Consider the following 56,343-nt stretch of genomic DNA (forward strand, 5'->3'; position numbering starts at 1 on the left):
GCGCTGGGCCTGGCCGGCGCAGCAGTTGTTGAACAGCACCTGCAGTTCGTCGGCCGACCCGGCCAACTCGGCCAGCAGCCCGGCCCAGTGCCGGAGCTCCTCCTCGGCGTACGCGTAGCGGAACTTGTCCTGCTTGTCGCCGTCGCGCCAGGCGCCGCTGTGGCCGTGGAACCGGACGATCGCCGGCTCCGCCGTGGTGGCCAGGATCGGTGGTACCGACGACGGGTGCCCCTGCGGCATGTCGACGCAGACCAGTGAGAGGTCGTGCGCACGCAGCAGGTCCATCGTGTCGGGTGCGGCCGAACCGTCGAACCAGGACCCGTGCCGCAGCTCCACGGCGACCCGCCACGGCCGGCACCGCTGCGCCAACTCGATGATCCGGCGCTCGGCGGCGGCGCCGCGTACCAGCCACGGCGGGAACTGCAGCAGCACCACACCCAGCTTGCCGGCGGCCGTGACCGGGGCCAGCGCAGCTCGGAACCGGGACCACAGCTCGTCGTACGCCCGCTCCGGCAGGTCGCGGCGACGGATCCGGCTCGGACCGGCGGCCGGCCGCAGGTCGCGGGGCAGCGCGGCGACCGGCGTCGGGTGACCGGTGAAGAGGCTGAACGCCTTGACGTCGAAGGTGAAGTCGTCCGGTGTGGCGTCGACCCAGCCCTGGGTGGTCTCCGGTGCGGGGATCGCGTAGTAGGAGGTGTCCACCTCGACCAGCGGGAAGCGGCCCGCGTAGAAACCCAGCCGGCCGGCCGGCGTGTTGGCCGAACGCGGGTACCACCCGGAGCGCAGCAGCGACTGGTCGGCCCAGGAGGACGTACCCACCTTAATCACACCCATGTCATTCAGTGGACCGCCCCGCGCGTGGATCGGCAACCGCTGGCGGCCCACGCCGCCACCGTGTCGAGCCGGAAGTATCGGTGCCGCGTCCTACGCTGGCGCCGAGCGAACTTCGACCGAAGGGCGGCACCATGACCAGCACTGAGCAGCTCACCGGAGAGCGGGCAGACCTGCTGCAGACGCTGCGCCGGCACCGGGGTTTCCTGTTGCAGACCGTGGACGGGCTGACCGACGAACAGGCGGCCACCAGCACCACCGTCAGCGAGCTGTGCCTCGGCGGCCTCATCAAGCATGTGGCCGGCACCGAGGAGCGGTGGATGCGCTTTGCCGTGGGCGGCGCTGAGGCGATGCAGCGCGAGGCGGTCGACTGGACCGGTCAGTTCCGGATGACGCCGGGCGAGACCCTCGCCGGTCTGGTCGTGCGGTTCCGGGAGGTGGCCGACCAGACCGACGAGCTGATCACCACCCTCGACCTGGACGCGGCGCATCCCCTGCCGCAGGCGCCCTGGTTCGAGCCGGGGGCGAGCTGGACGGTTCGGCGGGTGCTGCTGCACCTGATCGCCGAGACGTCCCAGCACGCCGGGCACGCCGACATCCTGCGCGAGGCGATCGACGGCGCCAAGACCATGGGCTGAGCCCGGCCGGCCACGGCGACGTTCCCCGACCGTCCAGCTTCCGCGCGGCGCCTCCGGTCCGCCCTGCGTGAACGGATGTGACAGCGCACGGGTGAGCGGCGCTGAGGGACACGAGATGAACGCAGACCGGATCGATCAGGAGACCGCCGAGCGGCTGCTCGGCGGGAGCATCGTCGGCCCATCGGGCGGCCCGCAGTCGGTCGTGCTGCTGATGACAGCGGTACGCGCCACACCCCGCCCCGCCGAGCTGGGCGGCGAAGACGTGGCCGTGCAGGCCTTCCGCCGTGCCCTGGCTGAGCCGGCCGTTGCCCAACGGCCGGCCCGCCGGTCACGCACCCTCGCCGGGTTCGGTGCCCGGGCCTCGGTGGCGGCCCTGGCGCTCGCCGCCATCGGCGGGGTGGCACTGGCCGCCGCGACAGGCGTTGCGCCCCGTCCGCCGCACCCACCCACGGCCACCCCGACGCCGCCCGCCGCGACCGCCCCGGCCACACCCGAGCAGGGCACCGCGGGCGCACCCGCCACGACCGGGGCGGTGCCGCCGACCTCGGTTCCCGGTGGGATGGTCGGCCGGTGTCGGGCGTACCAGACGGTCGCCGGAAACGACCACGGCCGGGCACTGGACAACCCGGTCTTCTCCGGGCTGATCGCCGCCGCCGGCGGCCCGGAGCAGGTGGCGGACTACTGCGTGCGGGTCCTGGCCGCCGAGGCCGTTCCGGACACGACCCATGGACGGCCCGGGACCGTGCCCAGCCGGCGTCCGACGTCGCCCGGCCCGCCCGATGGTCGGCCCGACGTCCCTAACCGCAGCGGAACGAGCCGTCCGGCGGCTCTCCCCGCCGGACGGCCCACCGCACCCGGACCGGACCGCAGCGAAGCAGCCGACCGGCGGCCCTCCCCCAGGGACCGCCAACCGACACCAGCCCGCGACCCGCACTGACGACGCCCCACAGCCCCGCCTGGCGACCGTGCCGAGTTGCCCTGCCGGGCAACCGTGCCCGGCGGCCGTGCCCGGCGGCCATGCCCGGCGGCCGTGCCCTGCGGCGCTGCGGCCCTGCGGCCCTGCGGGCGGTTCGTCCAGCGGAGCGCGGGCCGCCGTGGGCTGATAGCTTGCCCCGATGAGTCTGCGGCGCCGACGCGCGGCGGCGATCCTGCGCCTGATGGTGGTGTTCAGCGTGCTGGCCGGGGTCGTGCTCACCGCGCTCGGCCCGGCCACCGTCACGGGACTGCTGCCGTACTTCACCATCCAGAGCAACCTCGCGGTCGGCGCCCTCGCCGGGTACGCCGCTCTGCGGGCCTGGCGGGACCGGCCCGACCCACCGCCGGCGCTACGCGGCGCGGTCACCCTCTACATCACCATCACCGGCGTGGTCTACCACCTGGTGCTGGCCAACCCGGCCAGCCCGTTCGCGATGGTCCAGCCGGACCGGTCCGGCGGCGAGGCGCTCGGCAACCAACTGCTGCACACGGTGGTACCGCTGCTGGTGGTCGCCGACTGGGTGCTGTTCGACCAACGCGGCCGGCTGCGCCTTCGGTACGCGGCCTGGTGGCTGGCGTTCCCGCTGGGCTATCTGGGCTTCGCCCTGCTCCGAGGGCTGGTCGTGCACCGGTACCCGTACCCGTTCCTGGACGCAGCCGAGCTGGGCTACGCCGGAGTCGCGATCAGCGCCGTCTTCTTCGCCATCGCCTTCTGGCTACTCGGCCTGCTCTACATCGGAATAGACCACACCCTAACCACCCGAACCCCCGCTCCCTCCCCCTCTCCCTCTCCCCCTCCCTCTCCCCCTCCAACCCCGCCCGGTGATCATGAAGTTAGCGTCACCGGCAACGGCGTGTCGTGACGCTAACTTCATGATCACCGGGGGGTGGGTGGGAGGGGGAGGGGGCGGGGGTTAGCGGAGGCGGTTTCGGGGGCCTCGGGTGGTGGAATGGTCGCGGCCGTAGGCGTCCGAGTGGCCCCAGCGGCCTGGGACGTCGAGTAGCTCCACCCGGCCGAAGCCCTTTGGCAGGGCCGGGTTGACCAGAAGGTTGTCGCCGGTGGGCCGGAGCCCCAGCAGGGTACCCAGCAGCATCAGCAGCCCGCCCGACGACCATGACTGGGGACGACCGGCCGCGGGCAGTTGGACGGGGTACTTCGTCAGGCTGCGCTCGTAGCCGGCGATCAGCTCCGGTACCGCCCCGCCGAGCGTCTGCGCCATGTCGAAGATTCCGGCCGCGATCCGACCCGCCTGCGCATCGAAGTGGTAGCGCCGCAGCCCGGCGGCGATCAGGGCGTTGTCCGACGGCCACACCGCTCCCAGGTGTGAGCCCACCGGGTTGTACGGGCGCTGCCCGGCGGCGAAGGTCCGCACCCCCCAACCGCTGAACAGCCGCGGCCCGACCAGGTGCTCGGCGACGGCCTCAGCGTGGTCATCCGCGACGATCCCACTCCACAGCAGGTGCCCGATGTTGGACGTCAGCGCGTCGACCGGTTCGCCGTACGGCCCCAGCGCCAGCGCGTAGTACTCCCGGTCCGGCAGCCAGAAGTCCCGGTTGAACCGGTCCTTCAGCTCCGCGGCCTCCCGTTCCAGCCGGTCGGCGTACCCGGGGTCACCCCAGAACTCCCGGGCCAGCCGGGCGCCGCGCCGTTTCGCGTCGTACGCGTAGCCCTGCAACTCGCAGGTGGCCCGGGGAAAGGCGGGTTGCCGCCCGTGCGCGTCGGTGATCGCGTCCGGGGAGTTCTTCCAGCACTGGTTGATTACGCCGTGCCGCTCGTTGCGGCGCTGGTAGCGCACGTATCCGTCGCCGGTCAGGTCGCCGTACTCGTCGATCCAGTCCAGGGCCATCCGAGCCGGGTGCCGCAGCTCGTGGACCAGGTCGACGTCGCCGGACCAGCGCTCGTACTCGTCGAGCAGGACGACGAACAGTGGGGTGGTGTCCGCCGCGCCGTAGTACAGCGCGTCCGGCCGTTCGCCGAACGCGGCCGACTCGCCGTAACGGAGCTCGGCCAGGATCTTGCCCGGCTCCTCGTCGTGCTCGTCGTCGAGCTGGCCGCCCTGCAACAGCGCCAGCATCCGCAGCGTCGCGGGGGCCAGTTCGGGAGTGAACGCCATGGTCTGCAGGCAGGTGATGATGCTGTCCCGTCCGGACAGCCCCATCGCCCACGGCAGGCCACCGACCGGCACCCGATTGCTGTACGACAGCGGCTTGTACCGCAGCGCCGCCAGGTCGGCCAGGCTGCCCTGGTACATCGCCTCCAGGCCGTCCCGTTCCGCCGCCAACTGCGGGGCCCGGTCCAGCCAGTCGGCCAGGTCCTCGCGCATCCCCCCGCGCACGATCTGCTGGTGCGACTCCAGAGCGCTGCGCAGATCCCGGCCACCCTCACCCCGGATGGTCATGGTCACGTGCAGGTCGGTCTCCCACTTCCCCTCGGGCGCGATCCGGATCCGGAACGTCATCCCCTTCTCGTCGACCTCGGCGGGTGCGGTGCTGCTCACCGTGGTCTCTCGAACGAACCGCTCTCGCGCGTACCGCAGCACAAGCTGGTGGCGCGCGGAGTCGGCGGTGGCCCGCACGACCCGCTGCCTGCGCTCGCCGACGTCGACGATGTCGACGAAGTCGCTGCCCATCTCCATCCGCACGGTGAACTCGGCAGGATGCGCCGAGTGGTTGAGCAGGATGATCTGCTCGTGGAAGCAGTCGTGGATCGAACGGTGCCGGATGACCGACACGTCAGCGTCGACGTAGTGGCTCGCCCCGCCCGGGACCAGGAAGAACCGGGTCTCGAAGTACGTCATGTCGTCGCGGGAGAGCGCGTTGAGCCGTTCCCCGTCAACGCTGAGCACCCAGTGGGACAGGAAGCGGGTGTCGAACGAGAAGAGCCCGACCGGCTCCTTCGGGTCGACTTCCATGTCACCCTGAGCGTCGCTGAGCGCGAACGCGTTGCCGGCGATGACGTGCACCTGTTCCTGTCTCATCGCCGCTGGTCCCGTTCCGCCAGGGCAGCCTGGCCCAGCTCGCGGGGGTGCCGTGCGCCGGACGGGCCGGGAAAGATCCGCCGCAGCGCCATCAGCAGCCGCATGTTGCCCCGCACGGTCAGCTCGTTGCGCAGCAACGCCGCCGCGACGTGCCTCTCGCCGCTGGCCAGCTGGTCGAAGACCGCCCGGTCGGCGCGGACCACCAGCTCGGCCTCGTCGGCCGACCGGGTCACCGCCACGTGCTGGTCGGCGATGGTCAGGTACCAGTGACTGGTACCGCCGTCACCGCGCACGTCCAGCCGTAGCGTCCCGGCGGTGGTCTCCGGCAGATCGGGACGCCGGCCGGTGTCCAGGTGCTGCAGATACTGCGCCGCCGTCGTGCTCATCCACGTCCCCCTTCCCCGGTTCCCCGCAGGATCACCCGAGCCGGGGTGAGCCCGGCTCACCCGAACCGGGTGACAACCCGCTCGGGTCGGCCGGCGGGCGCTGTTTGCCGGCCGGTGAAAAGGGCAGGCACCGACAGGCCGACACGGACGGGAGGCAACGGATGCGGGCGTTGCGGCTGCGGGAGTGGAAGTCGGAACCGGAACTGGTCGAGGTCGCTGAGCCGACGCCCGGGCCGGGCCAGGTGGTGGTCCGGATCGGTGGAGCCGGCGCCTGCCACTCCGACCTGCACCTGATGGACGAGTTCGAGCCAGGCACCGTGCCCTGGAACCCGCCGTTCACCCTCGGCCACGAGAACGCGGGGTGGGTGCACGCCCTCGGCGACGGCGTGACCGGGCTGACGGTCGGGCAACCCGTCGCCGTCTTCGGCGCGTGGGGCTGCGGCACCTGCGCCCGCTGCCGGGTCGGCATCGACCCGTACTGCGAGAACCCGGCCGGCGCGCCGGTGCCGGGCGGGGGCGGCGGGCTCGGCCTGGACGGTGGAATGGCCGCGTACGAGTTGGTCCCGGACCCGCGGCATATCGTCCCGCTGCCGGCCGGGCTCGATCCGGTGGACGCCGCGCCGCTGACCGACGCCGGGCTCACCCCGTACCACGCCGTGCGGCGTTCCTGGCCCAAGCTGCCGCCGGGCAGCACGGCAGTCGTGATCGGGGTCGGTGGGCTGGGGCACGTCGGCGTGCAGATCCTCAAGGCCACCACGGCCGCCCGGGTGATCGCGGTGGACACCCGCGCAGACGCGCTGCGGCTGGCCGAGGAGTGCGGCGCCGACGGCACCGTGACCTCGGGCGAGACCGCCGCCGAGGAGATCCGCCAGGCTACCGGAGGTCGGGGCGCCGACGTGGTGCTGGACTTCGTCGGTGTGGACGCCACCCTGGCGCTCGGCGCGGCGGCGGCCCGCACCGTCGGCGACCTGACCATCGTGGGCATCGGCGGGGGCACCCTGCCGGTCTCGTACTTCTCCGTGCCGTACGAGGTGAGCATCGCGACCACCTACTGGGGCAGCCGCCCCGAGCTGGTCGAGGTGCTGGACCTGGCTGCCCGGGGTCTGGTCCGGCCGAAGACCACCACCTTCGCGCTGGACGACGCCCTCGACGCGTACCGCCAGATGCGCGACGGCACGCTGCAGGGCCGCGCCGTGATCGTGCCGTGAGCCGGCCGGTCAGGCGGCCCCGAGCAGGCCGCGGACGTACCCGGCCTGGCCGACGTGCTGCAGGTCGTCCTCGGCGACGCTGACCAGCCGGACGCCGAGGGTGACCGGCGGGTCCCACGCCTCGTCCACCACGCGGTCCAGGTCCGCCGGGCGCAGGCGGGCCAGGAACGGGGCGGTCCGTGCCGCGACCGCCTCGTAGTAGTCGAGCAGCGCCTGCGCGCTCTCCGGCCGCACCGCGGCGACCTGTGCGGGCGAGTGGCCGTAGCCGGTGTCGTTCGGGTCGGCGGCCAGCCCGAACCGGCTCGCCCAGTCGCCGCTCGTCCAGACCTGGTCGGCGTCGAGCAGGTCGGCGACGTGGTCGTCCTGGATCCTGGTCAGGTGCCAGACCAGCCAGCCGATCGGGTTGGCACCAGGGCCGGGCGCCCAGCGCAGTTGCTCCGGGCTGAGGCCGTCGACCGCCGCGCGAACGAGGTCGGGCAGCCGGTCGTACGTCTCGGTCAGCAGGTCTTTCACGTCCACGGGCACGCCTCCTGGTCTGTTTCCGATCAGGTACCGCCGAAACCGGCGGCCAAACCTCGGCCGCTACGGTGATCAAGTGGTCGCGGCGTTGGAGCTGTATCTGGACCCGGACGCCACCCGGCGGATCCGGGTGCTCTGGGACGCTCTCGAAGCCGAGGGCGTGCAGAGCATGCGCTCGCTGCTGGAGCAGCGCCACCGCCCGCACGTCTCGCTCGCCGTGGCTCCCCGCTTCGACCCCGAGCAGGTCGCCGCGGCGCTGCGCGGCACGGTCGTGGCCGCCCCACTTCGGCTCGAATTCCAGCACACCGGTCAGTTCGTCGGCCGGGTGCTCTGGCTCGGCCCGACGCCCACCCCGGAGCTGCTGGCACACCACCGGCTGGTGCACGACCGGCTGGCCGCTGCCGGCATCACCCTGGTGGAGCACTACCAGCCGGGACGCTGGGTGCCGCACTGCACGCTCTCCATGCGGGTGCCGAACGCGCTGATGGCCGCCGCGGTGCGTCGCTGCCTGGAGGTGTTGCCGCTGGCCGCGACCGTGGTCGGCGCGGCGCTCACCGACCACGCCCGCAACATCGCCCACCCGCTGCCCTGAGGCGACCAGGGCACGACAGACGCAGCCCTGCGTGGAATGTCCGGTTTGGCGGGTCGCAGTCGGGAAACTGAAAACGAGGGGTGCTGACGAGGCTGGGCGTGGGATGGTTCGACATGGATGTCGTTCCGGTGGCCTCCCGCCCGCGCGCGGCCGGCCCATCCGGTGGCGCGGACGCACGCGGCGCTGCCCGGGACGGCTTCGACGAGGAGAGGCAGTGCCCATGCAGGCTCAGCGCAGGCCACCGCGGACGGAGCGGAGCCAGACCAGGGACGACCGGACCGGCGGCGGCATGACCGGGGCGGCCACGCCACTGACCATCTGGGCCGCTGCCGTGCTGCTCGGCCGGATCGGTGCCGGCGATGACGACAGTGAGGACGAACGGCATATCCTGCGCGGCATCGAGTGACCCTCGGTCACACCGTCACAGCCAGCCGCGCCGCTTGAAGATCAGGTAGAGGGTGCCGCAGACCAGCGCCATCAGCAGCAGCGCGAACAGGTAGCCGAAGCGCCACTGCAACTCGGGCATGTGGACGAAGTTCATCCCGTACACCGTCCCGATGAGCGTGGGTGCGAACAGGATCGCCGCCCAGGACGAGACCTTCTTCAGCTCCTCGTTCTGCGCGTAGCTGGCCGCGGTGAGGCTGCGCATCTCCTCGTTCTGCTGCTGCGAGACGAGGGTGGCGTTGACGGTGAGGATGTTCTGCAACAGGTGCCGGAAGCCGTCGACCCGTTCCACGACCTGCGTGAGGTGGTCGGTCACGTCGCGCAGATAGCGGCGTAGCTCCTCGTCGGTGCCGTAGCTGCCGGCGCCGGCCGCCAGCGCGTCGAGCACGTGGAGCAGCGGGCGGGCGGCCCGCTGGAACTGGATGACCTCGCGGCTGAGCCCGTAGATGCGACGGCTGGCGTTCGGGTCGCCGCCGAAGACCTGGGTCTCGATCTCGTCGATGTCGTTCTCCAACCCGGCCACCACCGGCGCGTAGCCGTCGACCACCTGGTCGAGGATCGCGTACAGGACGGCCTCCGGGCCCTGGGCGAGCATCTGCGCGTCGGCTTCCAGCCGCCGCCGCACGGCGGCCAGATCCGGTGCCTCGCCGTGCCGGACGGTGACGACGAAGCCGGGCCCGATGAACAGGTGCAGCTCGGAGAACTCGACCTCCTCCCGCAGGTCGTCGTAGCGGGCGGCGCGCAGCACCACGAAGAGAGTGTGCCCGTACCGCTCCAGCTTGGGCCGCTGGTGGGCGTTGATCGCATCCTCCACCGCCAGGTCATGCAGCCGGAACTCCCGGGCCAGCGAGGTGATCTGGTCGATGTCGGGCCGGTACAACCCGATCCAGGCCATCGCCTCGTCCTGCTCCTGGAGGCAGCGGTACGTCTCGGCGAGCCCGGCCGGCGACGCGAAGCGGTGCCCCTGGAGGTAGACGGCGCTGTCCACCAGACCGCCAGCACCTGGCTCGGCCGGCTGCTCGCGCGGCGACTCGCCGCCGCGGATCTCGTGCTCGTCGAGCTGGCGGCCGAAGCCCTCGCCCCGGCGGAACCGACGGCCACCGACCATGACCCGCCCCCTCCCCGGACGCCTCAACCGGCGGCTGCCCGAACCGCCCGGGCAGGTCGGGCAGGGACGCCGGGAGGCGCTGCTTCCCCCGTGCCCGCGCGCCAAAACCCTCCGACGCGCCGGTTGCCCGGCCGGGGCGGTTTCCGCGCACCGCCGGACGGGCGAGGGCCGGCGGGCGGATACTCGCGGTGACCACGGGCGGGATGACGGGGGAAGCGCCGATGGAGGTCGACAGGCGCGCCGGCCCGCGGACCCGCCGGCTGCGGGACTGGCTGCTCGGCGCCGATTCGGAGCGGCCTCGGCAGCAGGGCCCGCACGGCCGCCCGCCGGAGCACCGGCACCACCCGTGGTGGAAGGTGATGTGCCTGACCGGTGTCGACTACTTCTCGACCCTGGGCTACCAGCCGGGCATCGCGGCACTGGCCGCCGGGGCGCTCTCGCCGGTGGCGACCCTGGTGCTGGTGCTGGTGACCCTGCTGGGCGCGCTGCCGATCTATCGGCGGGTGGCGGTGGAGAGCCCGCACGGCGAGGGATCGATCGCGATGCTGGTACGCCTGCTGAGCTACTGGCCGGGCAAGCTGCTGGTGTTGGTGCTACTCGGTTTCGTGGCCACCGACTTCATCATCACCATCACCCTCTCCGCCGCCGACGCGACCGCACACATCGACGAGAACCCGTTCTGGCCCGAAGGGCTCAGAGGGCAGAGAGTCCTGCTCACGCTGCTGCTCGTGGTGCTGCTGGGCGCGGTGTTCCTCAAGGGTTTCACCGAGGCCATCGGGATCGCCGTCGTCCTGGTCGCGGTCTACCTGGCGCTGAACGCGGTGGTGATCGCCGCCGCGCTGTGGCAGGTGGTGACGCACCCGAGCGCGGTCGGGGACTGGACCACCGCGCTGACCACCGGCCACGGCGACCCCTGGATGGTGGTCGGGCTGTCCCTGCTGGTCTTCCCGAAGCTGGCGCTGGGTCTGTCCGGCTTCGAGACCGGGGTGGCGGTGATGCCGAGCGTGCGGGGCGACCCGCAGGACACGGAGGACCGGCCACTGGGCCGGATCCGCGGCACGCGCCGGCTGCTCACCACCGCTGCGACGATCATGAGCGTTTTCCTGATCACCAGCAGCGTGACCACCACCGTGCTGATCCCGCCCGAGGCGTTCCAGCCGGATGGGCCGGCGAACGGCCGGGCGCTGGCCTACCTGGCGCACGAGTACCTCGGCGAGGTGTTCGGCACGGCCTACGACCTGTCCACCATCGGGATCCTCTGGTTCGCGGGCGCCTCGGCGATGGCCGGCCTGCTCAACCTCGTACCCCGCTACCTGCCCCGCTACGGCATGGCACCGACCTGGGCCCGGGCGGTCCGGCCGCTGGTGCTGGTCTTCACCGCGGTGGCTTTCCTGATCACGGTGGTCTTCGAGGCCAGCGTGGACGCGCAGGGCGGCGCGTACGCCACCGGGGTTCTGGTGTTGATCACCTCGGCGGCGACGGCCGTGACCCTCGCGGCACGGCGACGGCGCCAGCGCCGCCGCACGATCGCCTTCGGCATCATCGCGGTGATCTTCGTCTACACCACCGCGGCGAACGTGGTGGAGCGCCCCGACGGCGTGAAGATCGCGGCCTGCTTCATCGGCGGGATCATCCTGGTCTCGCTGCTGTCACGGCTGAACCGCGCCTTCGAACTACGGGTCCAACGGGTGGAGTTGGACCCCGAGGCGGCCCGGATGATCGACGAGTGCGTCGGGCGCCGGATCCGGCTGATCGCGCACGAGCCGGCCAGCCGAGACCCGGCGGAGTACCGCGACAAGCTGGCCCAGACCGTCGCGGACAACGACTTCCCGGCCGACAGCGACGTGATCTTCGTCGAGGTGACGGTCACCGACCCTTCCGACTTCGAGACCGAGCTGCTGGTGCGCGGCAGCGTGGTGCACGACAACTACCTGGTGCTCAGCCTGGCCAGCTCCGCGGTGCCCAGCGCGCTGGCCGCCCTGCTGCTGGAGATCCGCGACCGGATCCAACGGCGCCCGCACATCTACTTCGAGTGGACCGAGGGCAACCCGGGTGGCAACCTCCTGCGCTACCTGGCCTTCGGGCAGGGCGAGATCGCCCCGGTCACCCGCGAGATCCTGCGCCGCCAGGAGCCCGACCGGAGCCGCCGGCCGCACGTGCACGCCGGTTGACCCGGCGGTCCGGTGGCCGTCGCGGGGGTGAGCGTGGTCATAGCGGCTGGACGATCCGCCGGTTCCGGCTGCTAGCCTCTGAACAGGTCATGAGCGCCAGCGCGAAGCCCCGGCTCGCTGGCCGGCAACCCTCCTCCGCGGTGGGGTGCCCCGGGTGAAGACCAGGCACCGGCAAAGACGTCGGTGCAAGCGTGGCCTGGCACCCAGGTCAGCACAGACCCGGGAGAACCATGCGCATCCTCAGCACCGCCCCACCGACCGACGCCGCGGATTCCCGCGCCGGTTGGCTCCCGCCGGCACTGACCCGGCGGCGGCACGTGGACATGATGCGGGTATGCAGCGCCGCCTGTCGCTGCCGCGCCGCGCACTAGCGCACCCCTCTTTCCCGAACCCACCCCAGCGGTACGCCCATCGGGCGCACCGTCGGCGGCGCACGCCTGCGCCCGCCGCTGCGCAACCTTCGGAGACACCCGTGCGAATTCTTCCTGCCCTGACCCGCGCCGCTGCCCTCGGCGCGGCCACGATCCTGGCCGCCACCGCGCTGACCGCCTGCGGCGACGACACGTCGTCCGACGCCACCGCCAACCCGTACGGCCTGTCGCAGCCGGGCGTGCTGCGCGCCGGCACGCTGACCGACGCCCCTCCGAACGTGTACCTCAAGGACGGCAAGTTCACCGGGTTCGACAACGACCTGCTGGCGGCGGTGGCCGGCAAGCTCGGCCTGAAGGTCGAGTTCGTCGGCACCGACTTCTCCGCGCTGCTCTCCCAGGTGAACAACCGCAAGTTCGACGTCGGCAGCTCCTCGATCACCATCACCGAGGCGCGGAAGAAGACGGTCGACTTCGGCAACGGCTACGACTTCGGCTACTTCGGCCTGGACGTCCCGGCTGGCTCGCCGATCACCAGCTTCGACCAGCTCGCCGGCAAGCGGGTCGTGGTGGTCCAGGGCACCGTCCAGGACGACTACGCCACCGGCAAGCAGCTCGACCCGGTCCGGGTGCCGGACTACAACGGCGCGATCAACCAGCTCAAGGCGGGCACCGCCGACGCGTGGATCGCCCCGGCGGAGATCGGCGAGAAGTCGGCCGCCGACAGCAACGGCAAGATCACCGTGGCGGCCAAGCAGCTCAGCCCGGCACCGACCGCGTACGCGGTCGCCAAGGGCAGCGACAAGCTCCGCGAGGCGCTGAACAAGGGCCTCGACGAGGTGATCGCGGACGGCACCTGGAGCCGGTTGCAGGCGCACTACTACCCGGGCCGGCCAGTTCCGGAGGACTTCCGGCCGGGCAGCGGCACGGTGACCGTGCCGTCGGCGTCGGCGGCCGCGTCGACCGCGTCCTGAGGCCTACCCGGTGACGAGCGAGCGGGGCGGTAGGAGAGGCGACCAATGGATCCGTTGAGCACCCTGTGGGAGACCTTCTTCGACTGGGACGCGATGCGCGAGGCGCTACCCGAGATGCTGACTGTCGGGTTGCCCAACACGCTGATCCTGGCGGTCTCCGCCGCCCTGCTCGGCTCGGTGCTGGGCCTGCTGCTGGCCGTCGCCGGCATCTCCCGTACCCGGTGGCTGCGCTGGCCGGCGCGGGTCTACACCGACGTGTTCCGGGGGCTGCCGGCCGCGGCGACGATCCTCCTGATCGGCGTCGGGCTGGCGCCGCTGGGCATGGAGATCTGGGGACCCGACCCGTACCCGCTGGGCATCCTGGCGCTGTCGCTGATCGCGGCGGCGTACATCGGGGAGATCTTCCGCTCCGGCATCCAGTCGGTGGAGGCCGCCCAACTGGAGGGCGCCCGGGCGCTCGGCTTCTCCTGGGCCGACTCGATGCGGCTGGTGATCATTCCGCAGGGCATCCGGCGGGTGCTGCCCGCCTGGGTGAACCAGCTCATCGCGCTGATCAAGGACTCCAGCCTGGTCTACTTCCTCGGACTGGTGGCCAGCCAGCGGGAGCTGTTCCGGATCGGGCAGGACTACGCGGCCACCACCGGCAACGAGTCCGCGCTGCTGCTGGCCGGGCTCTTCTACCTGGCGTTGACCGTGCCGCTGACGCACGTGGTCAACTGGATCGACCGGCGGCTGCGCCACGGCCGGCCGGCCACCGCGCCGGCCGACGATGACGAGGACGACACCGAGTCGGCGCTGGCCGGCACGACCGAAGGGGACCGGCGATGACCACCGGCACGACCACCTCGGTCAGCCTCGACGTAAGCGACGTGCACCTCGCCTTCGGACCGAACCGGGTGCTGCGCGGCGTCGACCTGGCCGTGCCACGCGGCGCGACGGCCTGCGTGATCGGCCCGTCCGGGTCGGGCAAGTCCACCCTGCTGCGGACGATCAACCGGCTGATCGAGCCGGACCGCGGCGACGTGCTGCTGGACGGGCGCAGCGTGCTGCGCGACGACCCGGACGCGCTGCGGCAGCGGGTGGGCATGGTCTTCCAACAGTTCAACCTCTTCCCGCACATGAGCGTGCTGCGCAACGTCACCCTGGCGCTGCGTCGGCTGCGCAAGCTCGACGAGGACGAGGCGGTGGCGGTCGCCCGGGCACAGCTGGAGCTGGTGGGGCTGGCCGGCAAGGCCGACTCACGGCCGGCGCAGCTCTCCGGCGGTCAGCAGCAGCGGGTGGCGATCGCCCGGGCGCTGGCGCTGCGGCCCGAGGTGATGCTCTTCGACGAGGCCACCTCGGCGCTCGACCCGGAGCTGGTCAAGGGGGTGCTCGGGGTGATGGCCGACCTGTCCGCCGGGGGCATGACCATGGTCGTGGTCACGCACGAGATGGGCTTCGCCCGGCAGGTCGCCGACACCGTCGCCTTCATGGACCGGGGCGTGGTGCTGGAGGCCGGCCCGCCGGAGGCGATCTTCGAGCGGGCCGAGCATCCCCGGCTGCGCCGGTTCCTCGCTCAGGTGCTCTGAGCCCGCGCCGACGACGGCCCGCCCGACCTGGCCCCGATCGACGTCAGCCGGCCTGCCGCCGCAGGTGCGCGGCGAACGCCTGCAGGTCGCCGAGCAGCACCAGGATGGCGTTGCGGTAGGCGACCGACGCCCACAGGTGCAGCTCCTCGTCGTCCAACCCACCGAACGCCGCCGACAGGGCCTTGCGTCGGCGCCGGTCGAGCACCTTGTGCGGGCGGGCGAGCAGGTCGCCCTCCCGGCGCAGGGCCTGCAGGTACGCGGCCACCGCGTCCTGGTAGGGCCGGCCGGCGACCCGTTCCAGCAGGGTGAACTCGAAGACGTTCAACGCCGCCTCGGACTCCCAGTACGCACTGTCGCGCTCCGGCGCGCTCGCGTGGTGCCGGCCCATCGCGTGCCGGGCCTCGTACAGCAGCAGCACACCCCGACCGGTGGTGCTCAGCGGCCGGCGGGGCGCCGGCAACCGCAGCGTACGCACCGGCGCCGCACCGGTCAGGTCCACCGCACCGCCGTACGACGGCATCCGTTGCGCCCCGGTGCCCGGCTCCGGCACCAGGCAGGCCCGCTCCTGGTACTGGTAGGCCAACGGCGGACCCCCGGCGGGCAGGGCGCGCACCGCCGCCGTGTGCAGCTCGGCCAGCGGGCGGTCGTCCGGGGCCCGGTCCGGCGCAAGGGTGAGGACGAGGCCGGCAGCGCCGGGCACCGGCACGCCGAGCATGCAGGAGTTGCGCAGGAACGCCCAGGTCGCCTCCGCCTCGCGGATCCCGCTCGCCACGGCCTGCGCGTCGGCCCGCCAGTCCCGGGCGATCTGCAGCCGCTGCTGAAGATCCGCGGTCGCGGCACCGTCGTGCGGGTACAGCTCGCGCACCGCCCGGGGCAGCGTCCCGAGGCGCAGGTCCAGCAGGTCGCCGCTCGGCGCGGGCACGGCGTGGGTCGCGCAGTCGGCCTCGGTATGCGGGTCGCCGGGCACCGCGTGGCAGTCACCGAGCCAACTCGTCCCGGGTTGCCGCACCGGCCGGGCGAACGCCAGGTGTGGCAGCCGACCGGTGCGTAACACCGTCTCGTACTGCGGCCGGGCGCGCATGGTCCGCAACACGTCCAGCGGCAGCACCGGCGCCAGCGCCAGCACCGCGGCCAGGATCGCGCAGTGCGGGCAGGCCGGGCCGCCGGAATCGCGCACCCGATAGCGGCGCAGATGGTCGATGCCGGGCTGCTCCCACTGCACCCCGATCACGCCGTCGCCCTGCGCCATCAGATACAGGAACTCCGTGGCGCCGCGCTCGCGGGTGACCGAGGTCAGCTCGTCGAGGAACGCCCGTTCGGTGACCACCCGCAGGTCGGCCTCTGTCGCTCCGGTGGTCACGGGCACCCCCTCGCGAACCCAGCGCATCGACCGACGCCGACTCGCCCCACCGTACCCGGCGGCGGGGCGGTCGGGTGCCCTCCACAGGGGCTGGCCATTGTCACCAATCCGTCGGTCGGCCCCGTGGAGGTGTGCGGCGGCAAGGCCTCCGCTCCGGTTCGTCCCGCATGGCCGTCGGCACCCGAGGGTCAGCCGGGCGAGGTCACTCGTTGGGCCCGCGACCCAGCAGCCGGATCTCCTCATTGTCCAGCGCGGCCTGGAGGTCGCGCAGCACGAGGTCGTCGATCTCCCGGCTGTCGCGCAACCGGGTAACCTCCCGCCGCTTGTGTTCGAGGACGCCGAGGCGCAGGTCGCGTTCCAGGCGGCGTTCCTCGGACGTACCAACGCCCTCGCTGACGTCATCCAGGTGCCGTTGGTACTCGGATTGCAGCCGGCGTACCGCTTCCTCCCCGGCTCCGATATCGGCGGCGACCTGCGGCAGCGCGGCCAAACCCACCTCCGTGGCCCGCTGTCGGGCCTGCCGCAACTCGTCGACGCGCTCGGGGTCGCCGACCAGCCCCGCCCAGCGCACCACCAGCGGCAGGGTGGTGCCCTGAACGAGCATGATCAGCACGATCACCAGCGCGGTGACAAAGATGATCAAGTCACGTTCGGCCACCGGTCGACCGGTGACCGTCGTCGCCGGGACCGCCAGGGCGGCGGCGAGCGAGACGGCACCCCGGAAGCCGGACCAGCCGGCGACGGTGCCCACCCGCCAACTGCCCCGCCCCTGGCTCATGCTCACTACTCGGCGGTCCAGCAACTTCACCGACTCCGCCGTCACGTAGACGAAGAGCAGCCGGGTGACGAGGACGACCACGGTGACCACCAGCACGATGACCAGCGCCCGCCCCGGCGAGGTGCTGGTGATGCCCTTCACCGCCCGGGGGATCTGCGTGCCGAGCAGGACGAACAGCCCACCGTTGATCAGGAACGTGGACAGGTCCCAGAACGCGTACGCCAGCACCCGGGACCGAGCGCGGATCACCCGCGGGCCGGCGTAGGCCAGGACCAGGCCGGCGACCACCACCGCCAGCACGCCACTGGCGTGCACCGCGTCGGCGAGCAGGAACGCGGCGAACGGGGTCAGCACGCTCAACGCGCCCTCGCGCAGCGGATCGTCGAGCCGCTTGCGGATCAGCACCACAACGCCGCCCACCAGCAGCCCCGCGATCACTCCCCCGGCACTGGCCCCGAGGAACTCCCCGCCGATGCCGACCGCGCCCGGCGCCGCGCTCCCGGCGAGCAGGCCAACGGTCACCGCGAAGAGCACCAGTGCGGTGCCGTCGTTGATCAGGCTTTCCGCGTGCAGGGTGGTGAGGAGCTTCCGGGGCAGCCGCTTGGCCAGCCCGGTGACCGCGGCGGCGTCGGTCGGCGCGAGGACCGCGCCGAGCACCCAGGCGGCGGCGGGGTTCACCCCGAACGCCTGCGCGGTCAGCGAGACCGTGACCATGGTGAGCACGACCAGCACCACGGCGAGCAGCCCGATCACCGGGAGGTTGGCCCGGATCTCGCGCAGGCTGATGGTGAGGCTCTCCCGGTAGAGGATCGCCGGGAGGAAGATCAGCAGCACCAGCTCCGGTTCCAGGGTGAGGTTGGACAGCGGTGGCGCCAGCCCGATCAGCACCCCGAACGCGATGAGCAGGACCGGCGGCGCGACGCTGTACCGGCCGCCGAGCGTGGTGCCGATCAGGACGGTGACGCCCAGCACCACGATCAGGACGAGCACCTCCACGGCGTACCCCCTCGGTCCATGGCCGACGATGGCCGCGCCGGTGGTTCCATCTGACCGCACCGTGCCGCCCGGTTCGGGGGGAAACCGGCAAGTCGCCGGGGCGGGGTCACGCCACCGCCGGCGGTCAGGCGCGGGCGCGGGCGGTGACCGCCCGGGCGGCACGGCGGTAACCGGCCGCCTCTTCGTCGCGGCCCAGGGCGGCGGCCAGGTCGGCGAGGTGTCCGGCCACCGGGCCGACGGTGAGCACACCGCTACCGGCGGCCAGTTCGTCGGCGGCCGGTCGGAGCTCGGCGGCGACGCGCTTCATCGTGGCCCGGTCGTCCAGGGCGAGCGCCGCCCGGGCGGTGACGCAGAGCCGCGCCTCCCGCAGCAGGTCGTGCGGCCCGTCCGGGAGGGCCCGCAGGGCCGCTCCGGCGGCGTCCCGGTCGCCGGCGCTGAGCAGCAGCAGCGGTCGAACATACGGCTCGTGCGGGCCCCAGTCCATGCCCGCCCAGTCCTCGCCGTCGGACCCGGGGATCGGCCGGTCGTTCCGGTCCGGCGCGGGAATCGGCCGGTCGTCCCCGACGGCGTCAGCCAGGCGCAGGCCGAGCAGGGCGAGCGGGAGCAGCCCACGGGTCAGGCCCGGCATGCCGTCGGCGGGCAGCCGGTCGGCAGCCGCCCGGTACGCGTCCGCCGCCGCGGCCGATTCGCCGTCCAGCGCCAGTCGCAGCGCGGCGTACCAGCGGGTGAAGAGGCCGACCAGCGGTAGTTCGTACCGCTGGGCGAGGCGGTCGGCGGCGCGGGCGTGCAGGTCGGCGCCCGCCCGGTCGGCCAGCGCGCAGCCGGCCTGCACCCGGACGAGGTGGCCCAGCACCTCGAAGGTCACCAGTTGGTGCCGGGCGGCCAGGTCGACCAGGTCGGCACCGATCCGGGCCCGCTCACCGGCCATGCCGACCATGTGGAAGGCGTGCATGAAGCGGGCGTTGAGCGCGAACGCCAGCAGCCCGGGGTCTCCGATGGCGCACGCGATGGACTCGGCTTCGTCCGCCGCCCGGCGACCACGGTCGGTGGTGGTGCCGCGCAGCTCCAGCGCGAGGGTGCTCAGCAGCCGGCTACGCTGCGCCGAGTCCTGCACGCCGAGTGCGGCCAGGGCGTGCTCGGCGGCCCGGACGATCCGCCCGGAGAGGAGGTCGTCGTCGTTGCGGGTCCAGATGGCGGGTACGTCGAAGCCGGCCAGCACCTCCCCGATCAGCCGGGGGTCGCCGACGGCCTCCGCGTCGTCGATCGCCTCGGCTCGCCGCCGCCGCGCCTCGGCCAGCCGGCCCGTCACGGCCAGCGCGCGCCCCAGGCCGAGCACCGCGCTCAGCCGCTCGCGCCGGTCGGTCCCGCCGGAACGGTCGTACGCGTCGATCGCCTGCCCCCACAGGCGGGCCGCCTCATGCGGGTTACCGCCCCGTTCCGCCTGCTCGGCGGCGGTGCGGGCATAGACCGCAGCGCGGCCAGCGGCGACCGGTCCACCGGCGCGCAGCAGGTGGTGTGCGAGCGCGGCGGGGTCGGTGGGCTGCCGTTGTCGCAACGCCTCGGCGACGGCCGTGTGCCAGGCCGCGCGGCGCGGCGCGGACAGGTCGGCGTAGAGCGTGTCGCGGACCAGGATGTGGGTGAAGCGCAGCCGCCCGTCGGGGTCCTGCTCGGTGAGGAAGCCGGCCCGCAACGCGCGGTCCACGGCGTCCAGCAGCGTCGTGGGGTCGTCGGCCAGCGTGCCGAGCACCTCGGGGTCGACGTCCCGGCCGAGGACGGCTGCCTGCCGCAGCACGGTCCGGGTCGGCGCGGGTAGCTGCGCCAGCCGGTGCCGGATGACGTCGCGCACCCCCGGTGGCACCGCCGCCAGCGCCGCGCCACCCTCGGTGGCGTACAGCTGGGCCAGCTCCCGGACGAAGAACGGGTTGCCGCCGCTTCGGTGGTGGATCAGCCGCACGGTGGGCGAGTCCAGCTCCACCCCGGCAACGGTGCGTGCCAGCTCGCCGGTGGCCGGCTCGGGCAGGCCGGCGAGGTACTCCCGGACCGGCTCCAGCCCGGCCGCCCGGGCCAGGGTCGCGGTGAGCGCCGGGCTGATCTCGGTGGCCCGGTAGGTGCCGAGGAGCAGCACCGGCCCGGTGGCCGGCTGCGGACCGCTGAGCAGCGCCGTCAGCAGATCCAGGGTGTCCCCGTCGGCGCGGTGCAGGTCGTCGAGGACCAGCAGCACGGGCCCCCGGTCGGCGACCGCCGAGACCAGCGCCGCCACCGCGCGGTGCCGGCGGAAACGGGCCACGGCGGGATCGCCCGCGCCCTCGGTCCCGGCGGCCACAACGGAGTCGGACAACCCGGCGAGCGCGTCGGTGATCTGCGTCCACGGCCAGGCGGCCGGGGCGCCCTCGTACTCCGGGCTGCGACCCCACGCCGTGGTCCAGCCCTCGGCGGCGAGCCGCCGGGTCAGCGTCTCGGCCAGCGCCGTCTTGCCGGCGCCCGGGTCCCCGCTGAGCAGGGCGAGGGTGGGTCGGACATCCCGGGCGGCAGCCCCGGCGGCCCGCCGCAGCCGGTCCAGCTCCGCGTCACGGCCGACGAACGGTCGCTTCTCCACCGGCGCCGGCCCGCCCGGTCCGACGGGTCCGGTCAGCTCCGGTGCGATCAGGGTGGCGACCGCGGCGGCCGGCTCAACCGGCAGGGTGAGGTGTGGCGCCTGCGCGAGGATGTCGGCTTCCAGCCGCCGCAGCTCGGGCCCCGGGTCGACACCCAGCTCGGTCACCAGGACGTCCCGGGCCTGGCGCAGCGCGGCCAACGCCTCGCCCTGCCGTCCGGAGCGGTACCGGGCGGTCGCGAGCAACCGCCAGGCGTCCTCGCGGAGCGGGTGGCTGGCGAGGTGGGCCGGCAGGTCGGCGGCGGCCTCGTCCGGCCGGCCCAACGCCAACAGCGCCTCCGCTCGCCGCTCGACGGCGAGCAGCCGCAGCTCGTCCAGCCGGTTGATCTCCGCGACCGCCCAGACCTCGCCCGCGCAGTCGGCGTACGCGGGCCCGCGCCAGAGCCCGAGCGCCTCGTCCAGCGCGGCCAGGGCCGGGGCGGGACGTCCCGCCGCCAGCAGCCGGCCCGCCTCGCCGACCGCAGCCTCGAACCGTTCGGCGTCCACCGCCTCCGGGGCGGCCCGCAGCACGTACCCCGGTGGCTCGGTGACCAGGAGCCGGGGCGGCTGCCGGGGCGGCCGGTCGGGCTCCAGTGCCCGGCGCAGGTCGGCGACGAAGGTCCGGATCGCGCCCACCGCGCCCTCCGGAGGGACCTCCCACAGGTCCTCGACCAGACGGTCCACCGGCACCACCCGGCCCCGGGCGATCAGCAGCCGGGCCAGCACCGTGCGCTGCCGGGGCCCCCTGAGCGGGACCGGGCCACGCTCGGCCGCGGCGGTCACCGGTCCCAGCACGCCGAAGGTCACCGCCACGGGTGCCGTCGGCTGCCTGGTCATGGCACCAATCTAGGCAGGTGCACGCGGCCGGCCGCAGCCGCCGGCACTGATCGGACGCTGACCGGCTGCTGATCACCACCGAGCAGGCTCGACGACGTACGGCGGCGACGGGCCACCACCCGCGCCGGCCCCGCTCATCAGGAAGGTGTTCCCCCGTGAATCCCAGAATCAACGGATTCGACTACCGACGCGTCACCGTCGCCGATGGCGTGACGCTCAACGTCGCCGTGGGCGGCTCCGGGCCCGCGATCGTGCTGCTGCACGGCTTTCCGCAGACCCACCTCATGTGGCGGCACGTTGCGGCCGACCTGGCCGCCGACCACACGGTCATCTGCCCCGACCTGCGCGGCTACGGCGAGAGTGACAAGCCGGTCGACACCGACGGCAACGTGTACGCCAAGCGCACCATGGGCGACGACATCGTGGCGCTGGCCGCCGCGCTCGGCCACGAGCGCTTCGCGCTGGCCGGGCACGACCGGGGTGCCCTGGTCGCGTTCCGCGCCGGCCTCGACCACCCGGAGGCGATCACCCAGCTCGCCATGCTCGACGTGCTGCCCACCCTGGACATGTGGGACGTGCTGCACGGCGCCAGCGCCTCGGTCGCCTTCCACCTGTACCTGATGGCGCAGCCGCCCGGCCTGCCCGAGGAGCTGATCGCTGGCAGCCCGGACGCCTTCTTCGGCCACTTCCTGGACATCTGGACCCGCGATCCGGAGGCGTTGCCGGCGGACGTGCGGGCCGCGTATCTGAGCGCGTCCCGGGCCGCGGTCACCTCGATCGTCGCCGACTACCGGGCGTCCGCCGGTGTCGACGTCGCCCACGACACCGCCGACCGGGCAGCAGGTAACCAGCTGCGGATGCCGGTGACCGTGCTGCAACAGGACTGGGGCGCGGCGCTCGGCTACGACGCGGCCGGGGTGTGGCGGGCCTGGGCGCCGGATCTGGAGCACCGGACGGTCACCTGCGGGCACTTCATGGCGGAGGAGGCACCGGCCGAGGTGGTCCGGGCACTGCGCGCCCTGCTCGCCCGCTAACCGATCCAGCGGGCCGGCCGCCACGTCACGGCAAGTAAGATTTCCGACACTCGCCGTCACTGAGCGCCATGGTGGCCGGCCCACCGACCCCTTCTCCCGGCCCGCAGCGCACAAGCCGGGCCGCCGCCCCCCAAAAAGGGCTCTGACCTGCGGATATGCGACGTGACACCAGGTGGACGCCAAGCGGTCACCGGTGATACACAGGCAGTAACCGGCCAGCCAACGGCGGCGAGTCGCTCATCTCCTCGACCACCGACCGTCCACACCCCGACCCAGGGCTTGCCACGCGGACCGCAGGGGCCGATCAAGGCCCACCACGGCACCGCCCACCGGCCGTCGGCGGGTGACGATGGTCCTCGACCAGGGAGTTGCCGTGGGGCATCTGCGCATCCGGTCCCGGCATCAGCCGTTCGAGATGGCCGCCCTGGCCATGGCTCCCATCTGCGGTGTCCTCATGCTGCTGCTCGGCGTCCGACCCACGTCGGTCCAGATGTCCATGCCGTTGCCGATCCAGTTCGGCTGGGAGATCAGTCTGGTCCTGGTCGGTGTGGGCGGCATGCTGGGCATCCTGTGGCCCGGCCGGCTCGCCACCGGGCGCGGCATCGAGCTCGCGTCGGTCCTGGTGTTCGGCACCATCAGCGGCATGTACACGATGGCGCTGCTGGTCGTGTCGGGCCGACAGGCCACCGCGGCGGCGTCGTTCATCACCGCGCTCGCGGTCGGGTCCCTGTGGCGCGCCGCTCAGATCGCCATCGACCTGCGCCGGCTGGCCCAGGCCAGCCAGTGCATAGGCGACGCACCGGTAGAAGGCGGTGTCACGTGATCTCCACACCGGCGCCCGACGCACCCCCGTGGCTGCAGGTGGCGCTCAGCGTTTTCGGCATCCTCGGCGGCACCACCGGCCTGGCCGCCATCGCCACCGTCGTGGTGCAACGCGGCAAGTTCAAGGCCGACGCCGCCGACACCCTCACCGAGGCCGCCATCACCCTGGTGCAACCACTGCAGAGCCGGATCACCGAGTTGGAGGAAGAGGCGCTGAGCGCCCGATCGGAGCTGGGGGTGCTGCGCGAACAGGTCAACCAGTTGCAGTTCGTGGTCCGGGTGCTCACCCGGACGCTCGACCGGTGGCGTGCCGCGATCCGTTCGCCCGACGCCACCCTGCGCAAGGTCCGTGCGGTGGTCGCGGAGTCCGAACGGCTGCCGGAGGACCGGTGACGATCGGCTCCCGACGACCCCGGATCCGTCGACCGTTCAGGTGCGACCCTGGTCGCGTAGTCGTCCGGCGAGCTCGCGCACCGCCGCCCGGAACTCCGGATCGGACTCGCCCGGCTGGTGTCCCCGCAGCGGCGGTGGCTGACGTTCCCCCGACGGCGGCACCACGTCCCGCGGGTCCCGCAGCCGCCGGTCGACCCGTGCGGCGGGGTCGGCGGGGTCCAGAGGCGGATCGCCGGGCCGGTGCGCCGCGAAGATCCAGCCGCCGACCGGGTCGGTGTCCCGCCACAGGTTCAACCACCGCCACCCGATCCGCTTCCCCACCTCGCGGAGCACCTCCTCGTTCAGGTACGCCGGGAACAGCCGGGCGTACAGGCGGTTCAGCGGGGACCCGTAGGTGAGCAGCGCGACCCGTTGGCGCACCTCCGCGGGCAGCCGCAGCACCGCGAGGGCCAGCAGCGCCGAGCCGTGGCTGTGCCCGCAGAGCAGCACCCCGGCGTGTCGCTCGGTGAGCTGGGTGATCCGGTCGGCCAGTTCCGGCACCGCGCGGTCGGCGTAGCTCGGGGGTGCGAACGGGTGGGCGGCCCGGGGCCAGAAGGTGCCCAGGTCCCACAGGATCCCCACGTGCCGGCGGAACCATGCCGTCCGGTAGGCGAGGATCCCACCCAACAGCAGGGCGAGCACCACGCCGGCGGTGAGGTAGCTGCCCACGGCGAGGCCGACACCGACGGCCCCAGCCGGCAGCCCGAAAAGGCGCCGCGCCAACTGGTCCGGTTCGAGCCCGAACAGGCCCAGCAGGCTCGTGGTCAGGCCGATCGCCGCCAGCGCCGCGTACGTCACGGCGAGCATTCCCAGCCACTCGGTGAACCGCGCCTGGGCGATGGCCTTCGTCACCCGCCGCAGCTGCCCGGCGGCTCCCGGCGGGGGCACCGGGAAGTCCCGGGCGGTGATCGCCGCCGCGGCCCGCCATCGGCGGCGCCGCGAGGTGAGGGTCAACGCGCCGCACAGCACCGCCGCCGCGGCCACGTGGAGGAAGAATGCCAGGATCGTCCACCGGTACGACAGCGGCGGCCCACCGTCGCCGTGGTAGCCGCCGAGCAGGTGCCCGGTCTGGTAGACCAGATCGGAGGCGAACGCGCCGGCCAGGCCGACCGCGATAGCCGCGATGACCGCCGCGCCCAGCCCACGCGCCAGCGGGGATTGGCGGTCCCCCCGGCCGTGGTGCCACAGCACCAGCCCGCTGAGCGCTACCAGCAGCGTCATCTGGCCTAGCTTCGCCCAGCCGGCGATCTGGTCGTAGCCCGGCAGCCCGGCCGACGACGGCCAGTCGCGCCCGTCCAGGGCGACGGCGGCGAAGGTGGCCACGCTCAGGCCGTACGCCAACGCCCGTAAGGTACCGGCGGTCCGGGTGGCCGCCCGCGCGGTCGACGCCCCGTCCAGCAGCCCGGGGGCGGCGAGCAGGCCGACGCAGGCCAGCAGCACCGCTCCGCTGAGCGCCAGCAGCACGGTCGTCCACGCCGTCCGGCCGCCGGTGGAACGGGCCGCGAGCAACACCGCGTCGAGCACGGCGAGCGCGGCGGCCACGTGGATCGCCCGCAGCCGTCCCACCAGTGGCTCGACGGCCCACAGCGGGTTGCCGGCCGGACGGGATCGGCGGGTTCCGAGCAGGCGGAGGAAGGCGACGGCGGCGACCGGGAGCAGAGCCAGCACCGCCAGTCGCTGCCCCACCTGCCGGCCGTTGAGCTCGGTCATCGTGGTGAAGGGTGCCGGACACTGGGCGACCTCGAGACACCGCCAGGCGAGCAGGTCGAGCGCGACCCCGGCGATCGACAGCACGTACACCACGGTGAGGTTGAGCGCGAGGAGCCGGCACAGCACGGAAACACCGGGTCCGCTCCGCCGGTCGACCGGTCGCATCCAGACCGCCACGTTGCTGAGCATGAACGGCAGCAGGAAGACCAGGGACAGCGTCCGGGCCACGGTGCCCGAGGGCAGGTCGGCCCACCGGTACGCCTCCAGCGTCACCCCGTCCGGGTCGGCGGCGTCGTCCGGCCGCTCGGGCACCGGGCGGTGGAAGCCGCCACTGCGGTCGCCGGCGACCTGCTGGACGTCCGTCCGGTCGAGGATCCGCTCCGGTCGCGCCCCGGACACGCCGTGCACGCGCAACTCCACGATGTCGTACCGCCCCGGCCCGTCGCGGTTGCGCGGCGACTCCGGGTGGCTACCCATGCCGCCGCCGTTCAACGGCCACGCCCGCGTGGGCCGATCGGCGCCAGCGACTCCGGTCCAGCAGATCCTCGGCCGCGATCACCATCAGAAGCAGGACGGTGACGATCGCGCCGGCACCGAGCAGTGGCAGCTCCACGCTCGCGAAGCCGGCCACCACGATCATCGGCACCACGATCAGCCGGGGCCAGGACAGGCTGCCGTCGACCACCACCGAGAGCAGGATCCGCCCGAGCAGGAACAGCACCGGACCCGTGACGGCCACGGCCAGTGCGGCCGGCTCGCGCGACCTCGGGTCGGTGATCGCCAACTCCATGCCGACCGACGTGGCCAGGACCCCGGCGATCATGACGAGGTGCAGGTAGCCGGCAAGCAGCGCGAGCCGGCTACCGGGCGGTCCGGCCGCTTCGATGGCGGCGCCCAGCCGCCCGCCGGCGGGCACCAGATAGAGCCGGGCGAGGGCCACCGCGGTCAGGAACGCCCCGGCGAACGCCAGGGTGCGGTGCCAGTCGAAGCCGGAGTCGCCGTACGCGAGGCCGGAAATCAGGATCAGCTCACCCAACGCGATGATGAAGATCTGCTGGTAGCGCTCCGAGAGATGTTCGCCGTTCACCTGGAGGTCCGGCCAGGAGCTGCGGCCGAGCCGCGGCGTCGGCCAGCCCAGGCGCGCCAGGACGTACTCCAGGACCAGGGCGAGGGTCCACAGCACCTCCCGGGCCGAGGCGACGGCCGCCCCGACCACCCACAGCACGCCGGAGGCGGCGAACCAGATCGCCACCCGGGCGGTACGCAGCTGCAGCGGGTGCCCCCGCAGGGCGGGGATCAGCAGGGCGGCCCGGCCCAGGTGGATGGCCACGTACGCGACGGCGAACACCATGGCGTGCCTGCCGAACGCGGTGGGCACGACGGCGGCCATCAGCAGCCCGCCGAACATCACCCAGAGCAGCAGGGCGACGATCAGCGGGGTACGCGGGTCGAACCAGTCCGCCGACCAGGCGGTCACGAACCACACCCACCAGATCGCGGCCAGCAGCAGGAGCACCTGGAAGGCGACGTGGAGGCTGAGGTCGTTGAGCAGTGCCCGGGACAGCCGGGTCAGCGCGAAGATGAAGGCCAGGTCGAAGAAGAGTTCCAGGAACGACGCCCGGCGCGGGTCTTCCCGCCGCTGCAGCAGCCGCCCGGGAAGCCCGTTCGCCATCGCCATCCTTCCCGGCCCCCGATGCCACCGCCGTCCCAGTCGTACCACCCGAAGGGCGGTGGCTGGGCGGGTTCCGCCGGGTCCGGGCGGATCACGGTCGTCGAGGCGGACCGTCCCCTGGTGGCGCGGTACCCCGGACCGGGCGACACCGGCTGGCGATCGGGTCGGGCTACCCGGGTTGGCCGGCGGCCGCCCGCTCGGCGACCACCACCGAGATGCCGTCGAGGACGCGTTGCAGGCCGAACTCGAAGGCGTACTCCGGCCCGTACGCGGCGCCGTGCTGCTGGCCCGCCGCGGTACCGACCCGCGCGGCGGTCGGATAGCTGCCGGCCGTCATGAACGTCTCCAGCCAGGGCGCGTGCGACTGCCACCACTGGCCGTCGGTCATGCCGGTCTCCCGCTCCAGGTCGACCACCTCGGACGCGGCACGCGCAGCGCTCTTCACGTGCCCGAGGACGAGGGTGAGCACCGCGTCCATCTCCACGTCGGTGAGCCCGATGTCGGCGATCGCGGTGAGCTCGTGGTCGTACTTGGCCAGCAGGTGGGGACCGAGCACCGGCCGGGTCGTGGTCTCGGCCCGCAGCATCCAGGGATGGCGCTGGTAGAGCACGAGATTGTCCCGGGCGATCCGCTCCAGCCGGGCCCGCCAGTCCCCCGCGACGGCGGCGCGGGGCATCTCGCCGTACACCGTGTCGATCAGGACGTCGACGAGTTCGGCCTTGCCCGGCACGTAGGTGTAGACCGACATCGTGCCGACGCCCAGCGCCTCAGCGACCCGGCGCATGGTCAGCGCGTCGAGGCCCTCGGCGTCCACGATGCCGATGGCGGCCCGCACGATCCGGTCGACGCTGAGCCCCGGCCCGGCGCTGCGGCTGGTCGGCTCCCGGGTGCGCCAGAGGATGGCCAGGCTGCGGGCCGGGTCCGCCGTCGCCTTGCGCTCACTCGCCATGGTGCGGCAATCCTAACAACGCGGGCGTACGCCGTACGTCGCGCGCCGGCCCGACGGTTAGTCGCCCGCCGGGGCGATCGACCGCAACCAGCGGTATCCCGCCCCGAGCGTGGCCGCGAAGGCGATCACGATGGCGTACGACCAGGCGTCCCCGCCGCCGGTCAGCTCACCGAAGCGGTGGGCGAGGAAGCCGACGAAGGTGGCCATGGCCAGCCCGGTGACCGCGACGACCGCGCGGAGATCGGCCACCACCGCCGCGTACGCCCCGGCGGCGACAGACATGAGCAGCGTCCGGGCCGGCAGTTCCGCCGGGGAGAACAGCGCCCCCGCGAGCAGCGCCGCGCCGATCATGACCGCCCAACCGATCGCCACACTAATTCCGGTCGGCGTCGATCCGCCGGCCGCCGCGGTCCTCTGCTCCTGATCGACAACCACAGCACGCCTCCGGCGAGGGCGACGGCCCGTACCTCGGACCCGCCATTGGCCATATCAGCGCACCGTGGCGGGCGTCGGCGACGGCTTTCACGCGTCCACTACGCCGATCAGCGCGATTGTGACGCCGCGTTGACGCGCAGCCGCCGGATCACACACCTTCGTCGTTGTCGCGCAGCGTCGGGCCGGCGGCGGCCGGCACCAGGTGACGAACCTCCGGTTCGCCGTCGGTCAGCTCCCGCGCCCGCTCCTCGGCCTGGCGGTCCTCGCCCGTCAACCGGCCGCCGTGCTGGCGCAGGTGCTCGCCCCAGGACGGCACCACGTACACCTCGACGAACAGGTTCGTGGTCTCGGCCGGCCGGAACAGCCCCCAACGCATCGCGCCGGTCCGCTGGCGGGCGCCACGCACCAGGTCCATCGCGACCAGGAACGGTTGCGTCCGCTCCGGCTGGACGGTGTACTGCACCGTCACCAGCACCGGCCCCACCCCGGGGTCCGGCTCGTACGCCAGGTGCAGTTCCGGCCAGTAGGCCGCCGGGTCACGGTTCACCGTCCGCAGGTCCGGAAGCGGCCAGATCTGACTGGTCACGGTGCCGACCAGCATCAACCCCGCCGCCGCGAGATAGGCGGGGACCAGCCCGGCCACGTCGGCCAACAGCCCCCAGACGAGCGCACCGACTGCCTGCCCACCGGCGAAGCACACCTGGTAGACGGCCAACCCCCGGGCCCGCACCCAGCTCGGTAGGAAGAGCTGCATCTCGGCGTTGACGTTGGCCAGCACCGTCACCCAGGCCATCCCGGCGGGCAGCAGGGCGAGGAGCACCAGCGGCACCACCGGTACCGCGCCGACCACGGTCAGCGAGATGGTGAACAGCACCCCGGCGATCAGCAGGAGCTGATTGGCCGACAGCCGGGTCCGGATCACGGCCAGCAGCAGCCCACCCACGATGGCCCCGACCCCGAGGGCGGCCAGCAGCAGCCCGTACCCGCCGGAGCCCAGCCCGAGCCGCCGGGCAGCCACCAGCGGCAACAGTGCCCAGAGTGCGCTGGCCGGGACCACGAAGACCAGGGAGCGGCGCAGCAGCCGACGCACGGTCGGCGAGTGCTTCACGTAGCGGCCACCGGCGCGCAGCGCTGCGGCGAACCGCTCGGGCACCTCGACCGCACGAGCGTTGCCGGGTCGCCAGCGCACCAACGCGTACGTGAAGATCAGAAACGCGACGGCATTGAGCGCGAAGACCGGGGCGACACCGGTCCGCGCGATCAGCACGCCGGCCACCGCCGGCCCGACCGCCCGCGCCGCGTTCACGCTGATCGAACCGAGCGCGGACGCCGCCCGCAGTTGACCCTGCGGCACCAGCTCCGGGATCACCGCCGCCCAGGCCGGCAGGGTGAGCGCCTGCCCGACCCCGAACGCGAAGGTGAGCGTGAGCAGCAGCGCCGGCGGCATCCGGTCGGTAACGGTGAGCAGGGTCAGCGCCAGCGCCACCACGACCAGGAACAGCTGCACGGCGATCAACAGATGTCGGCGGTCGAAGTTGTCGGCCAGCACGCCGGCGGGCAGCGCCAGCAGCAGCACCGGCAGCAGGCTGGCGGTCTGGACCAGGGCGACCAGGGTGGAGGCGTTGGAGTGGTGGATCAGCAACCACTGCGCGCCGACCGTCTGCATCCAGGTGCCGATGTTGGCGGCGAGCAGGGCCAGCCACAGGTTGCGGTAGGCCGCGGTCCGCAGCGGCGCCCACGCCGAGGCCGGACGGTCGGCGGGTCCGGCTGCCGCCGTCACCACCGCCCGTCCGCGCGTAGCACGCGTTCGCCGGAGACGTAGAGATCGTCGGGTTCGAGCAGCAGCAGCCGGACGACTTCGGTGGCGACCTGCTCGGGCATGGCGTACACCTCGTCCAGGAACTCGGCGCCAACCCGTTCCTGCAGGCGGGTCGGCATCGGCCCGGGATGTAGCTGCATCACCTTGATCTGGTTGCTGTGCTGGGCCTCGGCCAGCGAATCGACCAGGCTGCTGCCGTAGCTCTTGGTGGCCCGGTACACCGGGATGCCGGGCCGGGGGGCCGCCAGCGCCAGCGCGCCGATGTACACCACGTTCCCGTGGCCCTGCCGGTGCAGGTGCTCCAGCACCTCCCGGAGCAGGTACGTGATGCCCAGTACGTTGATGTCCACGGCCCGCCGGATGTGCTCCACGGCGAGGTCCGCCAGGTCGCCGCCCGCCCACATCGACGCGCAGGCCGCCACCCCGTCGATCCTGCCGTAACGCCCGACCACCTCGGCGAACGCCTCACGAACCTGCTCGTAGGAGGAGACGTCGCAGAGCGCGCCGTCGCACCCCAGCTCGTCGGTCGCCGCGGCGACCTCGCCCGCCACATTGCCGAACACCACGACCTGGTGCTCGTTGACCAGCAGCCGGGCCACCGCGAGGCCGAGCCCGCTGGTACCGCCGACCACCACGAAGGTTCTGGCACCCATGTCACTCCAGCCGCCGCCAACGCAGGTCACGCGGTGCCGCGTGACGGCGCGTTCTTCCCATTTCCGGCCGCGCCACACCCGTTCCGCCCGACCTGCGGCCGGCGTCCGGGTGGCGAGGGTAGGGCTGGGCATACCTCAGAAGTGGATCTGGACGGCTGGGTCGACCCGTACGCTGGCGATTAGCGTCTGCGGCATGACCCCGGAACACCCCCGTCACCTGGCCGACGCGCTGCGCCGCCGCCGCTGGCTGATCTCCGCCTGGCCCTGGCGCGCGCTGGTCTACCTGGTCAGCACCGTGCCGATCGCCGGCGCGCTCGCCGCCGGGCTGCTCGTCATCGTCGCGCCGCTGCTGGCAGCCGTCAACGCGGTACGGCTACAGGGCCGGCCGCCCGAGATCGGGCTCATGCTGTTCCTGGCGGTCGGCAGCCTCACTCTGCTGGCGCTGGCGCCGCTCGCGAGCTTCCCGGTGGCCGCCGTCGAGCGGTGGCGGCTCGGCCTCGTGGACGGCCGACCGTTGCCCCCTTCCCGGTGGCAGGGCCTGGCTGCCCGCTACCGCACTGCCGCCGGCTGGCGGGAGGTGGCGTACCTGTTCTGGCTCGGCGGGTTCGTTCCGGTCGCGTACTGGGTGTTCCTGCTGCTGGTGCTCCTCGACCTCGGGCTGGTCGCCAGCCCCTGGCTGGCCGGCGACGCCAACGAGGTCATCGTGGTGTGGGGCACGGTGGACACCGCCAGCGAGGCGCCCCCGTACGCGATCGTGGGTGTGCTGCTCATCCCGGTGCTCTGGTACGCGGCCGGGCTGCTCGCCGCCGCCCAGGCCGCCGTGGCGCGGTGGGCGCTGGCCTGGCCGGTCGACGCGACGGCGCTGCGCGAGGTCGCCCGGTCCCGGACCCGGCTGGTCGGCGCGTACGAGGCCGAACGTCGTCGGATCGAGCGTGACCTGCACGACGGTGCGCAACCCCGGCTGACCAGCCTCACCCTCCAGTTGGGCCTGGCCCGGCTGGACGTGCCCGACGACTCCCCCGCGGCCCGCCCACTGGCCGTCGCCCACAACCAGGCCCGGGGTCTGATGGTGATGCTCCGGCAGTTGGTGCACGGCATCCGGCCGCAGACTCTCACCGACCTCGGCCTGGCCGGCGCGGTACGGGAGTTGGCCGACGCGGCCACCGTCGCGGTCACGGTGCGCACCGACCTCGACGGCGCACTGCCGGAGATCGTCGAGACCACCGCCTACTTCGTGGTGTCCGAGGCACTGGGCAACGTGGCCCGGCACGCCGGGGCGACCCACGCCGAGGTGCGCCTCACCCGGGTCGGCGCGGATCTCGTCGTCGAGGTGTCCGACGACGGCCGCGGCGGCGCCGACCCGGCCCGGGGTACCGGCCTGACCGGCCTCGCCGACCGGGTCGCGGCTGCCGACGGTCGGCTGCTGCTGGCCAGCCCGCCCGACGGGCCCACCCTGATCCGGGTGGAGCTGCCATGTCGTCGGTGACCCGGGTGGTGCTCGCCGAGGACGAGGTGCTGCTGCGAGAGGGCCTGGTCGCGCTGCTGACCCGCTTCGACTTCGCGGTGTGCGCCGCCGTCGGCTCCGCGCCGGAGCTGCTGGACGCGGCCCGCGCCCACCAGCCGGACCTGGTGCTGACCGACATCCGGATGCCACCGGGGCGGGGGGACGACGGGCTGCGCGCGGCCGTCGCGCTGCGCGCCGAGCGGCCCCAACTGCCGGTCGTGGTGCTGAGCCAGTACGTGCAGACCGGGTACGCCGCAGAGCTGCTGGACAGCGGCGACGGCCAGCGCGTGGGCTACCTGCTCAAGGACCGGGTGGCGGAGGTGACCGAGTTCGTCGACACGCTGCGCCGGGTCACCGCCGGCGGCACGGCCATCGACCCGGACGTGATCCGGCAACTGCTGCACCGCCCGCGTGACCCGCTCGCCGCACTCTCGGCCCGGGAACGTGAGGTGCTGGCGCTGCTGGCCGAGGGCCGGTCCAACGCATCGATCGCCGGCCGGCTGCACGTCACCGAGGCGGCGGTCGGCAAGCACGTCGGCAACATCCTGCTGAAGCTCGACCTGCCGCCCAACGACGACACCAACCGTCGGGTGCTCGCGGTGCTCACCTACCTGCGCGCCGACCCGGCCGCCTGACCAGCGCGCTGCCGCGGCTCAGGATGAGCAGTCCGGCGTGGCGCGCACCGGGCATGTCTGTCTTTCGAGCGTGATACCTGTGAGTCATATCTATGACTCACAGGTATCGCCCTCAACCGAGTGATGCCCCGGATCGGGGCGGCCACTCGGTCTGCGCCGTTGTCCACCCGGGCTCGGGTCGGGCCTGACCAGCCGGGGCGTAGATTCGATCAGCGGGACCGCCGTCACCGAGACGCGGACCGGGAGACGGGAGTACGGCATGGCGGAGGCGCTGCGGGTCGGTCTGCTGGGTTACGGGCTGGCGGGCCGGGTGTTCCACGCGCCGCTGATCGCCGCGACGCCCGGGCTGCGGCTGGACGCCATCATGACCCGTGATCCGCAGCGACGCGAGCAGGCCCGGCAGCACTTCCCGGACGCCCGCCTGGTCGACGACGCCGACGAGCTGTGGCGTACGCCCGACGCGCTGGACCTGGTCGTGGTGGCGACGCCGAACCGGCTGCATGTGCCGATGGCTCGGGCTGCGGTGACCGCCGGTCTGCCGGTGGTGGTGGACAAGCCGTTGGCCCCCACCGCCGCCGAGAGTCGGGCGCTGGTCGAGGAGGCCGACCGCCAGGGAGTGCCGCTGACCGTGTTCCAGAATCGCCGCTGGGACGGCGACTTCCTGACCGCCCGCCGCCTGGTGGAGCAGGGCGAGCTGGGACGGGTGCTCCGCTTCGAGTCCCGGTTCGAGCGGTTCCGTCCGACGATCAAGCCGGGCTGGCGGGAGCTTGCCGGTCCCGAGGAGGCCGGCGGCGCCCTGTTCGACCTCGGCGCCCACCTCATCGATCAGACGGTGCAGCTCTTCGGCCCGGTCGACCGCGTCTACGCGGAGGTGGACCGTCGTCGCGCGGGCGCCGCGGTCGACGACGACGCGTTCGTGGCGTTGACCCACGCCACCGGGGTGCACTCGCACCTGTGGATGGGCGCGATGACCGCTCAGCTCGGGCCGCGACTGCGGGTGCTCGGCGACCGGGCCGGTTACACGACGTACGGGCTGGACGTGCAGGAGGCGGCGCTGCACGAGGGCGGCCGGCCGGACCAGCCGGGCTGGGGCGAGGTCCCGCCGGAGCGGTACGGCCTGCTCGGTGTCGACGGTGACCTGCGGCCGGTGCCCACCGAGCCCGGCGCCTACCAGAGCTTCTACCAGCAGGTGGCGGCGGCGCTGCGGGATGGCGCGCCGATGCCCGTGGATCCACGGGACTCGGTTGCCACCGTTGAGCTGATCGAGCTGGCGCACCGGTCGGCGGCCGAGGGCGTGGTGCTTCCGGTTCCGGTCTCCTGACCGCGAATCGAATCTGCTTGCGGGCTTGACCCTGACGCTGCGTCAACCCTTCATGCTGGCGGTCATGAGCACCCCACCTACAACCGATCGGGTCGAGCAACCCGCGATACGCGTGCAAGGCCTGGAAAAGTCGTTCAAGCAGCTGAAGGTGCTGCGCGGCGTGGACATCGACGTGGCACGGGGCAGCATCTTCGCCCTGCTCGGCTCAAACGGGGCGGGCAAGACCACAGTGGTGAAGATCCTGTCCACGCTGCTCAAGGCCGACGCAGGGGCTGCCCGGGTCAACGGCTTCGATGTCGCGACGCAGGCCGCCGACGTACGCGAGTCCATCAGTCTCACCGGGCAGTTCGCGGCGGTCGACGAGATCCTCACCGGGCGGGAGAACCTCGTCCTGGTCGCCAAGTTGAGGCATCTCAAGGACCCGGGCACCATCGCGGACGACCTACTGAAGCGCTTCTCGCTGACCGAGGCGGCCGCCCGGAGGGTGGCGACGTACTCCGGTGGCATGCGCCGCCGTCTGGACATCGCGATGAGTCTCATCGGCGATCCGCCGGTCATCTTCCTCGACGAGCCGACGACCGGGCTGGACCCGGAGGCGCGCATCGAGGTGTGGCAGGCGGTCAAGAAGCTCGCCGAGGGCGGCACGACCGTGCTGCTGACGACTCAGTATCTCGACGAGGCAGAGCAGCTCGCCGACCGGATCGCGATCCTCCACGAGGGCCGGATCATCGTGAACGGCACCCTCAACGAGCTCAAGCAGCTCCTCCCACCCGCCAAGGTCGAGTACGTCGAGAAGCAGCCGAGCCTCGAGGACGTCTTCCTCACCCTCGTCGGCGCCAGGACGGACAAGGAACAACGATGAACAAGCACTTCCTCGGCGACACCACCGTCCTCCTGGGACGTTCGCTGCGCCACATCAGCCGCAGCCCCGACACCATCATCACGACCGCGATCATGCCGATCGCCTTCATGCTGCTGTTCGTCTACGTCTTCGGCGGCGCGATCGAGACCGGGACCGGGACCGGCTCGTACGTCAACTATCTGCTGCCCGGCATCCTGCTCATCACGATCGCCTCGGGAATCTCCTACACCGCCTTCCGGCTCTTCCTGGACATGCAGGGCGGCATCTTCGAACGGTTCCAGTCCATGCCGATCGCACGATCCTCGGTGCTGTGGGCGCACGTGCTGACCTCGCTGGTCGCCAACCTGATCTCACTCGTGGTCGTCGTCCTCGTCGCCCTCCTCATGGGCTTCCGCACGGGGGCGGGCGTGCTGGGGTGGCTCGCGGTCGCCGGCATTCTGGTCCTGTTCACCCTGGCGCTGACCTGGATCGCCGTGATCCCCGGCCTCACCGCAAAGTCCGTGGACGGCGCGAGCGCGTTCTCGTACCCGCTCATCTTCCTGCCGTTCATCAGCTCGGCCTTCGTGCCCACCGAGTCCATGCCCGGTCCGGTGCGCGCCTTCGCCGAGCACCAGCCGGTGACCTCCATCGTCAACGCGATCCGAGACCTGTTCACCCAGCAGCCGGTCGGCGCGGACATCTGGACCGCCCTCGCCTGGTGCGTCGGCATCCTCGTCGTTGCCTACATCTTCGCCAACATGTCCTACCGTCGCAGAATCTCCTGAACCGGCGTCGACCGGTCTGGGCGAGTTGAGGGCAGGATCAGAGCATGCTGACGATCGGTCAACTGGCGGAGTACGCCGGCGTCACAGTGCGGGCGGTGCGGCACTACCACCAGATCGGACTACTGCCCGAGCCGGAGCGGGATGCCTCGGGTTACCGGCGGTATGGCGCAATGGCAGTCGTGTCCCTCATCAAGATCCGCACCCTCGCCGACGCAGGCGTGCCGCTGTCGCAGATCAGTCGGATGCTCGAAGCCGACCCGTCGACGTTTGCCGAAGTTGTCGAGAGAATCGACAGCCACCTGCGCGACGAGATCGAACGGCTGGAGACCAGCCGCAAGCAGATCGCGCAGCTCGCTGCCGGGGACAGCCTGGCGCTCCCACCGGAGGTGACCTCCTATCTCGATCGGCTTCGGGAGATGGGGGTGTCAGAGCGAATGGTGGAGTCCGAACGGGACGGGTGGATCCTGGTTGCGGCGCGCTGGCCGGATCGGATCCCCGAGGTGATGTCCGGAAAATTCGCGATGCTCGACGACCCGCAAATCGTTCGGCTCTATCGGGTCCTGTCGGAGATCCTCGAGTGCGACGCAGGCGACGACCGGCGTCTGGAGGAAGCCGCCGACATCATGGCCGGCCTGGCCGAGCAGGCATACGCCTCCGGTGAGGCCGGCCTCGGCGACCTGGGGCACGACGATCTACCGTTTGACCTTCTGGACGCACTTGCCGTCGAGTCCGACCCGCGGACGGAGCGGATGGTGGAACTGATGCGCGAGCGTGGCTGGACCGGTTGGAACCGGATGGAGCGGCTGGCAGAGCCGCCCGACTGACCTATTCGGCATCCTCGTCGGTAGGGGCGTCGTCCGGCTCCCGGGCGTCCTCGTCGGTCAGCGCGTCGTCGGACCCGTCGGACCGGTCAGACCGGTCGTCGAACACGGCGAGCCGACGCTGGGCCTCCCGCGCCTCCTCGTCGATCTGAGGGCTCTCCTCATCGGGCTCCTGGGACATGGGCGACGACCTCCATCGGGCGGGTGCCTACCCTCTCCTGGTACCCCGACTGGCGCGGCGGACACGGCCGACAGGGCAGGAACCCGCTAAGTCGGCCAGGTAAGGCCGCAGACCAGCGAAGGGCAGCCGCTAGCGCTTGTGGCGGAGGTCGCCTCAGTCATGGTCCAGAAGCAGTGACCCGCACCCTGGCACCGTCAGGGGGAGTCGAACACCGGGCCGGCCGATGACCGCGCCGGGCTGGTGCCCGGGCGCGTCGCCGGCCCGGCCCGGTGCCGGATCAGCGCTTCAGTTCGCGCCAGGAAGGGTGGGTACCGCGCCAGGCGTCGGCGAGGATGGCCGCCGAGGCCCGGCTGGGGCACTGCTGCACCCGCTCACGACCCGACGCCCCACCAATCTGGGCGCGGACCTCCCAACCCTGCCCGTCAGTACGGATGTACACGTCCCGACGCCCGCGTGGGGTCGTGTCTCCGTTCCACCAGTGCTCCTCCACCATCATTCGCCGACCGTATAGCAATTCGCCGGCCAGGGGTACGGCACAGGTGGGCTGCAACCGTGGCAAAAACCGCAATTCAGTCACATTTCCGGCCGCCTGCTGACGAGGAAGGACCGTACCGGCGGTTTCCTCCCATCCTGAGCAACGAAACAGGCCACGGATCAGACGCTGCCTGCGCCCGCACTCACCCCTGCGCGGTGAGCAGGTAGTCGTCGGCTTCGGGGCTCCACCGTAGGTCGACCGCGCCACTGGTCGCGGCGGCCTTGCAGAACTGGAGGAAGCTGCGGTAGCCGAGCTTCTTCTCACTGAAGTCGGGGCGGGCCCTGCGCAGCTGGTTCTTCAGCCCGGACAGCGCCACCGGATTGCCGCCGCTGCCGAGCTCCGCCACCACGCCACGGAGCAGGCCGAAGGCCACCTCCCGGTCACCATGCTCGGGCAGCGAGACCTCGGGGTCGCCCTTCGCGGGGCCTTCGGCCAGCTCGACCACGTTGTGCCCGGCGAGGTGGCGCAGCAGTTCACCAAAGGTGCGGAACCCGTAGTCGGACTCGCTGAACGTCGGGTCCTTGCGCAGCAGCGTGCGCTTGAGCCGGGAGGCGGTCACCTCGCCGCTGGCGCTGCCCTGCAGCCCGGCCACCGTCTGGGCCACCAGCACGGCGAGGGCATCCACGTCCCGGCCGGGCTCCTCCCCCGCCGGCCGACGCTCCGCCTCCGGCTCCCGTTCCCGCTCCGGCGCCACGTGCTCGCGCTCCGGCTCGGGCGGTCGCTGGTCCGGGCCGGGCTGCCGCACCGGACGGCCGCGCCGGCTGCTGGTCGGTGGGATGTCCACACCCTCCAGCCGGTCGTAGTAGAGGAACTCGTCGCACGCTGGCGGGAGCAGCGCCGAGGTCGACCCCTCGACCCCGACGCCGATGACCCGCTTGTTCAGCTCGCGGAGCTTGTGCACCAGCGGGGTGAAGTCGCTGTCGCCGCTGCAGATCACGAAGGTGGAGATGTAGTCGCGCTCGAAGGCCAACTCGATCGCGTCCACCGCCATCTTGATGTCGGCCGCGTTCTTGCGGGAGGCGCCCATCCGCTGTGGGATCTCGATCAGCTCGACGTGGGACCGGGTGAGCATCCGGCGGTCCTCGTCGAAGTACGACCAGTCGGCGTACGCCCGCCGCACCACCACCCTCCCCCGCTCGGCCAGCGCGTCGGCGATGGGCCGGAAGTCGAAGTCCGCGCCGGCACGGTTGTCGCGCGCCCCCAACGCGAGGTTCTCGTAGTCCAGGAAAAGGGCGATCCGGTCTTCTTGATCCACGTCGGCCAGCCTACGCCCGGGGTGACCTGGCCGGGCCCAGGTGACGCACGACACGTCGGTTCGCTGCCCGTTCAGTTCTTGCGGGCAAACTGTCGCTTCTTTTCGTTGTTCGATAGGTGTCTTGCAGCACAGTGTTCGGTGCTGCATCATGACGATCAATGTCGGGCGTCGGGGGAACGCCGGGCGGACCTCCACCACCACCCACACAGGAGGGTCACCGATGTTTCGGAGCATCATGCCGGCGCGGGGACGCCCGGGCCGATCGGTCGCCACCGCAGTCGCGCTCGCGACTGCCCTCACCACGCTGGTCGGCGGGCCCACCGTGGCCGTCGCCGGTCCACCCACGCCCTCCGGAGCGGCGCCGGTGGTCACCCGGGCCGCCCTCGACCCGGCTCTGGTCGCCGGGCGCGGCGCCGACGTCGACTTCGTCGAGCAGGAGGCGGAGAACGCCCGCACCAACGGCGAGATCATCGGTCCGGACCGGTCCGCGTACACACTGCCCGCGGAGGCCTCCGGCCGTCGGGCCGTCCGGCTCACCCCGGGCCGGTACGTGGAGTTCGTCCTGCCCAGCGCGGCCAACGCCATCACCGTGCGGTACAGCATCCCGGACGCGCCGCAGGGCGGCGGGATCACCGCACCGCTGGGCGTCGCGGTCAACGGCAAGCACCTGCGCAGCATGACGCTGACCTCGCAGTACTCGTGGCTCTACAACCAGTACCCGTTCTCCAACGACCCCCAGGCCGGGCTGTTGCACCCGGACTGGTGGATCACCGAGTGCTCGTGCGTGCCGTCGGCCACCACCCCGTACCCGACCATCAGCACGCCGTTCCGGCCCACCCACTTCTACGACGAGCAGCGACTCCTGCTCGGGCGCACCTACCGGGCCGGTGACCGGATCCGGCTCACCGCGCCGGCCGGCAGCGCCGCCGCCTGGACCGTCATCGACCTGCTCGACTCCGAGCTGGTCGCGCCGCCGCGCATCCGGCTGCTCGCGGCCAACGTGCTGGCCTTCGGCGCCGACCCGACCGGGCGGCGGGACTCCGCCGATGCCCTGGACAAGGCCATCGCCTTCGCCCGGCGCACCCACCTGAAGGTGTACATCCCGCCAGGCACCTACCAGGTCAACCGGCACATCATCGTCGACGACGTGACCATCGAGGGCGCCGGCAACTGGTACACCATCATCAAGGGCCGGGAGGTCGCCCTGCCCACGCCCGCACCGGACGGCTCGGTGCACACCGGCGTCGGCTTCTACGGCCGGGACGCCGCCGACGGTGGCAGCCGGAACGTCCACCTCTCGGGCTTCGCCATCGAGGGCGACGTCCGGGAGCGCGTCGACACCGACCAGGTCAACGCGATCGGTGGGGCGATGAGCAACTCGACCATCGACGGGCTCTACCTGCACCACACCAAGGTGGGCCTCTGGTTCGACGGGCCGATGGCGAATGTACGCGTCACGAACAACATCATCGTCGACCAGATCGCGGACGCGCTCAACTTCCACACCGGCGTGACCAACTCGCTCGTCGCGCACAACTTCGTGCGCAACACCGGCGACGACGGCCTGGCGATGTGGTCGGAGAAGACAGCCAACACGCGGAACACGTTCGACCACAACACGGTGCAGTCGCCCACGCTGGCCAACGGCATCGCCATCTACGGCGGCACGGACAACACCGTCTCGCACAACCTCATCGCCGATCCGGTCCGCGAGGGCAGCGGCATCCAGGTCGGTTCCCGCTTCGGCGCGGAGCCGTTCACCGGGCACCTCTGGATCACCAACAACACCACCGCCCGGGCCGGCACGTACGAGCTGAACTGGAACATCGGCCTTGGCGCGATCTGGTTCTTCGCCCTGGACCGGAGCATCGACGCGACCATCGAGGTGGCCGGCGACGCGTACCTCGACAGCACGTACAACGCGATCATGCTGGTCAGCGACTGGCCGGTGAAGGACCTCTACTCGATCACCAACGTGCACTTCCGGGACATCCGGGTCGACGGCACCGGCACCTCGGTGGTCAGCGCCCGCACGGCCGGATCGGCCTCGTTCGCCAATGTGGACGCCCGCAACGTGGGGGCGGTCGGCGTCAACAACTGCGGGTCCTTCCACTTCACCCCGGCCGGCTCGGAGTTCGCGTTGACCGACCTCGGCGGCAACGACGGTGGCTGGCTGGCCCCGTGGCTGCTGCCCAACACCATCACCTGCGACGACCGGCCGCCGGTCTCGCCGCCGCCACCCCCGGCGCACTGGTGAGCGCGGCGGGCGGCCCGAGCAGTCGGGCCGCCCGCCGTCCGTCAGCTGCCCAGCCGCTGCCGGGCCAGGAACTTCGGCACCACCATCCGCCACGCCTCGGTGACCAGCTCGGTCATGTACCCGTGGTCCAGTCGCGCGGTGTGGCAGCACACCCAGTGGAAGCGCAGGTCGGCCTCTCCTGGCAGGAAGAACAACTCCGGCTCGGCGGCGACCAACCCGGCCCGCTCCTGCTTCGGGAACCCGAAGCCCATCGTCGCCTCGTCCCGCGAGAATGCGACATAGACGATCGACCCGACCCGGAACTTCACCCGGTCCCGGATCAGGTGCTCGCTGCTGCGCGGCAGCGTCCGGGCGAGGGCTCGCACGTCGGCGACGGTGACCACGCCCCGACCGTAACGGCCGGCCGGCCCGTCCGTCGACCCGCGAACGGGCGGACCGGGCCGCCGTGACGTCAGCGCGGCCGGGCGTACGCCAGCGGCACGCTCGTCGGCTGCCCGTTCCAGGTGCCGAGCAGGGTGGCCCCGGAGGCACCGGCGTCCCCGCCCCCGGGCCGGCGGACGACGACCAGCTCGACGGAGTCGGTGACGATCAGCGTGGTGTCCTCGTCGACCACCCGCCGCACGGCGCCGACCGGTGCCACGTCGGCGTCCCCGGCGCCGCTGGCGGCGATCGTCATGGTGGGCTCGCGCAGTTCGCGCCGACCGTCGACCTCGATGTACTGCTCCGCCTGACCGGTGTCGGCGAGGATCGCCTGGGCCAGCGCCGTGGCGTACACCGGGTCGGCGCAGCCGTCGTACACCCAGCGCGGGCCGAGCACCGAGTGCTCGGTGGTGCCCACCAGCCAGTCGTCGGCGCCATCGAGGGGCGCGGCGCGGTAGGTGAGCGGGACCTGGTGGACCGGCCCGTCGGCGGTGCCGACCAGCATCGTCTCGATGCCGACCTCGCCGGCCGGGTCGTCGAAGCGGTAGGCGCCGCGGCTCAGCACCTCCACGCCGGCCGGCCCGTGGTACCACGGTCGGCCGGGCAGCCAGGTCGCCAGCAGGTCGAGCTTCGAGGGGCGCAGAGTCGCCCGGTGCAGCAGTGCCATGCCGCCAGCCTAGGGACGGCCTACCGGCCGGCCATCCCCGGGTCGGGGCCGCCCACCGTCGGCCGAGAGCACCGGTGGGCGTGGTCTGGTGGTCGCCGCAGCGGCGCTCGGGTCACAGGCCCGCGCACGGGTTGCCGCTCACCGTGCAACCCTCCGGCTCCCTGGCCTTGGGCCGGCTGTCGCGCACGTCGAAGCGGAACGTCTGCGACCCGCCGGTCGGCACGGCCGGCCCGGTGAAGGTGACCGCCAACCCGTCCTGCCGCCAGTCCGCGCCGTCGACGTCGTCGATGGTGCTGCCCTCGGCGAGGGTGACGACCACGGCCCACTGCTCCGCCGGCGCGCTGCCCGGGTTCTCGACCACCACCTCGCCGGTGTAGCCGAACAGCCGGCTGGAGTCGGTGTCGTAGCGGGCCGTCACCGGCTGCGTCGGCGGCGGCGGGGCCGCCGTCGGGGTACGGGACGGCTTGGCCGTCGGGGTACGGCTCGGGCTGGTGGTCGGCGACGCGGTGGTCCGCGAGGGGCGCGCCGAGGCCGCCGTCGCCTTCGGAGTGTCGGTGGGCGCGTCGGCCGCCACGGTCGGCGTCGGTGATGTCGTCGGGAGTGGCGCGGCGGCGTGGTCCGACTCGGCCGGCATCGTGACCCACGCCGCCAGCCCCGCCAGCAGTACGGCACCGGCGAGCACCGCGACCACCGTGCGGCGGCGGCGGGCCCGGGCGCGTCCGGTGCCGACCGCGCCGATCATCGGCAGTTCGGCCGTCATCCCGGCCTCGCCGCGGCGAAGGTCGACCTGCTGGAAGGCGAGCCAGTCGAGGATGGCCGGCAGGCGAACGGTCAGCGCCTGCCGGAGCTGCTGCTCGCGCGGTTCGCTCTGCTCGGCGGACCAGGTGCCGTGCGTCGTGACCTCGCGGACCGCCAGCCGGCAGCCCTGCTTCGTGACGGTGACGGCACAGGTCAGCTCGGTGAGCCGGCCGGCCTCGTCGCAGCGCAGCGCCAGCAGCTCCGGCACCCGCCGTTCGGTCACCTCGACCTCGACGTTGGCGTCGAAGCCAGGCAACCCGGCCGTCTGCAGCACCAGTCGGTCCGGCACGCCCGCCACCGTCTCGGCCTCGGCGAACCACCGGCCGAGCAGCTCCCGATCCGTCAATGCGAGCCAGACCCGGTCAGGCGGGTGGGACAGGTCGACCTGCGCACCGATCTCGATCACGGCGCGACTCTACGGGTTTCGCGCCCGGACCGTACCGCCCGCCCGGGCCAGTTGTCGGCAGCCCGCTCAGCCCAGCGGGTCGACCGCTCGGCCGCCGCCGCCAACGCGGCCCGAGCACCGGCGCTCAGCTCGGCGACCAGCGCGGACGCCGGCACGTCCCGGGAGAGGGGATGTGCCTGCCCGGCCCAGAGGTTGACCACCGAGGCGTCCCCGTCGCGCCGGGCGGCGGCGAGCAGCGGGCGGGTCAGGTGCAGCACCTGCGGGTAGCCGGTCGGCGCCGTCGCGTCGTGCCGGCGCAGGAACTCGTTGACCACACCACGTGCTCGCTTGCCGGTGTACGCCCGGGTCAGGGCGGTCGGCGTCCAACTGGCCACCGCCTCCCGGTGCATCGGCGAGGTGCCCGCCTCCGGGCAGCGCAGGAACGCCGTACCGAGCTGCGCGGCGGTGGCGCCGGCGGCCAGCACGGCGGCCACCCCTGGGCCGTCGACGATTCCGCCGGCGGCCACCAGCGGGAGGCGACAGCCGGCGGCGGCCAGCCGGAGCAGCGGCAGCAGCGCGTAGTCGTCGTCGTCCGGCAGGCCGCCGCGATGCCCACCGGCCTCGGTGCCCTGCACCACCACGGCGTCCACGCCGAGCTCGGCCGCGGTAGTGGCGGCGTCCGGCCGGGTGACCGTGGCCCACACCTCGGTACCCCGCTCGCGCAGGGCGGCCACCGCGGCACGGTCGGGCAGCCCGAACGCGAAGGACACCACCGGGACCGGGTCGGCGAGCAACGCCGCCAGCTTCTCCGGGTACTCATCGTCGTCGCCCACCGGCTCGCCCAGGGTCACCCCATGCTGGCCGGCCTGCGGGGCGAGCCGGTCGGCGTACGCCCGGATGGCGGCCTCGTCGACGCTGCCGGAACCGGGCAGGAAGACGTTGACCCCGAACGGCCGGTCGGTGCGCGCGCGGACCTCGGCGATGTCGGCGGCCAGCCGGCCGGTATCGATCATCCCGGCAGCCAGGAAGCCCAACCCACCGGCGGCGGAGGCGGCCGCCACGAGCGCAGGCGTGGACGGGCCGCCGGCCATCGGGGCGGCGACGATCGGGTGGCGTAACGCGGACAGCACGGACATCCACCCATCCTGTCGCATCGGCCCGACTCCTCGGGCCGGTGCTCGGCGGTCAGATCGGTCAGCCGCGGATGAGCCCCCGGCGGCTGCCCGGGTCCACTGAGGGACCGGTCATCGGCGGGCGGCGCGCCGCCACCGCAGCACCCCGGCCAGCCCGAGCAGCGCCACCAGCGTCCCGGCGCCCGCCGCCACCGGCCAGGTCCGGTTGCCCGCGGCACCCGCGTTCCCGGCCGCCGGGCTGGCCGGGGCGGCGGTGGAAGGCTCCGGGCCGGCGGTGGAAGGCTCCGGTGGACGCGGGGAGGCAGCCGGCCCTGTCGGTGTGGGGTACCGCAGAATCGCCGGACGGGTGCCCGGCGGCTGGTTGGCAGACTCGGAAACGGTGAGCAGCGACCGGCCGTCGCGGCTGTAGGTGATCGACTCGCCCTGCGGCTCGTCCGGCAGCGGGGTGATCCGCGGGGTGCCGGTGGTCAGCGCGGCGACCACGTCGCCGTCGGGCACGTCGTACTCGAAGGCGTCGGCGTAGCTGCGCAGCACCACCCGGCGCCCGTCCGGCGCACTCGCCGCGCCGGTGACCACACCCCGGCCGACGAAGAAGTACGGGTTGCTGGTCGTCGAGGCTGGCAGGACCACCTGGCCGACCAAGGCCAGCGGCGTCGTTGCGGCCGGCCGCAACGCGGTAGCCGGTGCGTACAGGAAGACGGTGCCGCTGCCTCCCTTGGTGACGACCAACGGCCGGCCGTCGGCGTCGAGCAGCAGAGCCTCCGCGTCGTGCGGGCGGTCCGGGTACGTCATCCGGTGCAGCACCGGCCGGTCCGCGCCGGGCGCGAGCCGCCACAGCGCGATCGTCTCCCGGGACCGGTCGTTGTCGCCGATGTCGGCGACCCAGATCGTGCCGTCCGAGCCGATTGCCAGGTCCTCGGTGTCCCGGGGCCGGGAGGGATAGCCGACCGTTCGCACCACCGCGCAGCGCCGGTCGAGGAAGAAGATCTGACGGCGGGCCTCGTTGTCGGCGCCGTCGTTGACCACCACGTACCCGGTGTCCGTGGCGACCATCCCGGAGATCTCGGTGAGCCGCTCGTCGCGCACGTCGCACACCGGCGCCCCGGCCCCCGGCGCGCCGGCCACCGCCGCGCCGGCCACCGCCGCGCCCGGTGTCAGCACCACCGCACCGGTGAGCAGGGTGGCCAGCGCCGCACCGGCGCGGGCGTGCCGGTACCGGGTCACCCGCTTCCGTACCCCCATCGCGCGCCCTCCTCGTCGCGGCCATGGCCCGGCCGCCTCGCCAATCCTGGCTGATCCCGGCCGCGGGTGGTGAACATCGACGGGGAACCGACCAGATCCTTCCCTATGCATCGATGATCTATCTATAGTGCTGGCATGGCAGGAATGCGCGAGCCGACGTTCCTCATCCTCACCGCGCTCGCCAACGGTCCACGGCACGGTTACGGGATCGTCCGCGAGGTCTCCGAGCTGTCGGACGGGCGGGTCACCGTGCTGGCCGGCACCCTCTACACCGCGCTGGACCGGCTGGCCGCCGAAGGGTTGATCGCCCACGACCACGACGAGACCGTCGACGGGCGGCTACGCCGCTACTACCGGCTCACCGGCGGCGGCATCGCCGCACTCGACGCGGAGACGGCCCGGCTCCGCCAGCTCACCACTGCCGCCGAGGCGCGGCTGCGTCACCTGCGTTCCCGCCCCGCCTGATCTCGGATCCGAAGGATGGTCATGCCGCCGACCGACCCCTCCTTGGCCCGCCGGTACCGGCGGCTGCTGCGCTGCTATCCCCGCGAGTGGCGGCAGGCCCGCGCCACGGAGGTGATCTCACTGCTGCTCGACACGGCGCCGACCGGCCGCACCCGGCCCACCGTCCGGGAAACCGCCGACCTGGTCCGGGCCGGGCTGCGTTGCCGGCTCGGCCGTCCCGCCAGTCGCACGGTCGTCGCATGGGCCGCGCTCGCCTCGGTCATCTGCGGCCTCTTCGCCGGCGCGCTGGCCAGCCGGGCCGCCTGGGAGACCTCTCGACCGCAACCCGACCGGGCCGAGGCCGGTGCCATCCTGACCGAGGTCTTCCCCGGGCACGACCTCGGCGACATCGACACGCCGCCCGCCCTCTTCGTGGTCTATGGGCAGCCGCTGAGCCTGCGCAACGTCAAGACGGTGCTCCTCGGCGACGGCGGCGAATACCAGGAGAGCGCCACCGGCGCCGCCGCCTTCGGCGCGCCACCGGTGCCCGCCGAGCAGATCGTCACGGTGGCACGGCAACGCCTGACCGACGCCGGCTGGCGGGTGTACGACCCGGAGGTGACCGGCGGCACGAGCTGCGCGGACAAGCTGTGCGCCACTCCGTTGGCGATCACCGACACCTCCCTGGTCGCCCGACACGGCGACACCATCCTGAACGCCTCGGTCTCCTCCCAGACCGCCCTCGACGCCACCTATCTGGCGGTCGAGGTGCACCGGGCGCCGCCGCCGGCGGTGGCCCCCGCCGGGGTGCTCGGCGCGCTGCTCGGTGCGGTGGCCGGTTGGCTGGTCTTCGGTTGGGCGAGCCGACGCACCGAGGGTCGCCGGGTGAGTGGCGCGGCGAGCGTCCTCTTCGGCACGACCATGGTGCTGTGGTGGCTGCCGGTGCTGCTGGCCGCGCCGCAACTGTTGGAGCACCACCTCCGCGAGTCGCACCCGGCGTGGCACCCACTGTGGGAGTGGCTCGGTCAGCCGGTGGCCTCGCTGCTCTTCCTGGTCGGCGCGGTGTGCGCGCTGCTGGCGCTGGGGCTGGCCGCCGCGCCCCGCCGCGACCGGTCCCCGGTGGCGCTGGTCGACTGACCCCGCGCCACCCGCGGCCGCGGCGGATTGGCCCCGCGACCGCTACCGCACGGACCAGCGCTGGGCGCCCGTGCCGTTACAGGTCCAGAGCTGCACCTTGGTGCCGTTGGCGGTGCCGGCGGACGCCACGTCCACGCACTTGCCGACGGCGGTGAGCACGATCGCCCCGTCCGCGCGGAAGGTGAAACGCTGGGCGCCGCTGCCGTTGCAGGTCCAGATCTGCACCTTGGTGCCGTCGGCGCTCCCCCCGGCGTCCACGTCCAGGCACCGGTCGCCGTAGACCCGCAGCTCCCCGGCGGCGGTACGGGTCCAGCGCTGGTTGGCACCGCCGTGACAGTCCCGGATGATGGTCTGGGCACCAGCGGTGGTGCTGGCACCCGAGACGTCCAGGCAGCGCCCGGAGTTCGGGTTGGTCAGGCCGACCGGGCTGCCGACCGGAGGTCCCGGCGGGATCAGGCTGCCGGGCACCGACCGCAGCGCGTCGTACCAGCGGGCCGCCATCTTGTCGTACCCGCCGGCGTTGGGGTGGACGCCGTCGGCGAGGTCGGCGGTGCCGAGCGCGGCGTGCATGTCGACCAGGTGCACCCGGCTCCGTTACCTTTCAGTGAGCAAACGTGACTCCTGATTGGCAGTCGTCCGTTGCCGGGCGACGTTGACCGGATGAGCCGGTCTAGACGCTTCACGGCCCGCCGCCCCGCCTGCGCATGCAGGTCTTACGGGTCTTACGTAGGCTCCACGTCCTGTTTTTGGGTCGCCCAGCGACTCCAGGTCGACGTGCCGCACGAGCGCGGCAAGATTACGTGCGGCGTTGACGTCCCGGTCGAGGGACAGCCTGCACGCGGTGCAGTGGAACGTGCGCTCGGCCAGTGACAGCTTGGGTTTCACCGTCTTGCAGGCGGAGCATGTCTTGGAGCTGGGGTACCACCGGTCGGCGACGTACAGCGTGGCGCCGTACCAGCCGGTCTTGTAGCCGAGGTGCCGGCGCAGCGTCGCCGGGGCGGCGTCGGTCAGGGACCGAGCCAGTTTGCGGTTACGAACCATCCCGGCCACGTGGAGGTCCTCCACGACGACCGTGGTGAACTGCTGCGCCAGGCGGGTGGTGAGCTGGTGCCACGAGTCGGCGCGGACGGCCGCGACCGTGGCGTGCAGTCGAGCCACCGCCTCCTGTGCCCGCTGCCACCTGTTCGACGCGGTCCGCTTGCGCCTGGCCTGCGGGTCGTAGGGGCCGATCCGCCGGGCGGCACGGCGCTGCGCCTTGCCGAGTTTCTTCAACGCGGCTTTGAACGGCGCCGGGTTCGGCACCATCTCGCCGGTGGACAACACGGCCAGGTGCTTGATCCCGGCGTCCACCCCGACCACCCGGCCGGCCTTCGGCGCGTGCGCCGTCCGTCCGACCGTGCGCCGGACGGCGACCTGGAACGAGCAGGACCACCGTCCGGCGGTCTCGGTGACCGTGGCGGACAGGATCGTCGCGGTGCCGGCCTTCACCCGGCGGGCCAGCTTACGGGTGGACTCGTGGGTGCGGATGCGGCCCAGCCGGGGCAGCACCACGTGCCGGTAGCCAGGGTCGACCCGGATCGCGCCGGTGGTGAACCGGGCCGACCTGCGACCGTGCTTCCTCTTGGTCCGGGGCCAGCCCATCCGGCGGCCCTTGCGGGCACCGGTACGCGAGGCGTGCCAGTTGCCCAGCGCCGCGGACAGGTTCGCCAGCCCGGTGTTGAACGCCTCCTTGGAGCACTGCGCCCACCACCGCGCCGCCCACTGCTTGATCTCGTTCCAGGTGCGCCGCAGGTCCGGCAGGGACCAGCCCTGCCACGGCGTCAGGTCGGCCTCGGCCACCCCGTAGCTGGCCTCGGCAGCCCGTTGCGCCTTCACCGCGCTGACCCGGCGCAGCATATGGTTGTAGGCGAACCGGGCCGCACCGGTGTTGCGGCGCAGGCCGAGAACCTGGGCGTCACTCGGGTCCAGGGCGAACCGGTATGCCTGCACGGTCCAGCCGGCCGGCGGCTCGTACCGCTTCACGACTCGTCCTTGGCGGTGGCCGCGGCCACCGCGCGGCTGGCCCGGTTCGCCGCGGCCCGCCGGCCGTACAGCCGGGCGCACAGGCTGGTCAGGATCTCCGTCACGTCCCGCACCAGGTCGTCGTCCACCTCGGCCGGGTCGGCGACCAGCAGCCGGCGGCCCTGGGCGGCCAGCGCCGCCTCAACGTACTCGGCGCCGAACCGGGCGAACCGGTCCCGGTGCTCGACCACGATCGTCGTCACGGACGGGTCGCGCAGCAGCCCGAGGAACTTCTTACCTCGGCCGTTCAAGGCGGAGCCGACCTCGGTCACCACGCTGGAGACGACCATGTTCTGCCCGGTGACCCAGGCGGCCACCCGGGCGACCTGCCGGTCAAGGTCGCCTCGCTGATCGACCGACGACACCCGGGCGTAGACAACCACCTGGCCCTGGGTGTCGACACTGACAACGTCCACCATGATCGTTCCCGACGGAAGACGCCGAGCGGGCACCGGCATGGTTCCCTCGCGGAACCATCGGTACGCGGTCTGCGGGTGCACCCCGTTGCGGCGCGCCCACTCAGCAAGCTTCACGACACCGACACTAACACTCACATATTCGCATGCCTGATCACAGAATCGGGAACTGCCAACAACCCTCTCCTCACCGGTCGTCCAGGGACTTCGGTGGTGGTGCCGCCCGCCGAAAACGGCGCCCACAGCTGGACGTAACCATTGATGTTTGGCTATGGATGGAGCGGTCGGGCCGGCCGGGTGCGGGCGCGAGCCGAACGCCGCGCTGGTTGCGCCGAATGGTCGCTCCGACGCCGCCGGTGGTCCGGCACCGCGTGCGTGATCTGTCGTACCCGTGGTCCATGATCGTGTCGTCGCAGCGCCGCCGGCACCGGCTGGCGCGCGCATCACCCTGGGTTGGTCGACAGCGGGAGGGCGGGACGTGACGGACGCCGACGGAGCCGAGTGGCGGCGGCGCAGCGTGCTGGCGGTGGTGCCGCCCGCCCGGCCCCGCAAGCTGGCCAAGGTGCCCTTCGTGGAGCTGGCCGACGGGCGGTTGCAGGGGGTGGTCTCCAGCGGGTCGGACGTCGAACGGGTCTACGTCTCGTCGATCGCCGCCGGCACCCACGCCTACCACTGCAGCACCAACAACAACCGGCCCTGCGGCGGGCTGCGCGGCGCACCCTGCAAGCACCTGCACGCGCTGACCGACGAGGCCCTGCTCCAGTACGGCGTTGACCGGGTCGCCCGCTACCTGCGGGTTGACGTCGGCGACGGGCTCGGCACCGGTGCCGAGCTGCTGTCCCGGCTGGACGGGCGGCCGGAGCCGACCCCGGCCGCGGTGGTGTTCAGTCGTTTCCTGCGCCACCTGGCCTACCTGGAGCTGCCGGACAGCACGGTCGCGCTGCCCGAGCTGCACTGGTTCCCGGCCCCCGGGGTGGGTCGCTGATGCGGGGCACCCAGGTCGCGCGGCTGCGCGAGGCACCGGCCGGGCTGGCCGACGCACTCGACATGGTCGCCGGCTTCGACGACGCCCTGACCAACGGCTTCGGCCGGGTCGGTGAGCGGGACGCAGCGGCGCTGGCCGCGTTCGCCAGCGCGCTGACCGGCACGCCGCTCGCCGACCTGGTGGCCAGCGCGGTCGACGCGGTCACCGCCGGTTCGGTCACGCCAGAGCATCTCGCCGCGCTCGCCGGGGCACGCTCTGCGCTACTCGGCGCGGCGCACGATGCACTGCTCGGGCAGCTCGACGCGACGCTGAGCCGGGACAGGTCACCGTGGACCGCACCCAACACCGGGCCCGCCCAGGCGCCGCCCGCCCTCGCCGGGGCGCGGGCCTGGTGGCACGAGGTGGCCGTCACCGGCTGGCGCGGCGTCGACCACGAGCTGCTCTCGGCCGCGGCCACGGTCGTCGAGGCCGCGCTGGCCGTGCCGGAGCTGCGCCGGCCCGCGGTCCTGCTCGACGGGCTCGCCGCGGAGCTGCGGGCCTGCATCCCGGTCGCCACCATGACTCGGGTGCCGGCCCGCCGCTGGGCCGACCTGTGGGCCCGGGGTGTGCTGCTCACCCAGGGGATGCCGGCGGCCAACGAGCCGCCAAGGGTCTCCGGACGGCTGCTGCCGCTCGGCGTGGACGTGCACGCCCACGACACAGCCGTACAGGTCCAACTGCACGCCATCCTGGAGCCGGCCGGCGGCGGGCCGGCCCGCCTGGTCCGCACCGCGGTCATCGCCGCGAAGGTGGACACCATCGTCGGTCCGGCCATGTGGCGGCTGCTGTCAACGCATCCGTTGTTGCTCACCGCGCTGGCCGAGCGGCGGGCTCTGACCGTCACCGACCTACCGCTGCACGGCGGCGACCTGGGCTGGGTCGACGACCGGGTCCAGCTCGACGAGCCCGCCGACCCGTTCGCCACCGCCCGGGTGCTGCTGTCCAGGGCGAGCGCCGCCGCGATCGCCCCACTGGACCGGCACCCGACCGCCATCGCCGAGCCGGTCCTCATCGAGGGCCACCCGGTCCGCGACCAGGCCGGTGCGCTCACCATCGAGCTGGACGGCGAGCCGGTGGCGCTTGCCGTGGACCGGTTGCCGACCGCCGGCCCGCTCACCGCCGAGTTGGTCGCCGCCTCGTCGGCCTGCCTGGGTCTGCTGCGCTGGGACGGCGGCCGGTGGCTGATGCAGCCGTTGGCGGTACGAGCCACCGTGAAGCGCCGGCCGGTGCAGGCGCACAACGGCGACTGGGCGTGCGGCGTCACCGATCCGAAGATCGCCAAGGATGAGGCCAGGGCGGGCGACGTCGTGGCCGTGCTGCGCGAGCGCGCGGGACGGTTGCTGCGCCGATGACCGACGACGAACCCACCGGCGGGCTCGCCGATGCCAACCGCCGCCAGGTGCTCTACTGGCGGCTGCTGTCCCGATTGTTCGACCACGACGAGCAGCCCAACCTGGAGTTGGCGAGCGTGGCCGTGGTTGACGACCTCGGGCTGCCGGCCGCACTGCTGGACCCGGCGGTCTCGGTGGACACCATCGTGCAACGCTTCCCGGCGCTCGCGGCCGAGCTGCGCGGGCTGCTCACGTCCACCGACGACGGCGCCGCGTCGAGTGACGGCGACCCCTACCAGCCCGGCGAGTCCGAGGTACGCCGGGCCGCGCTGGTGTCGAAGCTGCTGCTCAACGTCTTCGCGACCGGTTCCGGGTCGGTCAGTGCCGGGCAGTTGGCCCGTTGGCAGTCCGACGCCGGCTGGTTCGAGCAGGCGCTCGGCTGCGAGCCCGGCGAGGTGCGCCGCCAGGGCGCCGGGCTGGGCGCCATCCTCGCCGGTCTGGAGGGCGACCTGGTCCGGCGGATGCACCTGCGGGAGGTGCTGGCCGATCCGGCGCTGGCCAGCCAGTTGACCCCCAGCATGTCGCTGATCGAGCAGTTGCTCCGGGACAAGGCCAACCTCTCCGGGGTGGCGCTGGCCAACGCCAAGGCGTTGATCCGGCGCTTCGTCGACGAGGTCGCCGAGGTGCTCCGGACGCAGGTGCAGCAGACCAGCGTCGGGACGCTGGACCGGTCGGTGCCGCCCAAGCGGGTGTTCCGCAACCTGGACCTCGACCGGACCATCTGGCAGAACCTGACCAACTGGAGCCCGGACGACGAGCGGCTCTACGTCGACCGGCTCTACTACCGGCAGACCGCCCGGCGGACCACGCCGGCCCGGCTCATCGTCGTGGTGGACCAGTCCGGATCCATGGTCGACTCGATGGTCAACTGCACCATCCTCGCGTCGATCTTCGCCGGGCTGCCGAAGGTGGACGTCCACCTGATCGCCTACGACACCCGTGCACTGGACCTGACCCCGTGGGTGCACGACCCGTTCGAGGTGCTGCTCCGTACCCAGCTGGGTGGCGGCAACGACGGGCCGGTGGCGCTGGCGCTGGCCCGGCCGAAGATCGTCGAACCGAAGCAGACCGTGCTGGTGTGGATCTCGGACTTCTACGAGTTCGACCGGTCCCAGCCGCTCTACGACGGCCTCGCGGCGGTGCATCGCTCCGGCGTCCGGGTCATCCCGGTCGGCTCGGTCAGCAGCTCCGGCCAGCAGAGCGTCAACCCCTGGTTCCGCCAGCGCTTCAAGGACCTGGGCACCCCGGTCATCTCCGGTCACATCCGCAAACTCGTCGTCGAGCTCAAGAACTTCCTCACCTAGGAGACCCATCCCTCATGACCGAGATGCTGCGCGCCCCCGCCGAGGTCACGTACGCCGACGAGCTGGATTTCCTCGAGTCGGTCGACACCGGCCCGAAGCCGTTCTCGTGGCGGCTGAGCCCGCGCATGGTCCGGCTGTTCGTCCTCGGCTCGGAGCGGGCCGACGGCCTCGACCGGGAGATCCCGCAGAAGTGGTTCGGTGACCGCAGCTTCGTCGAGCGCAGCATCGTCACCCTGGCCTCGGATCGCGGCCTGCTGCTGATCGGCGACCCAGGCACCGGCAAAAGCTGGTTGGCCGAGCTGCTGGCCGCTGCGATCTGCCGCAACTCCACCCTGGTCGTGCAGGGCACCGCCGGCACCACCGAGGACCACATCAAGTATTCGTGGAACGTGTCCATGGTGATCGCCAAGGGGCAGTCCCGGGATTCGATGATCCCGTCGCCGATCATGACGGCGATGGAGCGCGGCGTGGTCGGCCGCTTCGAGGAGCTGACCCGCTCCACGAGCGACGTGCAGGACGCCCTGATCTCGATCCTCTCCGAGAAGTACGTCGCCATTCCCGAGCTGGACCAGGACAACATCGTCTTCGCCCAGCCCGGCTTCTCGATCATCGCCACCGCGAACAGCCGCGACCGGGGGGTCAACGACCTCTCCTCGGCGCTCAAGCGGCGGTTCAACTTCGTCCGGATCCCGGTGGTCACCAACAAGCGCAGCGAGGCGGAGATCGTCCGCTTCCGCACCGAGGAGCTGCTGCGGCGGCACCGGATCGAGTTGGACGTGCCGCCCACCCTGCTGGACATCCTGTTGCAGAGCTTCGCCGACCTGCGCGCCGGCGCCGCGGCGGCGACCAGTGACGACGAAAAGTTGGAGTCGGCGCTGTCCACCGCCGAGCAGATCGGCGTGCTGGAGGACGCCATCCTGCACAGCCAGTTCTTCGGCGACCGCACGCTGCGGGCGGCGACCCTCGCCGGGTCGTTGGTCGGGTCGCTGGCCCGGCGCAGCCCGGAGGATCTGGCGATCCTCAACAAGTACCTGCACGGCGTGGTGGAGCCCCGGGCCCGCAAGGACGACGAGGAGTGGGCGGGCTTTCTCGACGGCGGTCGTCAGGCGATCGCCACCCTGTCATGACCGCACCCGCCGTCGCCGGTCCGTTCGGCGCGCTGCGGGAGCAGCTCACCGACGCGGCCGCCGCGTTCGCCGACTCCCCGGACGCGCTGGCCGGGATCCTCGCCGGCATCGTCGATGACGTCGACCGGGCCCTCGGCGAGCGGCTGGAGATCTTCCCGGTCTGCCACCACTCACCGGCTTCCGGCCTGGCCATGGTGCGCCGGCTGCGGGCGAAGCAGCCCCGGGTGATCTACCTGGAGCTGTGCGAGGATCTCCAGCCGCTGCTCGGGGAGTTGCGCAACTGCCGGCTGCCGGTCGCGGTGCAGGCGTTCGCCTCGGAACTGGCCGACTTTCCGGCCAACTGGGGCCCGCTCAGCGTCGTCGCGCCGGTCACCGAGGCCTCGGCGGAATACCAGGCCATCGCGTACGCGCTGGAGACCCCAGGGGTCGAGTTGGTGCTGGTGGACCGGTCCACCGACCACGTCTTCCAGTGGACACCACGCGCCGACGGCGACGACGGGATCGGCCCGGCCGGCGGGGCGGGCGAGGAGGCCGCGCTGCACGGTGACGCGGTCGGCGTGGAGATCGGCGACCTGCGGCCCCGGTTCGCGGAGTTGGAGGCGTACCTGCTGCACCACGGCAAGGTGCGGCACTGGTCGGAATGGTGGGACCAGTACGTCGAACGGCCGCTCGCCGACGCCGACCACGACACCTACCGGCAGGTGATGGTGTTGATCGGCAGCCTGTTCCGGCGGCTGCGCCCGAGCGGCTCCGATCGGCTGGACCGCGACGAGGACCGCGAGCGCTACATGTGGACACGGATGCGTCAGCACCTCGCCGCCTCGGGCGTCGACCCCGCCGACTGCCTCTACGTCTGCGGCGCGTTCCATGCCGCGAGCCGGGTCGAGCAGTTCGGCATCGGCTCGGCCGCCCCGGATTTCGAGATCACTCCGCGCACCGCCACCCGCTGGCGGTACGGCCTCATCCCGTCCAGCCATTCGGCGATCGAGGCGCAGTTCGGCCTGGCACCCGGCTCGGTCTCGATCGCGGCGGCGACCTGGACCAAGGCGGTGAGCCGCAACGGGCTCACCCCGTTCCGGTTGGATGGCCAGCGCGGCACGTCGACCCGTGGCCGACGCCGTCGCTCCGCCGCCGCCTCCTCCCCCGACGTCGCGCCCTCCCCCACCGCCGTCCCCTCCGCGGCCGCGCCGGTCGCCGACCGGCTCAGCGGCTTCCTCGCCGGGACGCCCGTCCTGGACGGCCTGGACGAGGCGGAGCTGCGCGGCTGGTGCGTCGACATCGTCCGACTGGCCCGGCGCAATGGATACCTGGCCAGCACCGCCGACGCGATCGCCGTCTTCGAGACCTCGGTCCTGCTGGCCGCCCTGCGCAACCGGGCCCGACCCACCCCGTACGACTTCGCCGACGCCGCGGTCACCTGCATCGAGAAGGACGTGGTGCCCGGCCGGCGCGACGTCCGGCGGCTCTGCGAGATCCTGCTGGGCGGCGACCGGATCGGCCAGGTCGGCTACGACGCCCTGCCACCGCTGGCCCGCGACGTGCTCGACCGGCTCCAGCCGCTCGCGCTGGACCTGGAGAAGCGGACCATCCAGCGGGCGCTGCTGGACCTGCACGCCCAACCGGAGCTGGCCGGCTGCTCGGACCTGCTGTGGATGCTGCGGCACCTGCTGCCGCCCGGCGCAGTCCGCCCGATCATGGGTGAGCGCAGGCTCGGGCACCGCTCCCTCCAGGAGAGCTGGGACCTGGCCCTCGGCCGCGATCAACGCGCCC

General features: G+C 72.7%; 52 protein-coding genes and 1 riboswitch (2 of these 53 only partly in view). Of the genes, 27 read left to right on the forward strand and 25 right to left on the reverse strand.

Annotation, left to right across the window (positions count from 1 at the left end; all coding sequences use genetic code 11):
• Nucleotides 1-834, reverse strand: partial view of a DUF72 domain-containing protein gene (locus tag OG990_RS19445; protein ID WP_406076583.1) — the 5' portion only. 102 nt of this gene lie to the left of the window's left edge; 834 of the gene's 936 nt are visible here — the first part of the coding sequence; it begins with the start codon at nucleotides 832-834; its stop codon lies beyond the left edge, outside the window.
• Nucleotides 835-965: 131 nt separating this feature from the next.
• On the opposite strand from OG990_RS19445, the gene OG990_RS19450 reads away from it, so the two are divergent.
• The 3 genes from OG990_RS19450 (at nucleotide 966) to OG990_RS19460 (ending at nucleotide 3,307) form a co-directional block, all read left to right on the forward strand.
• Nucleotides 966-1,469, forward strand: coding sequence for a DinB family protein (locus OG990_RS19450; protein ID WP_406076585.1), 504 nt, complete (start codon nucleotides 966-968; stop codon nucleotides 1,467-1,469).
• Between the two features lie 115 nt (nucleotides 1,470-1,584).
• Nucleotides 1,585-2,406, forward strand: a complete 822-nt coding sequence (locus tag OG990_RS19455) for a hypothetical protein (protein ID WP_406076587.1) — start codon at nucleotides 1,585-1,587, stop codon at nucleotides 2,404-2,406.
• Between the two features lie 178 nt (nucleotides 2,407-2,584).
• Complete coding sequence (locus tag OG990_RS19460) at nucleotides 2,585-3,307, forward strand: Pr6Pr family membrane protein (protein WP_406076588.1); 723 nt, start codon at nucleotides 2,585-2,587, stop codon at nucleotides 3,305-3,307.
• Between the two features lie 51 nt (nucleotides 3,308-3,358).
• Here the strand turns inward: OG990_RS19460 and OG990_RS19465 are convergent, their stop codons facing one another.
• Complete coding sequence (locus OG990_RS19465) at nucleotides 3,359-5,422, reverse strand: glycogen debranching N-terminal domain-containing protein (RefSeq protein WP_406076590.1); 2,064 nt, start codon at nucleotides 5,420-5,422, stop codon at nucleotides 3,359-3,361.
• A complete protein-coding gene (locus OG990_RS19470) occupies nucleotides 5,419-5,808 on the reverse strand; it encodes an SCP2 sterol-binding domain-containing protein (RefSeq protein WP_328425572.1) in 390 nt (129 codons plus the stop codon). The genes OG990_RS19465 and OG990_RS19470 overlap by 4 nt, the downstream gene beginning before the upstream one ends.
• A 161-nt stretch (nucleotides 5,809-5,969) precedes the next feature.
• Between OG990_RS19470 and OG990_RS19475 the strand changes: the two genes are divergently transcribed.
• Nucleotides 5,970-7,016 carry an NAD(P)-dependent alcohol dehydrogenase gene (locus OG990_RS19475; protein ID WP_406076592.1) on the forward strand — a complete coding sequence of 349 codons (1,047 nt, stop codon included), beginning with the start codon at nucleotides 5,970-5,972 and terminating at the stop codon, nucleotides 7,014-7,016.
• A gap of 9 nt (nucleotides 7,017-7,025) precedes the next feature.
• Here the strand turns inward: OG990_RS19475 and OG990_RS19480 are convergent, their stop codons facing one another.
• A complete protein-coding gene (locus OG990_RS19480) occupies nucleotides 7,026-7,535 on the reverse strand; it encodes a DinB family protein (RefSeq protein ID WP_406076595.1) in 510 nt (169 codons plus the stop codon).
• Nucleotides 7,536-7,611: 76 nt separating this feature from the next.
• On the opposite strand from OG990_RS19480, the gene OG990_RS19485 reads away from it, so the two are divergent.
• Both OG990_RS19485 and OG990_RS19490 read left to right on the forward strand, forming a co-directional pair.
• Nucleotides 7,612-8,127, forward strand: coding sequence for a 2'-5' RNA ligase family protein (locus tag OG990_RS19485; RefSeq protein WP_328425566.1), 516 nt, complete (start codon nucleotides 7,612-7,614; stop codon nucleotides 8,125-8,127).
• A gap of 214 nt (nucleotides 8,128-8,341) precedes the next feature.
• Entirely contained in the window at nucleotides 8,342-8,533 is a 192-nt protein-coding gene (locus OG990_RS19490; RefSeq protein ID WP_146218288.1) for a hypothetical protein, read from the forward strand.
• 15 nt (nucleotides 8,534-8,548) lie between these two features.
• On the opposite strand, the gene corA is transcribed toward OG990_RS19490, so the two are convergent.
• On the reverse strand, nucleotides 8,549-9,679 hold the full coding sequence (gene corA, locus OG990_RS19495; RefSeq protein ID WP_406076598.1) for a magnesium/cobalt transporter CorA: 1,131 nt from the start codon (nucleotides 9,677-9,679) through the stop codon (nucleotides 8,549-8,551).
• Nucleotides 9,680-9,900: 221 nt separating this feature from the next.
• Between corA and OG990_RS19500 the strand changes: the two genes are divergently transcribed.
• From OG990_RS19500 to OG990_RS19515, 4 genes are all read left to right on the forward strand, one after another.
• Complete coding sequence (locus OG990_RS19500; RefSeq protein ID WP_406076600.1) at nucleotides 9,901-11,850, forward strand: amino acid transporter; 1,950 nt, start codon at nucleotides 9,901-9,903, stop codon at nucleotides 11,848-11,850.
• Nucleotides 11,851-11,935: 85 nt separating this feature from the next.
• Nucleotides 11,936-12,048: riboswitch (SAM riboswitch) on the forward strand.
• A 274-nt stretch (nucleotides 12,049-12,322) separates the two neighbouring features.
• On the forward strand, nucleotides 12,323-13,192 hold the full coding sequence (locus OG990_RS19505) for an ABC transporter substrate-binding protein (RefSeq protein WP_406076602.1): 870 nt from the start codon (nucleotides 12,323-12,325) through the stop codon (nucleotides 13,190-13,192).
• A gap of 45 nt (nucleotides 13,193-13,237) precedes the next feature.
• Complete coding sequence (locus OG990_RS19510) at nucleotides 13,238-14,020, forward strand: amino acid ABC transporter permease (protein WP_406076604.1); 783 nt, start codon at nucleotides 13,238-13,240, stop codon at nucleotides 14,018-14,020.
• On the forward strand, nucleotides 14,017-14,760 hold the full coding sequence (locus OG990_RS19515; RefSeq protein ID WP_355607464.1) for an amino acid ABC transporter ATP-binding protein: 744 nt from the start codon (nucleotides 14,017-14,019) through the stop codon (nucleotides 14,758-14,760). The genes OG990_RS19510 and OG990_RS19515 overlap by 4 nt, the downstream gene beginning before the upstream one ends.
• Before the next feature lie 43 nt (nucleotides 14,761-14,803).
• On the opposite strand, the gene OG990_RS19520 is transcribed toward OG990_RS19515, so the two are convergent.
• The 3 genes from OG990_RS19520 to OG990_RS19530 all read right to left on the reverse strand — a co-directional run bounded on the left by OG990_RS19520 (nucleotide 14,804) and on the right by OG990_RS19530 (nucleotide 21,363).
• Nucleotides 14,804-16,120 carry a hypothetical protein gene (locus OG990_RS19520; protein ID WP_406076606.1) on the reverse strand — a complete coding sequence of 439 codons (1,317 nt, stop codon included), beginning with the start codon at nucleotides 16,118-16,120 and terminating at the stop codon, nucleotides 14,804-14,806.
• Between the two features lie 202 nt (nucleotides 16,121-16,322).
• Nucleotides 16,323-17,894, reverse strand: coding sequence for a Na+/H+ antiporter (locus tag OG990_RS19525; RefSeq protein ID WP_406076608.1), 1,572 nt, complete (start codon nucleotides 17,892-17,894; stop codon nucleotides 16,323-16,325).
• Between the two features lie 124 nt (nucleotides 17,895-18,018).
• On the reverse strand, nucleotides 18,019-21,363 hold the full coding sequence (locus tag OG990_RS19530) for a BTAD domain-containing putative transcriptional regulator (RefSeq protein ID WP_406076610.1): 3,345 nt from the start codon (nucleotides 21,361-21,363) through the stop codon (nucleotides 18,019-18,021).
• A gap of 155 nt (nucleotides 21,364-21,518) precedes the next feature.
• Here OG990_RS19530 and OG990_RS19535 point away from each other — a divergent pair, with 155 nt between their 5' ends.
• From OG990_RS19535 to OG990_RS19545, 3 genes are all read left to right on the forward strand, one after another.
• Nucleotides 21,519-22,397 carry an alpha/beta fold hydrolase gene (locus OG990_RS19535; RefSeq protein WP_406076612.1) on the forward strand — a complete coding sequence of 293 codons (879 nt, stop codon included), beginning with the start codon at nucleotides 21,519-21,521 and terminating at the stop codon, nucleotides 22,395-22,397.
• Between the two features lie 454 nt (nucleotides 22,398-22,851).
• A complete protein-coding gene (locus tag OG990_RS19540; RefSeq protein WP_406076613.1) occupies nucleotides 22,852-23,220 on the forward strand; it encodes a hypothetical protein in 369 nt (122 codons plus the stop codon).
• A complete protein-coding gene (locus OG990_RS19545; RefSeq protein WP_386988704.1) occupies nucleotides 23,217-23,612 on the forward strand; it encodes a hypothetical protein in 396 nt (131 codons plus the stop codon). The genes OG990_RS19540 and OG990_RS19545 overlap by 4 nt, the downstream gene beginning before the upstream one ends.
• 36 nt (nucleotides 23,613-23,648) lie before the next feature.
• Here the strand turns inward: OG990_RS19545 and OG990_RS19550 are convergent, their stop codons facing one another.
• The 6 genes from OG990_RS19550 to OG990_RS19575 form a co-directional block, all read right to left on the reverse strand.
• A complete protein-coding gene (locus tag OG990_RS19550) occupies nucleotides 23,649-25,838 on the reverse strand; it encodes a hypothetical protein (RefSeq protein ID WP_406076615.1) in 2,190 nt (729 codons plus the stop codon).
• Nucleotides 25,831-27,033, reverse strand: coding sequence for a low temperature requirement protein A (locus OG990_RS19555; protein ID WP_406076617.1), 1,203 nt, complete (start codon nucleotides 27,031-27,033; stop codon nucleotides 25,831-25,833). Before OG990_RS19555 ends, OG990_RS19550 begins: the two co-directional genes overlap by 8 nt.
• A gap of 169 nt (nucleotides 27,034-27,202) precedes the next feature.
• The gene (locus OG990_RS19560) at nucleotides 27,203-27,982 is read right to left on the reverse strand and encodes a TetR/AcrR family transcriptional regulator (RefSeq protein ID WP_328425533.1); all 780 of its coding nucleotides are present in this window, start codon (nucleotides 27,980-27,982) and stop codon (nucleotides 27,203-27,205) included.
• Nucleotides 27,983-28,039: 57 nt separating this feature from the next.
• Nucleotides 28,040-28,417 carry a hypothetical protein gene (locus OG990_RS19565; RefSeq protein ID WP_406076619.1) on the reverse strand — a complete coding sequence of 126 codons (378 nt, stop codon included), beginning with the start codon at nucleotides 28,415-28,417 and terminating at the stop codon, nucleotides 28,040-28,042.
• Between the two features lie 148 nt (nucleotides 28,418-28,565).
• On the reverse strand, nucleotides 28,566-30,200 hold the full coding sequence (locus tag OG990_RS19570) for an MFS transporter (protein ID WP_406076621.1): 1,635 nt from the start codon (nucleotides 30,198-30,200) through the stop codon (nucleotides 28,566-28,568).
• On the reverse strand, nucleotides 30,194-30,889 hold the full coding sequence (locus OG990_RS19575) for an SDR family oxidoreductase (protein ID WP_328425527.1): 696 nt from the start codon (nucleotides 30,887-30,889) through the stop codon (nucleotides 30,194-30,196). Before OG990_RS19575 ends, OG990_RS19570 begins: the two co-directional genes overlap by 7 nt.
• A 193-nt stretch (nucleotides 30,890-31,082) precedes the next feature.
• Between OG990_RS19575 and OG990_RS19580 the strand changes: the two genes are divergently transcribed.
• From OG990_RS19580 to OG990_RS19605, 6 genes are all read left to right on the forward strand, one after another.
• Entirely contained in the window at nucleotides 31,083-32,375 is a 1,293-nt protein-coding gene (locus OG990_RS19580; protein ID WP_406076623.1) for a histidine kinase, read from the forward strand.
• Nucleotides 32,363-33,028, forward strand: coding sequence for a response regulator (locus tag OG990_RS19585; protein WP_406076624.1), 666 nt, complete (start codon nucleotides 32,363-32,365; stop codon nucleotides 33,026-33,028). The genes OG990_RS19580 and OG990_RS19585 overlap by 13 nt, the downstream gene beginning before the upstream one ends.
• A gap of 259 nt (nucleotides 33,029-33,287) precedes the next feature.
• Nucleotides 33,288-34,349, forward strand: coding sequence for a Gfo/Idh/MocA family oxidoreductase (locus OG990_RS19590; protein WP_406076626.1), 1,062 nt, complete (start codon nucleotides 33,288-33,290; stop codon nucleotides 34,347-34,349).
• Between the two features lie 64 nt (nucleotides 34,350-34,413).
• A complete protein-coding gene (locus tag OG990_RS19595) occupies nucleotides 34,414-35,211 on the forward strand; it encodes an ABC transporter ATP-binding protein (RefSeq protein WP_406076628.1) in 798 nt (265 codons plus the stop codon).
• A complete protein-coding gene (locus OG990_RS19600; RefSeq protein ID WP_328425517.1) occupies nucleotides 35,208-35,975 on the forward strand; it encodes an ABC transporter permease in 768 nt (255 codons plus the stop codon). The genes OG990_RS19595 and OG990_RS19600 overlap by 4 nt, the downstream gene beginning before the upstream one ends.
• 44 nt (nucleotides 35,976-36,019) lie before the next feature.
• The gene (locus tag OG990_RS19605; protein WP_406076629.1) at nucleotides 36,020-36,799 is read left to right on the forward strand and encodes a MerR family DNA-binding transcriptional regulator; all 780 of its coding nucleotides are present in this window, start codon (nucleotides 36,020-36,022) and stop codon (nucleotides 36,797-36,799) included.
• Nucleotide 36,800: 1 nt separating this feature from the next.
• On the opposite strand, the gene OG990_RS19610 is transcribed toward OG990_RS19605, so the two are convergent.
• The 3 genes from OG990_RS19610 to OG990_RS19620 all read right to left on the reverse strand — a co-directional run bounded on the left by OG990_RS19610 (nucleotide 36,801) and on the right by OG990_RS19620 (nucleotide 38,767).
• On the reverse strand, nucleotides 36,801-36,977 hold the full coding sequence (locus OG990_RS19610; protein ID WP_328425513.1) for a hypothetical protein: 177 nt from the start codon (nucleotides 36,975-36,977) through the stop codon (nucleotides 36,801-36,803).
• A gap of 277 nt (nucleotides 36,978-37,254) precedes the next feature.
• Nucleotides 37,255-37,473, reverse strand: a complete 219-nt coding sequence (locus OG990_RS19615) for a hypothetical protein (RefSeq protein WP_252419515.1) — start codon at nucleotides 37,471-37,473, stop codon at nucleotides 37,255-37,257.
• 181 nt (nucleotides 37,474-37,654) lie between these two features.
• Nucleotides 37,655-38,767: an NYN domain-containing protein gene (locus OG990_RS19620; RefSeq protein WP_386988735.1), complete on the reverse strand. Its 1,113-nt coding sequence runs from the start codon at nucleotides 38,765-38,767 to the stop codon at nucleotides 37,655-37,657.
• Between the two features lie 220 nt (nucleotides 38,768-38,987).
• Here OG990_RS19620 and OG990_RS19625 point away from each other — a divergent pair, with 220 nt between their 5' ends.
• Nucleotides 38,988-41,024 carry a glycosyl hydrolase family 28-related protein gene (locus OG990_RS19625; RefSeq protein ID WP_406076631.1) on the forward strand — a complete coding sequence of 679 codons (2,037 nt, stop codon included), beginning with the start codon at nucleotides 38,988-38,990 and terminating at the stop codon, nucleotides 41,022-41,024.
• A 41-nt stretch (nucleotides 41,025-41,065) separates the two neighbouring features.
• Here the strand turns inward: OG990_RS19625 and OG990_RS19630 are convergent, their stop codons facing one another.
• The 5 genes from OG990_RS19630 to OG990_RS19650 form a co-directional block, all read right to left on the reverse strand.
• Nucleotides 41,066-41,407, reverse strand: coding sequence for an MmcQ/YjbR family DNA-binding protein (locus OG990_RS19630; RefSeq protein WP_328425504.1), 342 nt, complete (start codon nucleotides 41,405-41,407; stop codon nucleotides 41,066-41,068).
• A gap of 68 nt (nucleotides 41,408-41,475) precedes the next feature.
• Nucleotides 41,476-42,111: a CG0192-related protein gene (locus OG990_RS19635; protein ID WP_406076632.1), complete on the reverse strand. Its 636-nt coding sequence runs from the start codon at nucleotides 42,109-42,111 to the stop codon at nucleotides 41,476-41,478.
• A 112-nt stretch (nucleotides 42,112-42,223) separates the two neighbouring features.
• Nucleotides 42,224-43,315: a cellulose binding domain-containing protein gene (locus tag OG990_RS19640; RefSeq protein ID WP_355607523.1), complete on the reverse strand. Its 1,092-nt coding sequence runs from the start codon at nucleotides 43,313-43,315 to the stop codon at nucleotides 42,224-42,226.
• Nucleotides 43,312-44,430: a nitronate monooxygenase gene (locus OG990_RS19645; protein ID WP_406076634.1), complete on the reverse strand. Its 1,119-nt coding sequence runs from the start codon at nucleotides 44,428-44,430 to the stop codon at nucleotides 43,312-43,314. Before OG990_RS19645 ends, OG990_RS19640 begins: the two co-directional genes overlap by 4 nt.
• Nucleotides 44,431-44,538: 108 nt before the next feature.
• Nucleotides 44,539-45,669 carry a hypothetical protein gene (locus OG990_RS19650; RefSeq protein ID WP_406076635.1) on the reverse strand — a complete coding sequence of 377 codons (1,131 nt, stop codon included), beginning with the start codon at nucleotides 45,667-45,669 and terminating at the stop codon, nucleotides 44,539-44,541.
• A gap of 144 nt (nucleotides 45,670-45,813) precedes the next feature.
• Here OG990_RS19650 and OG990_RS19655 point away from each other — a divergent pair, with 144 nt between their 5' ends.
• Together OG990_RS19655 and OG990_RS19660 are read left to right on the forward strand one after the other, a co-directional pair.
• Nucleotides 45,814-46,134 carry a helix-turn-helix transcriptional regulator gene (locus tag OG990_RS19655; RefSeq protein ID WP_328426421.1) on the forward strand — a complete coding sequence of 107 codons (321 nt, stop codon included), beginning with the start codon at nucleotides 45,814-45,816 and terminating at the stop codon, nucleotides 46,132-46,134.
• A 21-nt stretch (nucleotides 46,135-46,155) separates the two neighbouring features.
• Nucleotides 46,156-47,250 carry a hypothetical protein gene (locus tag OG990_RS19660; protein WP_406076636.1) on the forward strand — a complete coding sequence of 365 codons (1,095 nt, stop codon included), beginning with the start codon at nucleotides 46,156-46,158 and terminating at the stop codon, nucleotides 47,248-47,250.
• 42 nt (nucleotides 47,251-47,292) lie between these two features.
• On the opposite strand, the gene OG990_RS19665 is transcribed toward OG990_RS19660, so the two are convergent.
• The 3 genes from OG990_RS19665 to OG990_RS19675 are packed head-to-tail and all read right to left on the reverse strand — an operon-like array spanning nucleotide 47,293 to nucleotide 49,844.
• Nucleotides 47,293-47,835 carry an RICIN domain-containing protein gene (locus OG990_RS19665; protein ID WP_406076638.1) on the reverse strand — a complete coding sequence of 181 codons (543 nt, stop codon included), beginning with the start codon at nucleotides 47,833-47,835 and terminating at the stop codon, nucleotides 47,293-47,295.
• Between the two features lie 9 nt (nucleotides 47,836-47,844).
• Nucleotides 47,845-49,272, reverse strand: a complete 1,428-nt coding sequence (tnpB, locus tag OG990_RS19670) for an IS607 family element RNA-guided endonuclease TnpB (RefSeq protein ID WP_406076640.1) — start codon at nucleotides 49,270-49,272, stop codon at nucleotides 47,845-47,847.
• Nucleotides 49,269-49,844: an IS607 family transposase gene (locus tag OG990_RS19675; RefSeq protein WP_386990352.1), complete on the reverse strand. Its 576-nt coding sequence runs from the start codon at nucleotides 49,842-49,844 to the stop codon at nucleotides 49,269-49,271. Before OG990_RS19675 ends, tnpB begins: the two co-directional genes overlap by 4 nt.
• 400 nt (nucleotides 49,845-50,244) lie before the next feature.
• On the opposite strand from OG990_RS19675, the gene OG990_RS19680 reads away from it, so the two are divergent.
• The 5 genes in view from OG990_RS19680 to OG990_RS19700 are tightly spaced (at most 14 nt apart) and all read left to right on the forward strand, a layout consistent with a single transcriptional unit that may run on beyond the window.
• Nucleotides 50,245-50,712, forward strand: a complete 468-nt coding sequence (locus tag OG990_RS19680) for a hypothetical protein (protein WP_386989893.1) — start codon at nucleotides 50,245-50,247, stop codon at nucleotides 50,710-50,712.
• Nucleotides 50,712-52,103, forward strand: a complete 1,392-nt coding sequence (locus tag OG990_RS19685) for a hypothetical protein (protein WP_406076642.1) — start codon at nucleotides 50,712-50,714, stop codon at nucleotides 52,101-52,103. Before OG990_RS19680 ends, OG990_RS19685 begins: the two co-directional genes overlap by 1 nt.
• Nucleotides 52,100-53,446 carry a VWA domain-containing protein gene (locus tag OG990_RS19690; protein WP_406076644.1) on the forward strand — a complete coding sequence of 449 codons (1,347 nt, stop codon included), beginning with the start codon at nucleotides 52,100-52,102 and terminating at the stop codon, nucleotides 53,444-53,446. The genes OG990_RS19685 and OG990_RS19690 overlap by 4 nt, the downstream gene beginning before the upstream one ends.
• Before the next feature lie 14 nt (nucleotides 53,447-53,460).
• Complete coding sequence (locus OG990_RS19695; RefSeq protein ID WP_328425487.1) at nucleotides 53,461-54,573, forward strand: AAA family ATPase; 1,113 nt, start codon at nucleotides 53,461-53,463, stop codon at nucleotides 54,571-54,573.
• On the forward strand, nucleotides 54,570-56,343 hold the 5' portion of the coding sequence (locus tag OG990_RS19700) for a DUF5682 family protein (protein ID WP_406076646.1). Its footprint extends 1,097 nt past the window's final position; 1,774 of the gene's 2,871 nt are visible here — the first part of the coding sequence; it begins with the start codon at nucleotides 54,570-54,572; its stop codon lies beyond the right edge, outside the window. Before OG990_RS19695 ends, OG990_RS19700 begins: the two co-directional genes overlap by 4 nt.

Origin of the sequence: Micromonospora sp. NBC_00858, assembly GCF_045207365.1 — a bacterium.
Classification (GTDB): Bacteria; Actinomycetota; Actinomycetes; order Mycobacteriales; family Micromonosporaceae; genus Micromonospora.

Excerpts from the sequence above, each read along its gene's own strand:
- OG990_RS19450 (WP_406076585.1), top strand. The coding sequence starts at position 966 with ATGACCAGCACTGAGCAGCTCACCGGAGAGCGGGCAGACCTGCTGCAG.
- OG990_RS19455 (WP_406076587.1), top strand. The coding sequence starts at position 1,585 with ATGAACGCAGACCGGATCGATCAGGAGACCGCCGAGCGGCTGCTCGGC.
- OG990_RS19460 (WP_406076588.1), top strand. The coding sequence starts at position 2,585 with ATGAGTCTGCGGCGCCGACGCGCGGCGGCGATCCTGCGCCTGATGGTG.
- OG990_RS19465 (WP_406076590.1), bottom strand. The coding sequence starts at position 5,422 with ATGAGACAGGAACAGGTGCACGTCATCGCCGGCAACGCGTTCGCGCTC.
- OG990_RS19470 (WP_328425572.1), bottom strand. The coding sequence starts at position 5,808 with ATGAGCACGACGGCGGCGCAGTATCTGCAGCACCTGGACACCGGCCGG.
- OG990_RS19475 (WP_406076592.1), top strand. The coding sequence starts at position 5,970 with ATGCGGGCGTTGCGGCTGCGGGAGTGGAAGTCGGAACCGGAACTGGTC.
- corA (WP_406076598.1), bottom strand. The coding sequence starts at position 9,679 with ATGGTCGGTGGCCGTCGGTTCCGCCGGGGCGAGGGCTTCGGCCGCCAG.
- OG990_RS19500 (WP_406076600.1), top strand. The coding sequence starts at position 9,901 with ATGGAGGTCGACAGGCGCGCCGGCCCGCGGACCCGCCGGCTGCGGGAC.
- OG990_RS19510 (WP_406076604.1), top strand. The coding sequence starts at position 13,238 with ATGGATCCGTTGAGCACCCTGTGGGAGACCTTCTTCGACTGGGACGCG.
- OG990_RS19515 (WP_355607464.1), top strand. The coding sequence starts at position 14,017 with ATGACCACCGGCACGACCACCTCGGTCAGCCTCGACGTAAGCGACGTG.
- OG990_RS19530 (WP_406076610.1), bottom strand. The coding sequence starts at position 21,363 with ATGACCAGGCAGCCGACGGCACCCGTGGCGGTGACCTTCGGCGTGCTG.
- OG990_RS19540 (WP_406076613.1), top strand. The coding sequence starts at position 22,852 with ATGCTGCTGCTCGGCGTCCGACCCACGTCGGTCCAGATGTCCATGCCG.
- OG990_RS19550 (WP_406076615.1), bottom strand. The coding sequence starts at position 25,838 with ATGGGTAGCCACCCGGAGTCGCCGCGCAACCGCGACGGGCCGGGGCGG.
- OG990_RS19555 (WP_406076617.1), bottom strand. The coding sequence starts at position 27,033 with ATGGCGAACGGGCTTCCCGGGCGGCTGCTGCAGCGGCGGGAAGACCCG.
- OG990_RS19560 (WP_328425533.1), bottom strand. The coding sequence starts at position 27,982 with ATGGCGAGTGAGCGCAAGGCGACGGCGGACCCGGCCCGCAGCCTGGCC.
- OG990_RS19575 (WP_328425527.1), bottom strand. The coding sequence starts at position 30,889 with ATGGGTGCCAGAACCTTCGTGGTGGTCGGCGGTACCAGCGGGCTCGGC.
- OG990_RS19580 (WP_406076623.1), top strand. The coding sequence starts at position 31,083 with ATGACCCCGGAACACCCCCGTCACCTGGCCGACGCGCTGCGCCGCCGC.
- OG990_RS19585 (WP_406076624.1), top strand. The coding sequence starts at position 32,363 with ATGTCGTCGGTGACCCGGGTGGTGCTCGCCGAGGACGAGGTGCTGCTG.
- OG990_RS19590 (WP_406076626.1), top strand. The coding sequence starts at position 33,288 with ATGGCGGAGGCGCTGCGGGTCGGTCTGCTGGGTTACGGGCTGGCGGGC.
- OG990_RS19595 (WP_406076628.1), top strand. The coding sequence starts at position 34,414 with ATGAGCACCCCACCTACAACCGATCGGGTCGAGCAACCCGCGATACGC.
- OG990_RS19600 (WP_328425517.1), top strand. The coding sequence starts at position 35,208 with ATGAACAAGCACTTCCTCGGCGACACCACCGTCCTCCTGGGACGTTCG.
- OG990_RS19605 (WP_406076629.1), top strand. The coding sequence starts at position 36,020 with ATGCTGACGATCGGTCAACTGGCGGAGTACGCCGGCGTCACAGTGCGG.
- OG990_RS19610 (WP_328425513.1), bottom strand. The coding sequence starts at position 36,977 with ATGTCCCAGGAGCCCGATGAGGAGAGCCCTCAGATCGACGAGGAGGCG.
- OG990_RS19615 (WP_252419515.1), bottom strand. The coding sequence starts at position 37,473 with ATGATGGTGGAGGAGCACTGGTGGAACGGAGACACGACCCCACGCGGG.
- OG990_RS19625 (WP_406076631.1), top strand. The coding sequence starts at position 38,988 with ATGTTTCGGAGCATCATGCCGGCGCGGGGACGCCCGGGCCGATCGGTC.
- OG990_RS19635 (WP_406076632.1), bottom strand. The coding sequence starts at position 42,111 with ATGGCACTGCTGCACCGGGCGACTCTGCGCCCCTCGAAGCTCGACCTG.
- OG990_RS19645 (WP_406076634.1), bottom strand. The coding sequence starts at position 44,430 with ATGTCCGTGCTGTCCGCGTTACGCCACCCGATCGTCGCCGCCCCGATG.
- OG990_RS19650 (WP_406076635.1), bottom strand. The coding sequence starts at position 45,669 with ATGGGGGTACGGAAGCGGGTGACCCGGTACCGGCACGCCCGCGCCGGT.
- OG990_RS19655 (WP_328426421.1), top strand. The coding sequence starts at position 45,814 with ATGCGCGAGCCGACGTTCCTCATCCTCACCGCGCTCGCCAACGGTCCA.
- OG990_RS19660 (WP_406076636.1), top strand. The coding sequence starts at position 46,156 with ATGCCGCCGACCGACCCCTCCTTGGCCCGCCGGTACCGGCGGCTGCTG.
- OG990_RS19685 (WP_406076642.1), top strand. The coding sequence starts at position 50,712 with ATGCGGGGCACCCAGGTCGCGCGGCTGCGCGAGGCACCGGCCGGGCTG.
- OG990_RS19690 (WP_406076644.1), top strand. The coding sequence starts at position 52,100 with ATGACCGACGACGAACCCACCGGCGGGCTCGCCGATGCCAACCGCCGC.
- OG990_RS19695 (WP_328425487.1), top strand. The coding sequence starts at position 53,461 with ATGACCGAGATGCTGCGCGCCCCCGCCGAGGTCACGTACGCCGACGAG.